Raw genomic sequence first — 57,671 nt, 5'->3', positions numbered from 1 at the left:
TATGAATTTGAGTGAATTTTTTAATAAAATAGTATAAGTTCCATTCACTGCTAGAAACATAGAAAAATACATTGAGTTCATTTTTATTTTCTCTTTTTGCAGTACTTAAAGCTTGGTAGTGAGCAACAACATCAGTGTAAACTTTTCTCTTGTCTATATTTTTAAATAGAAGAATGTATAATTTTTTTAACGGACTTTTAGTGTGCGAAATTAAAAAGGTATCGTCAATATCTGAAATGATTCCTAAATTTCCTTTGTGAGGTCTGATGTAGCTTTCAGTTGTACTAATTACTTCTCCATTGTGAACAATGCTCACTTCATAATTAATCCAACCATAAATGTTATTTTGATCTAGTGGAACACAAAACTTAAAGTAGCCATCATTAAGTGTTTTAGTATGGATTTTAGTATTGCAATGCTCTAAGTAAACATCCGCATTGCTTTGTGTTTTTATTCGAAATAATTTAATAATTGATCTAGCATTTTTAAACTTTTTTTTCTGAAAATTATATTCTTCAATAGTTGTAGGCTTGAAAACGTGACCCATGACAATTAATTCTTGTTCATTTGCGTAACCTCGATATAATTTTAAAATTGGTTTCATATATTGCATTACTTTTGAAAGAAAATGAATTTAAAGATTTTTAATCAATAAAACAGAATAAATTTTGAAAAATAATATGATCCTTGTTGTCAATCCTATTTCGGGAGGCCTAGATAAAGCTGAGCTTGTTGACGCTGTTACCGAATTTGCAGAGAATGAAAACGTGAATTTAATTATTTATAATACTACTGGTGATTCAGATATTGAGAAGATAAAGGTATTAAATACCACACATAATCCAAAACGAATTCTTGTTGCAGGTGGAGATGGAACTATTAAAATGGTTGCAGAAGCCACTGAACATACAGATGTCATTATTGGCATTTTACCTGCAGGTTCTGCTAATGGTTTAGCTGTTGATCTGAATTTACCAAAAACTTTAGAAGAGAATCTGCTTATTGCTTTTAAAAACCATTACATGGAAATGGATATGATTTCCATCAACGGAAAAAAGAGTATTCATCTTAGTGATTTAGGTCTCAATGCTGAAATGATAAAGAACTATGAAAACAGTACAATACGCGGTAAGCTAGGGTATGCACTGCAAACTGTTAATACATTAATAGATTTAGATGATCCATTTGTTGTAACTATTACTGGCGATTTTCCAACATTAGAATGTGAAGCACGTATGATTGTAGTTGCTAATTCTCAAAAATATGGAACAGGCGTCTCTATAAATCCAAATGGAATAATGGACGACGGAAAGTTTGAATTAGTGGTTTTAAAAAATATGGATTTGCTGGTTTTAGGCAAAATTATTTCAGGAAATATGCCACTAGATAGCAATGATGTAGAAATTATTTCTACTGATAAAGCGCTAGTAACAACAAATGTTCCTGTGAGTTTCCAGATTGATGGTGAATATTGTGGCGCTGAAAATAAATTAAATATTGAAATTCTTCCAAAGCAATTAAAAGTCGCTATTCCTAAAACAGTTAACTAAATCATTTGAATGGATTGCGTTCCTGCCATATACTTTCTGGTTCTAAATATTTAAATATTTTAGACATATAGGGATTCACTAGTGAATTGCTATGCGATATAAGTCCATACATTTTTACTGGTTTTGCGCCTACAGAACTTTTAATTTCGAGTGCAGTTCGAGCAAAAATAATTTCATTAAAATTTTTATTTATAGAATAAGCAACCATGTCGTAAAGCATATTTAAATATAACATGTGTTCTCTCTGGATCATATCATCATAACCTAAAAAGTAGGTGTCCATTATGTCACCATTTTTAATTAAGGTATTAAAACCAATAAGCTTATCGCCAATAAAATAGCCGTAAAAAAGAAATTTATCTTGGAAGATTTCCTTGAAAACTCTAAAGTGATTTTTAGGTAAAAAGAAGGTGTTAAAAGGAGCGTTCTTAGCAACATGAAAATACAAATTATAAATCACATCTTCCCTAGCAATTATCTCCTCTAAGCTCAGTTTTCGTTTTTCAATTCCATTTGCTTTTTTACGGGCTCGTTTATATTGATCTCTATATTTCTTAGATAGAGAATCAATATAGTTTTGTTCAGATTTCCAATTCTCACTAATTGAAAAAATCATATTTGGTTGCGTAGAAAACTGATATTCGTTTTTGAATTCGGGTAATGAGAATTTCTGAATTTCTTCTTTACTGAAATCTTTATAAGTAGTAATATGTATAGTGATTCCTTTAGATTTAAAAATCTTTTTCAGTTCTACTGTCGCGGCATGTAAGGTTTGAACTGCTTTTTGTTCATTCGTTCCTTCTAATAAAGAATACGAATTTTGTCCCGTCAACATGTTATTTCCTACAACTAAAACTTGCGAAGCGAAATTTCTAAAAACAATATTTCTAACGGTAGTTTTGATGCATTTATCTCGCTCTCCAAAAGATTCTAGTTTATTTAAATCTAGAAATTGTGATACAGCAATACCAATTAAATTTTCATTTTCGAAAAGGCCAATAAAATGACAAATCATATTACTAGGAGAAGATTGCTCTAAAACTTGCAGATAATTTAGTGACAAAAAAATGGTTGAAGTTGCTAAATCGCTCCAATTTGATGGAAGTTCAGTAGTAGAATTATAAATTTTAAAGGAGTAAGCAGTATTCAAGTTAATCAAAGATGTTTTTTCAAAATTAAACAATAAAGTTAATATATTTTATGTTGTCTCGAAAATAACTAACTTTATAAAAATAAAAAAAAATATTATGAAAGCATTTACAGAAGAAGCGGTTAAAAAAGAATTGTCTGAATTGAAAGATTGGAAATTTGCAGATAACGGAATCGAAAAAAAGTTTAAATTTTCGGATTTTTCCAATGCTTTAGGTTTTATAGTGCAAGTAGGTTTGCTTGCAGAGAAAAATAACCACCATCCAGAATTATTTAATGTATACAATAAAGTTAATATTCGCCTAACTACGCATGATGCAGATGGCGTAACTAAAATGGATATTGATTTAGCCAAAAGTATAGATAAAATCTAAATTTAATTTTAAGGTGTCAAAAAAGGCAGATAGTACTCAGGTTTTTTATAATTTCTGAAGCCTTTGTTTCGCACTTCATTCTTTGAATATTTAAAAATTAATAAAAAAAATGTATTAAAAAAGACAGCGGAAGCAGATTTTTATGAAGTTGAGTACCTGTTTAAAGTTTGATGATTTAAATGGTTATTTCTATTAGCAGATTGCTATTAAGCAAATTACAATTTAACTTTGTAAGTAATTTCTTTTTTTAAAATATTAAATTGTGTAGTTCGTCGACTTTATTTGTTGATTACCGAGAATCTGATTATTTTTATTGTGTTCTAAAGAAATAAATCAGATCATGAAAAATATAACTACTCTTTTATTAACCATCGTATTTTCGTTTTCAATGGTTGCGAATGTATCTCCAGCAGAAAAAGATGCGTTGGTAAAACTATACGAATCGACAAATGGAAAACAATGGAATTCCAAGTGGGATTTATCTACTCCAGTTTCTGAGTGGTATGGTGTGAGAGTGCAGGACGACAAAGTGATTTCACTTAATTTATCAAATAATAATTTAGTGGGTCAGATCCCAGTAGAGATTAGTAATTTAATAAATCTTCAAGTGCTTGATTTGCATAAAAATCAATTAGCTGGAGTTATTCCTTCCTCTATTGGACAATTAACTCAAATGAAGGTTTTAGATCTTTCTTTCAATAAACTAGCTGGAGCAATTCCTTCATCTATTTGTGAAATGAGTAATCTAACTGATTTACAATTATATATGAATACTTTGACTGGCGAGATACCAGTAGAAATAGGATCTTTGAAAAACCTTGAAATTTTATCTTTGTTCAATAATGAGTTACAAGGAAATATTCCAAATTCTCTGTACGCAATGACTGCAATGAAAACGCTTTTATTGAATAGCAACAAATTGGTTGGTACTTTAAGCCCAGATGTAAAGAAATTAGTAGCTCTTGAAAATTTTAGTTTGTTTGATAATGAAATGAATGGTTCAGTACCGTTTGAGTTAGAGAAATTAAATAACTTAAAGGAAATGAATATTTCATATAATAAATTTAGAGGTTTTGTCTCTAAAGATTTGGCTATATTAGATACTTTGAATATGACAATGCTTAATGATGAAGGTATTGCAGTTTTACTAAATGTTAAAGCAGATAGAAGTACTGCTATAGCTTCTGAGGATTAATTTATAATGTAATAAAGGATAGTAGTTTTATTTCAATAATAATTAGTTGGTTTTAGAATTTCATTTTTTTAAACTTAGTTAGTAAAAACCTGTTAAGCAAATTGCTCAACAGGTTTTTTTCTTACAAGAAGTTTTGAGCGACAGGCGATTCTTAAATGATTTAGTGCTATAATATTCTAGTAAGTAATTTTCTATCGGCTTAATAATCGAACTTTTTTTTCTACCTAAAATAAATTTTCATGCTTTAGCCCTATTTTTCTCGTTTTTATAATTTATTACAAATAGCTGAACTCCTCTTGCTCTTAGAACTGTGCAATTCCTCGTGTGATGTACATTTATTACTTAGACTTTAATACATGTAGTTATTAGTTTAAAAATCTAATTATTTGCAATATGACTTTTTTCAAATTCCATAATGCATAAGATAATTTAGAGAGAGTATAAGACATCGTAAATAATGGGAATGCATTAATACAAATCCTATTTTCTATTCTAATTTTAGAAAGTAGTACTACTAAAAAATTCAACTATAAAGTATAACTAATTGCGATAGGCAGGATTGATATAGTTTCTGCATTTAAGGTTTTGTTTCCTTGACTTGATAAATCGCCTAAATTATTAATCCAGCTCTAATTATAGAACAGCTAAAACCAAAAAAAGCTCCAGATTTCGCTGAAGCTTTCCTATACATTGTTCTGTTATTTTTTTAAATTTAGGTCTGTAAATCCTGAAACTTCAGTAGAAACTTCTCCAGTTGAGCTGTTTTCAGCGCGATTAGAACTATATACTTTTATAAAATCAATTCCGTTTAATTTAATAGTTTTGCCGTCTTTATCTGTTGCCCAGCTAATATCTATTTGCGCTTTTACATCAGCATTAGACCAATTGTCTGCATAGCCCCATTCGTAAGCAGGAGTTACCCAAAATGATTTTTTTTCTAAATTTGATTTTAGAAATGTACCTTTAAAAGTAATAGTTGCACCTTTCCATAATGGGAAATAGCTTTGCTTATTATATTGATTTTTAGAAATAAAACCTTCTTGTTTCTGGTTATCAGTCCATTTTATGTAATTAGGTTCACTTCCATTTACTGGTTCGCTTTCTGGCTTGTAATACGTAATTTCGTAATTTTTAATTGTGCTTTGTTTACTGTGTTCTGAACCCGCAATTTCGTACCACTCATCGTCTGCTTTTCCATTTCCATTGGAATCGTAGGAAACCATAATTATTCCTGGTTCAGCATTGTTTTCGAAAGCGTTGCCAAGAACAATGAAATCATTTCCTTCTTTATTAATGATGGTGTGGTCGAAACCAAAAGTTACATAACCACCAAAACCACCAAGGCTTATCATATTGTTAGTTGTTAATTTTGTTTCAGCTGCAAAACGCATAGTTTCATCAGTGTCAGTTGCTGTAGCAGCAGGTAGTTTATTTATTGATTGTCCAGGAGCCGGTAAATAATCAAAAACGCGTGAGATTCGATTTAGATAAGATTTTTCATTAACTGTTATTGCGAATGTTTTAGTATTCTCTCCTCCTTCATTTTTTGCTTTAAATGCAATTGCATAAGTTCCTGCTTCTGCAAATACGTGAAGTAGATTTGAAGTGGTTGAAATTTCTTTTCCATCTAACGTCCAACTATATGTTGCATCATTTCCATTTTTTATTTCTGGTTGGATTCTTAGCCATTGCATTTTGTCAATTGTAAAACCACCAGTTGGTTCTGCAATTACAATTTCTGGCGATGCTATTTCATCGTTGGAACAAGCAGTTAATGCTAAAATTAAAGATAAAGCAATTAGAATTTTTTTCATTTTCTGAATTTTAAAGGATTATTAATTGTTGTTATTATTTGAATTTTTGTTTAAAAGCGATGTGTGCGGGAATGTCACCAGTGGTAACTGTAAATTTTGGAATTCCATCTTTGTCAACACAGTATAATTTCCCTGGCGATACATAGTCTCCAGCGTCAGTTATATATATGTTGAAAGAAATGGGATCAACTGCAATTCCGTAAGGTGTTGTTATTTGGTCGCTGATAGATTTTGGTATAAATGACTTTGGTAAGAGAGTCTCTGTTTTAGTGTCTATAAGAGAGTAGGTAATTACGTTTTCGAAAGTAGAGTAATTAAATGCAGAACCTATTACATAAGCTTGGTTGCCGGCAATACATAAATTAGCGCAAGCAATATCAAAAGTTTTTTTGACCAAATCTGTTTTCGAATCTATTATAAATAATTTAGAAGGAATTGAATAATAGTCGCCTCGTGAACTAACATAAATATCACCATCAGCATCCACTTTTAATCGATGTAAGTTTACTGCAACATCAATATCTTTAGTCTTGGTAAATGTTTTTAAATCGATCACAGAAACAGTTCTTTCATAATTAGGTGGACTATATCCTCCGGAATTAGCGACATATAATTTCTGTCCCACTACGGCTAATTGTTCAGGCTGTCTGCCTACTTTTACGCTTCTTGTAATGCTTAGTGAAGTCGTATCAATTTCTGCGACAAAACCATTTGGTGAGCTAGAGCCTAAAGCTATCTCGCCATCATATGAGCTTACATATATTTTGCCATTACCAAAAGTTACATAGCGACCGTTTTTTACATCTATAACTTTAATGCGCTTAGTTGTTTTGACATCCATAACTTCAATTTTATTAGAGTTATTAATTACGGCGTATATTTTTCCTCCGTAAACGGTTATGTCATTTCCTACGTCTCCTAATCCTAAAGTGGCTTCTGGATTAGCTTGACTGTAAATATTACGTTTGTAGGACCCTGATTTATAATCGTAATAATCTAAAGATGCTTTATTCGAACTCATGTTACCTTCGTTAAGAAGATAAAAACCATCTACCGAAGTTGGCGTTTGGGATGGAAGTTCAATAATTTCTTCTTTAATAATTGGGTCATCGGTTTGACACGATGTAAAACAGCAAGCACTAACAAGTAACAGAATCCAAAATTTATTTGTTGTTTTCATATTTTAATTTTTTTTGATTTATAATTTTTAAAAATTAATAGTGATGTTTAAACGGTAGTTTCTTCCTGGCATCGGAAAATTTAATACTACATCATAATATTGATTTAATAAATTGTTTACTTCAGCACCTATTTTCACGGACTTCTTTAAAATTGCGGCATCCCAAATGATAGCCATATCACTAGTGTACCAAGGTTGTATGTAGTTTATGGGAATGTTAGCTTTTTGACTGTAGCGCTCACCGGTATAAATAAAACTGTAATTCAATTGCCATTTTTTCCAGTTGATACCAGAAGTTAAAGTGCCACTATTTTCAGGCACGTAAGGAATCTGGTCTCCATAAGTAGTTCCTTTCGGAGTAATGTCAACTGCAATTTGGTAGGTATATGAAATTCCTAGATCTAAAGATATTTCTGCTGGAAGTTTTACAACCAAGTTAACACTGCTATCAAATCCTTTAATTTCAACCTCGCCTAAATTCATCATTGTCCATCTAAATAAGTTTGACGAAGGCATTGCGATAATTTTATCTTTTACTCGGTTATAGTATATATCTGCTTGGAAAGAAGCGGTTTGTAAAGTCTTTTTAGGTTCCAATAAAAAAGTTGTTCCAAAGTTGTATTGAGTCGTGAACTCTGGTTTCAATGAACTATTCCCAATGAAAGTATAGTATAAATCATTGAAAGTGGGCATTCTAAAAGATTCTTTGTAGAAAGCACGAATTCTGAAATTTTTACTTTCAAATGGTTGATAAGAGGCTGCGATTACTGGGCAAAACACTTTCTGATTATTTCCTCGTTGAAAATATTTAGCTTTTTCTTGAACGTAAGTTCCTAAAAGATTTGCTTGAATATCTAAACGATTCCAATGCATCTCACTCGACAAAGCACCAAGATAAGAGTAGCGAGTAGGGTAGGGGAAACGATATAAATTAGCATCTAAAGTGTTGATTGAAAAATCAGTTGCCAGAGATGTTTTCCACCATTCATTTACCTTATACAAATTCACGATGGAAGCGTAAAATTCATTTTGATAATATTTGTTATCTAAAGCGCCTTCTAATGTTTTGTAATCAGGATCAATATATCTGCTAAAGTCTTTGCTGTATTTGACATTTGCTAATAAATCAAATTGATTCGCAAACGACTTTTGGTACGAACCATTCATGAAAAAATTACTATCCCACTGCCTTTGAATGTGGTCGTAATTATTAGCTACAATTGCGCCAGGTAAACCGCGCTCTGAATCATAAAAATAAGCTTTTAATGATGCTTTTGCAGTTTCGCTAATCTTGGAGTTGAATGATATATCACTTCTAAATGCTGCGACATCTCCGTTTTTCCTTACTGCTGTTGTGTCATAACCCGCTTTTTTTTGGTACCTATATTTATAATGACCATCGGCTTTAGTCCATTCTATGCTTGTGGCAAAGGAAGTTTTCTCAGATATTTTTTGTTCAATAAGTAGGGAAGGATTAAATAGTCCAAAAGATCCTGTTTTTAATGCAGTTCGAATATTAGTGTTTTTACCCTTCTTAAATTCAGGTGTTTTTGATCGAAGGTAGAGCGTATTAGAAGCAAAAAAACCTCGCGCAGGTTGAAAGATGGAGGATTTTTGTCCATTGTATAATTCTATTGCTTCTATATTATCAAGGGAGTATTTACCTAAATCGACTTGTCCGTTTTGAGCATTGCCTACCGTCATTCCGTCATAAAAAACTGCGGTATGAGCGCTTCCTAAACTGCGTACATTAATTGTTTTTAATCCCCCAATACCGCCGTAGTCCTTAAGTTGAACTCCTGAAAAATAGCGAATGGCGTCAGCAACTGAGAGGCTATTTAATTTTTCTAATTGTTTGCCTGAAAGTACTTGAACTGGCATTGGAGATTCAATTTTGAATTCCCTTTTACTAGAATACAGTAAGACCTCACGCAAATGAAGGGGTTTTAAAGAATCGAATTCTTTTTTTACTACAGGTTGGTTCACTTGTGCGCATGCAACATCTGAAAATAAGACGCATGCAAACAACAGTAACCCACCACGTAATAAACAGCGATAACTGAGTTTACATAAGTGCATAACAGAATTTCTATTTTATTAAAAAATAGTTTTACTTGAATAAATTAAAATCAAATATGATTTTTTGTGTTTGAAAGCTCTGGTCCACGAAAGCTTCAATTAATGTGCAGCGGTAGGTCTCCTGACTTATTCCCATTTTGAACCGCCTTCCCATTTGATTGTTAATTCAAACAGTGGCAAAAGTTAAGATTTCATATATATAGAAATCTGTCAAAATGTTGCATGGAACTTACAGTAACGGGCTTGTCCAGGATTTACACCTGATTCCCTCTTAGTTAACTATACCGAAAAGTATAGGTAAACCATTGCGGGGGCAAAAGTAGACAAACTTTTCTTACTAATAAGCTTATTTTAGTCTTAATTAAATAATTATTGATGAATTTGACTTTGTTTTTTTGGAAATATCTAAAGATGTGAAATAGATCAAAGAGCTTAATGAAGTAAAAAAAGTCTCATTTTCCCAGATGCATGCAGGATTGAAATAACTATCTAAAAAATATTATTCTAAATATATTTACTCAAATCTAAATGTAGAATGGCTCCAATTCGGCTAAACTCTTCATTAATCTTTGCATTCAGGACTATCTGTTCATTTTTTATAGGATGATTAAAAATTAACTGATGGGCGTGAAGCATCATTCCTTTTAACTCATAATTCTCCAACCATAATTTATTTTGTTTATTACAACCATGTGGCCGACTTCCTAAAATGGGATGAAAAATATGTTTAAAATGTTTTCTCAATTGGTGCATACGTCCAGTTTCAGGAATTGCTTCTACTAAGCAATAGCGTGAGGTTGGTTTATTGTTAAATTCTAATGCAATTTCTGAAATTTGTAAACGATGAAAGTAGGTCACTGCACTTTGGGTGATGTCATCATCATTAGTTAAATCATAATCAATGGTTAGTTCTTCAGGTGACCAACCGCGTAAAATTGCTAAGTATTTTTTTTCTACTTCACGAGTAGCAAAACGATCATTCATGATTTTTAGAATCTCTTTATCTAAAGCAAATAACAAGACGCCAGATGTTTTACGGTCTAAGCGATGAATTGGATAAACGTGTCGTCCCCCAATCTGATTTCGTAATTCTTGAATAGCATAGACCTTTGCATCACGTGCATAAAATGATTTGTGTACCAATAATCCGCTTGGTTTATTTATGGCTATAATATATTCGTCTTGATAAAGAATTTCTAACATTTTGCAAAAGTAAATTTTTGTTTTTCAAAATAGTCATAAATGAAAAAAGCTTTACATTTCTGTGAAGCTTTTCTAATAGCCCGCTACGGCGGACATTAGTCCTCCAAATCCTTAGTGTAGAATTATACCTTGAATGAATTCTTGACCAACTGCTCATTTGAAATATTTCTCACGATTCATAGCGTCAGATTTACAACTGTGAAATTCTAAATAAACTACTTCCCACGGCCTGAATTTTAAAGTATATCCTTTAATGCCAAGCGAATTATGTGATTTAAATCTTTCTATCAAATTAGAGGTGAAACCAGTATAGTTCTTATTGAATTTTTTGGAGTATAAAATGTAAACAACGAATTCATCCATAATAAAAAAGGTTTTAAAATGAAAAAACCATTAACGAAAGTTAATGGTTTTCTAGTAGCGGGAACAGGACTCGAACCTTTGTCCGCCGTGGCGGATATGAGCCCTCAAGATCAAAAGTTTAAAATTAGATTCTGAATAAATTCGCGGCCAATTCCTGATTTGAAATATTTCTCACGATTCATAGCATCAGATTTACAACTGTGAAATTCTAAATAAACTACTTCCCACGGCCTGAATTTTAAAGTATATCCTTTAATGCCAAGCGAATTATGTGATTTAAATCTTTCTATCAAATTAGAGGTGAAACCAGTATAGTTCTTATTGAATTTTTTGGAGTATAAAATGTAAACAACGAATTCATCCATAATAAAAAAGGTTTTAAAATGAAAAAACCATTAACGAAAGTTAATGGTTTTCTAGTAGCGGGAACAGGACTCGAACCTGTGACCTTCGGGTTATGAGCCCGACGAGCTGCCTACTGCTCTATCCCGCGATGTGCGTTTGTATTATCAATAAGATTACGTTTCGAACTTGTGTCCGCCGCGGCGGATATGAGCCCGACGAGCTGCCTACTGCTCTATCCCGCGATGTGCGTTTGTATTATCAATAAGATTACGTTTCGAACTTGTGTCCGCCGCGGCGGATATGAGCCCGACGAGCTGCCTACTGCTCTATCCCGCGATGTGCGTTTGTAATCTCAATAAGGCTACCTTAGTAGCGGGAACAGGACTCGAACCTGTGACCTTCGGGTTATGAGCCCGACGAGCTGCCTACTGCTCTATCCCGCGATTTGTGAGTGCAAATGTACAACTAAATTTAAGAAACCCAAACATAAATTTAAAAAAATGTTTTATTTCATCTATTGACTTGATATAACTACCTTTGCAAAATAAATAAATTGAAAATGTCACATAAAGCAGGTTTTGTAAATATCATAGGGAATCCAAACGTTGGAAAGTCCACTTTAATGAATGCTTTCGTAGGTGAAAGGTTGTCCATAATTACCTCTAAAGCACAAACGACTCGTCATAGAATTCTTGGAATTGTAAATGGCGAAGATTTTCAATTGATTTTATCTGATACTCCTGGAATCATTAAGCCTGCTTACGAAATGCAAGCATCGATGATGAATTTTGTTAAATCTGCTTTTGAAGATGCTGATATCTTGATCTATATGGTCGAAATTGGTGAGCAAGATTTAAAAGATGAAGCTTTTTTTAATAAAATAATTCACGCTACAATTCCTGTATTGTTACTATTAAATAAAATAGATAATTCTAATCAAGAACAATTAGAAGAACAAGTTGCTTTCTGGACCGCTAAGGTTCCGAATGCTGAAATTTTTCCAATATCGGCGTTGCAAAACTTTAATGTTCCTGAGGTTTTTGGAAGAATAATCGAATTGTTACCAGAATCTCCAGCATATTATCCAAAAGATCAGTTGACTGATAAGCCAGAAAGATTTTTTGTAAATGAAACGATTCGTGAGAAAATATTGTTGAATTACAGCAAAGAAATTCCTTATGCTGTCGAAATTGTTACGGAGGAATTTTTTGAAGATGAAAATATCATCAGAATTCGTTCTTTGATTATGGTCGAAAGAGACACTCAAAAAGGAATTATAATAGGTCATAAAGGAGCCGCTTTGAAAAAAGTAGGAACAGAAGCTCGTGCTGATTTAGAAAAATTCTTTGGAAAACAAATACATATTGAACTATACGTAAAGGTTAATAAGAATTGGAGAAGCAACGTTAATATGTTGAAGCGATTTGGTTACAACCAATAAAATAGTGGTTAGTTTTTTAGTGTTCAGTTAAAATAAAAGCTAAATACAAAATATATTGAAATCAGTATTAGAGTATTTCTCTGATACTGATTTTTTTTTAGCCCAGATCAAAATGGAAACCCCGCAGTGAATAAAGACTATTGTTGCTGTGCTAGCAGAGCGACCGAAGAAAGCTCCTGCAAGCGCATTGCAACAACTCCTTTATGAACGAGGAGTTGCAATGAAGAGCTGGATTAGCTCCTAATAATTATGACTCAATAATTTCTAAGAATACTTTTTCTATCTCATGTGTTTGATCGTTTCCGTTACTTCTTATTTGCTTTGCAATGAAATAAAGTAGAAACCAAGTTATTACCATGAGTGCAAGTACGACTAAATCGAAGGTATAGCTTTTATTTAAGATTGAATTGGAGTAGGCGATACCGCTAAAAATTAAAAAAATACCTGCAATTATAAAGTGTAGAAACATGAAGAAGGTCCATAAAGTGGCATCTGGTCCAAAGAGTCCTCTAATATGTGTTTCGTTTTCGCTTTTGGCTTCTAACTCTAAATGTAAATGTGGAGAGTAGTACTTTTTTTTATCTCCTTTTATGTTAATCCAAATATGAGTTCCTCTAGTTTTTATAAAGTAATCTTGCGGATTTGACTTTGCATAATCTGCGAATTTCTGACTTAAAACAGTTGTGTTTATCATTACGTCTTTATAAAAGCGTAATCGAAGTCGCAGTTCATTATTGGCATCCATATAAGTATAGTTAGTTAGGTTGCGCTAATATATCAAAAAAATTGATAGTCAATATATTTAACACTACCTTTGCAAAATATTTGAATAAATACTTATGAATAACATTGTTGCGATAGTAGGAAGACCTAATGTGGGGAAATCGACCCTTTTCAATAGGCTGATACAAAGAAGAGAAGCTATTGTAGATTCAGTTTCTGGAGTTACCAGAGATAGAAACTACGGTAAAAGCGAGTGGAACGGAAAAGAGTTTTCTGTAATTGACACTGGAGGTTATGTGCGTGGTTCTGATGATATTTTTGAAGGCGAAATCCGTAAGCAAGTAGAACTTGCAATTGATGAAGCTGACGTTATTATATTTGTAGTTGATGTTGAGGAAGGGATTACTCCAATGGATGATGCTGTTGCAAAACTGCTTCGTAAAGTAACAAAACCGGTTCTACTTGCTGTAAATAAGGTGGATAACGCAATGCGTGAAAAAGATGCGGTAGAGTTTTACAACCTTGGTTTAGGTGAATATTATACTTTTGCTAGTATTTCAGGAAGTGGAACTGGAGATTTATTAGATGCATTAATTGATGCTTTTCCAATAAAACCAGAGCCAACTCAAGAAGAAGTGGTTTTACCGCGTTTTGCTGTTGTAGGTCGACCTAACGCTGGAAAATCTAGTTTTATTAATTCCTTGATAGGTAAAGAAAGATATATTGTTACTGATATTGCGGGTACAACTCGTGATTCTATTGATACTAAATTTGACCGTTTTGGCTTCGAATTTAACTTGGTGGATACTGCGGGAATCCGTCGTAAAGCTAAAGTGAAGGAAGATTTAGAATTTTATTCGGTGATGCGTTCTGTTCGTGCTATTGAACATGCTGATATTTGTATCTTGATTATTGATGCTACTCGTGGATTTGAAGGCCAAGATCAAAGTATTTTTTGGTTGGCTGAAAAGAATAGAAAAGGAGTTGTAATCTTAGTAAACAAATGGGATTTAGTTGAAAAGGAAACTATGTCTACTCGCGATTATGAAGATAAAATTAGAGAAGAATTAATGCCATTTACGGATGTGCCTATTCTTTTTGTTTCTGCTTTAACAAAACAACGTTTATTGAAAGCACTTGAAGCGACCGTTAAAGTTTATGAAAATAGACAACAACGTATCGCAACTTCAAAATTCAATGAGTTTATGTTGAAAGTAATTGAAGCATATCCACCGCCTGCAACTAAGGGAAAATATGTAAAAATTAAGTATTGTATGCAGTTGCCAACGCCAACGCCTCAGTTTGTGTTTTTTGCTAACATGCCTCAATATGTTAAGGAGCCTTATAAACGCTATCTTGAAAATAAAATTAGAGAGAACTGGGACTTTTCAGGAGTACCAATTGACATCTATATTAGAGAAAAATAAAATGTTAAAGTTGACGTAAGGAATTACGTTGTATTAAAAAAAATAACTTAATTCGCTGCTAGTTTGTAATAACTAACAGCGAATTTTTTTTTATGGAAAAAAAGTACTTACTTATTCTGTCGTTCTTTTTATGTATTTCAGTATTTGCGCAAAGCAATATTAGTCTAAAAGGTAAAGTATTAGATAAAAATACCCAAGTCCCAATTGAAGCAGCAACTGTTTTCTTGACTTCAGTAAAAGATTCAACTGTAATTGACTACACAATATCAGACAAAAATGGTTTCTTTAGAATTGATACAAAGTCAATTACAAAACCGTTCTTTTTGAAAATTTCTTATATGGGTTATCAAACTTTTAAGAAAGAAATTCAAAGCATTGCTGAAAGTAAAGATTTTGGAATACTACAATTGCTTGAAAATCCGAACAACTTGAACGAAGTTGTAGTGAAAAGTGAAGCACCACCTATTCGAATTAAAAAAGATACTTTAGAATTCAGCGCTTCTTCATTTAAAGTTCGCCCCGACTCAAATGTCGAGACTTTATTAAAGCAATTACCTGGAGTAGAGGTAGGAACTGACGGGAAAATCACCGTAAATGGAAAAGAAGTAAATCAAGTTCTTGTCAATGGTAAACCGTTTTTTGATAAAGATGGAAAAATAGCATTACAGAGTTTACCTTCGGATATTATAAATAAAGTCCAAATTACGGATACAAAAACTAAAAAAGAAGAGTTAAATAAGCAAGCTTCAACCTCCAATAATGCGAGTATAAATTTAACTATTGACGAAAAGAAAAATAAAGGCTTATTTGGCAAATTCATGGGTGGCTTCGGTTCAGACGATCGATATGAAAGCAGCGCCCTACTTAATTATTTTCAAAATAAGCGTAAAATAAGCGTTCTGGCTTCGTCTAATAATATCAACTCCACTGGTTTTTCCATGGATGAGATTTTTGACAATATGGGCGGAGGAAGAAATAGTTCTATGTCTTATAACTCTGACGGCGGATCGTTCACTATTAATGGGAATCGATTTGGTAGTGGAAAAGGGATCACTCGTTCTAATATGTTAGGAGTTAATTATGCAGATGAATTAGTAAAGGATTTAGAATCAAGTGGAAGTTATTTTTTCTCTAGTTCGAATACTGATAATGTCAATAGAACAAAAATGATTACATTTTTACCTACTGGTGCTATTAATAGAGAGTCTGAAGCGACCACTAACGGAGAGAACTTTGGACATAATTTAAGTTTTCAATTAGAATACAAAATAGACTCTACTGCTTCGATATTTGTTGGTCCAAAATTTACAAAGTCAAATTCGACTTATAGCACTAATTCTTTCGAGAAATCGATGAACGATAGCGGCCAACTTGTAAATGAAAGCACCGCTCAAGTATTTGATGATAGTGATAGAGGAAGTTTTAGCAACTCAATAAATTTCAATAAGAGATTTAAGCGAAAAGGACGTTTTTTAAGTTTATCATTCGATAATGAGAATTCTAAAGAGACAGTTAGTTCTTTGAATAAAACAAATACTGTTTTTTATCAAGGTTCGAATGCTCCTATAATTAGAGATCAAATAAGAAAAAATAGAAATTTAGTAGACAAATATACTGCTGAAGTTGAATATTCTGAGCCAGTTACAGATTCTTTAAATATTACTTTCGGTCTTAATTACAACAGTGAACTCAAATCAGACGATAGAAATACGTACGACTTTGATTTAGGATCTCAGTCCTATTCTTCAGCGAATGCTGAACTAACAAATTATATGACATCTGATAAAAAAACCTTTCGACCTCAAACAGGATTTTCATTTGATAATAAAAAATTAAATTTTAGTGCTGCCGTAGGACCATCAATCGTGCAATTTGCAAACAATTCGTTCTATTTAGGAACGCCAACAAATTTAACTAAAGAGTACGTACTGCCTTATGCAACTGCTAGATTAAGCTATCGTTTAAATAAATCAAAATCGATCTATCTAAATTATAGCTATGATTATGATTTTCCAAACGCCAATCAAGTTTTGCCCGTGGAAGATTTATCTAATCCTTTGAGCACTGTTATAGGAAATGTAGATTTAAAACCAAGTAGTAATCAGTGGGGGTATTTTAGTTTTCGCAATTATGATTATGCAACCCGCTCCGGTTATTCTATTTATTTTGGAGGGAATTTGTATGGTGATCAATTGGTGTCAGCTGTAACTTATGACAGCAGTATTAAAAATAGTACAACCTTTGAAAATGTTTCTGGAACGTACTCCTCTTGGTTTGGGTCGTCTTGGAATAAAACAATAAAAAAAGAAGCTCATAGTTTTAAATACGGCTTAGGTTTTAGCGCTAATTATGGACTGTCTAAAGGTTTTATAAATGATGAAATGTTTGAAGCTAAAACGCTGCGATTGAATCCAAAAGCTAATTTCACTTACGAATATGGCGAACTGCTAACAATAAACCCGACATACAACTTTACGTATAACGATTCGAAATATAAAAATTATAGAACTGATGGCGCATCCAGTGTTATTCACCGTTTTAATATTCAAACTACGAATTATTGGCCTAAGAACTGGGTTTTTGGAAACGATTTTGGTTATACCTATAATTCTAACATTGCTGATGGTTTTAAGAAGGACTTCTATTTGTGGAATACTAGTTTAGCATACAGCTTTTTTGATAAAAAAATGACTGCTAAAGTTAAGGTTTATGATATTTTAAATCAAAATCAGAGCGCCACAAGAACCATATCGCCAACAAACATTCGCGACGAAGAAAATACAGTTCTTAAAAGATATGTTATGTTTTCACTTACTTATAAGCTTAACAAATTTGGAGGAAAAGAAAAACCATCTAGAAATAGAATGATTTTTCATTAATGATATTATGTTCTAACAGTTAACTAAAATTATAGTAAACAAAAAAGTCCTGATATACTCAGGACTTTTTTGTTTGCTGCAATTTGTAATTATTTACAATTGATCTTAATTTTAATAGAATAGTCTGGATTTATTGGTTCGTTTGTTTGCGCTAAACGTTGAGAGCCTGTGTTTGCTGGACAGGCAAAATCATTAGTAGCATCGTAAATTATTTTTTGACCTGATACTATTAATTCTTTAGGGACGTAAATTTGAACAGTTGTTTTCGAATATCCTGAAGGGAAATAACGAATGTAATATCCATCAGGGTGTAGCGTCCAAATACCACTAGGAAAATCGGTTCTTGCTGGAGCCATACCAGCTAATATTGCGTATTTTTCCATGTCAGCATAAGTGTAATTTCCTGAGGCAACGAGCTGACGAATTTTATTTTCTGCCTCAAGGATATTTTGGATACCACTAGGAACTTTAAATTTTGCTTTGTTCATTAAGCTTGCCGGTAAAACTCCTAGCATGCCACCTTCTAATCGTGTCAATTCAAGAGTGCTTAATAATGCAACTGCAGTAAGTTTTACTTTACCACTATAATCTGCAAATCGTGTTCTTGCAATGATTGTCCATAGTAACATTTGAATGTCATTCGGACTAATTTCAGGATGGTTTTCTGCATTTTTTAGAATTGTAGTTACTATTTCTTTTTTTTGGCCTAATGTTGGAGCATACATATAACCGTCTCCTTTAGATGGCTGAAAAGTTCCAGCTTGAAGACAATAACTTTTATTTGTCATTTCGTAAAAACCATCACATAGAATAAAACCTCACGCGCTAGCTTTAGGCAGCAAATATAGAGGCTGTATGTTTTTTAAAACAAATTGATCAGCAAATTTAGAGCCTAACTTATTTACATCATCAAAGGAAGTTGTTATTGCTGCTGGTTTTTTAAGCACTTCATCTAAACCAAGTTTTTTAGCTCCTAGTGAAGCTCCTACTTCTAATGCTTTTTCTTTCCAACCGCTAAACTGTGAATAAACACTGCCGCTTAAAGACATTGATAATAGAATAAAGACCGCGCTAAAATATAAGTTTTTCATTTGTGGTAGTTAATTTACTACATAAATATAATTGTTAATTTTACAATAACAGTAGCCGTTGTATTATTAAATAATTATAATATTCACTGAAATATTGTTTTTAATTGATATTTAGTTGCTATAATTTTATTTTAATGATAATAACATAATATTACAAGTCTAGTTTTAAGTTTATTTAAGATCTGCTACGCATCTGAAACCTGTATGGTTTAAACCAGTGTCTGGTGATGACTTCATTCTTGAGGTAACGCGATAGCCTTTACAATAAGAAGCATTGCAAAGGAATGAACCTCCTCTAACTACTCTCTTCGGAATGGTGGGTTCCATTGGGTCAAAACTTGTTTCAGGTCCTTGCGGATTGCTGGTTACTTTACCTTGCAAATCTTTATAATAATCTGGTTTGTAAAAATCACTGCACCATTCCCATACATTCCCTGCCATATCATATAACCCATATTTATTTGCAGCAAAAGATTTTACTGGTGCCGCACCAATAAATTTATCCTGATTGGTATTCAAATATGGAAATTTACCTTGCCAAATATTTGCTTTCGGTTTTCCCTTTTCAGGATCTTCATTTCCCCACGAATATTTTTGATCGACTAATCCACCTCTGCAAGCAAATTCCCATTCAGCTTCCGTGGGTAATCTTTTTCTAGCCCACTTTGCATAAGCATTTGCATCGTCCCATGATATATGAACTACGGGATAGTTTTCTCTTCCTTTTATAGTGCTATTAGGTCCTTCTGGATGTTTCCAACTCGCATCAGTTGTCCATTTCCACCATTTTGAGGCATCATTTAAATCTACGGCTGCGTTAGTTGGTGTAAATACTAAAGAAGCGGCTACTAACACACTTTCATCGGGGCGAGGAGTGTTAGGTGGTAGCTGTTTTTTTATTTCCTCCCAATCTGGCTTTATTTCAGCAGTAGTGACATAGCCAGTAGCTTCAACAAATTTCTTAAATTGGGCATTTGTGACTTCAGTTGCGTCCATCCAAAAACCGTTTAGTTTTATTTTGTGCTGTGGATATTCATCTTGCCTGCCCTCATCGTCAGAAGCACCCATCAAAAATTCGCCTTCAGGTATTTGAACCATACCTTCATACGATATTTCTTTTGAAATTATTGTTGAATCATCTGCACTTGTAGTAGCATAACGGGAAGGTAAGGATGAGGCACAGCTCATGGTTTCATCACTGCTTACAGCTTTATTATTCCCCTCTTTTTTACCACATCCTTGAAGTGATAGTAAAACCAAGCCGAAAATAATTATGTTGCGATTCATTTCTAGTTTTTTGTTGAACGTTTTTCAATCTATGATTATTTATTGATCAATAGCCATGTTAACAAAAATAGGTAATCAAGAGTACTTAAGCCATATATTTTTCGAAATTATATTGCCAATTTATTTTCTAAATTTCTTAATTAACGTGTAGAACTTACATTCTACTATTGATACTATTTAATTAAGAGTATACCTGATTTAACATAGTTTTATTTAAAGTGTATTAAATCTTAAAAAATGAAATTCTATTCATTTATAATATCCCTAGGATGATCTTCATACCAGTTTTTAAAAGTTTTAGTGGTTGAATAATCATCTTTTAGAACCGTATAAACCATATAAATGACCAACAGTTGTCCAACGATAAAAAGTACGATTGCCGTTGAAATCGCAATATTAGTTTGGCTTAAGCCAGCAAATACGAGAACAAATAAAGTGGTGAACCACACGAGTTTAATAGCTAAATTTTTCATAATTTTTTCTATTAAAGGTACTTCAGGTTTATGTAAATTTTAGTTAATTCACTCACAATCAATACTTAATTTTCATTTTCAAATAAAATTTACATTCAGATTGAAGAAAGTATTCAATTCTCATAAAACAAAAAAGCTGCAAATTTGCAGCTTTTTGTATATTATTTTATTTAGAAAATTACGATTACCAACCTCCGCTAGATCCACCGCCAGAGAAACCTCCGCCGCCAAATCCTCCGCCGAAGCCACCGCCGCCTCCGCCAAAACCGCCTCCAGAAGAGCCACCAAAGCCTCCTCCGCCATTTCTGCCAAGACTGCTTAAAATTATTACGTCTAGAAGGCTAGGGCCTCCGCCGCTATTTCCTGAATTTCCGCCACCGCCACCTTTATTTCTAGAAACAAGAACTAAAATTACGATGATAATAATTATAAAAGGCAGAATTGGGAAGTCACTATCTTGTTGTTTCTTTTTTCGCTCGCCTTTATATTTACCTTTAAATACATCGATTATCGCATCGGAACCTTTATCAAGTCCATTGTAAAAACTTCCTGCTCTAAATTCTGGAAGAATAATATTTCTTATAATTTCACCGCCTATACCCGCAGTCAAGCGATCTTCTAATCCATAACCAGGATTAATTGCGATTTTCTTTTCGGCTTTAGCCAATAAAATAACGACACCATTATCATCTTTTTCAGTTCCTCCGATTCCCCAAGTTTGTCCCCATCTTGTAGCAACCTGGCTAACATCTTCACCTTTTAAACTTTCAATAGTAATAACTACTATTTGAGTTGTAGTAGAATCAGAATATCTAATGAGTTTTTCTTCTAACTGCGCTTTTTCAGACGAGCTTAAAACATTAGCGTAGTCATAAACAGAAGTTTGAAAACTAGGTTTTTTTGGAATTGTAAACTGCGCAAAACTTAGTTGTGTAATTAATAAGCAAACAAATAACTTTAATAGTAATAGAGCACTCTTTTTATGTCGTAGCATCATCCTTTTGATATTTCGTTCGATAATTCGTTAACATCTCCATCTAAGTGAGGGAAATATTGCTGTAATTGTTCTCCTGCCTTAATTATTCCCGCAATAAGACCTTGTTTGAAATCTCCATTTTTAAAATGAGAAACTATCGCATCACGAGTTGAATTCCAAAAGTCATCTTTAACAACATTGTTAATTCCTTCATCTCCGCATATTACAAAATTCCGATCTTTTACAGCTACGTAAATCAAAACTCCATTTTTAAGTTCAGTTTGATCCATTTTAAGTTGTTGAAAAACCTCCAGAGCACGATCATAAGCGTCTAAAGAAGTTGTTTTTTCTATATGTACTCTAATCTCGCCAGAAGTATTTTGTTCAGCCATACAAATCGCTGCAACAATTTCTTGTTCTTCCTCGCTAGTTAAAAAATCTTCTACTTTTGACATTGGAAATATTTTTGAATGAAGATTAGCGATTTCTGATTTCAGAATTAATTATTCTGTTGTCAAAAATCGCTAATAAAATGTGTGTTAATTCGTTTTAGAATTGTACTTCTACTGGCTTATCAGCACCTTCAACAGCATTGAAATAAGCTTTCTCTTTGAATCCAAACATTCCAGCAAATAAACTATTTGGGAAAGTTTTTATATGAGAATTATAGGGTTTAACTGATTCATTAAAGCGAGTTCTTGCTGTCAATATTTGATTCTCAGTACTAGCTAATTCATCTTGTAATTTCAGGAAATTAGCATTTGCTTTTAAATCAGGATACTGCTCTACAGTTACTAACAAACGCGATAATGAGCTGCTCACTCCACTTTGTGCTTTATTGAATTCTGCTAATTGTTCTGGTGTAATATTAGCCGGATCAATTGTTACTTGCGTTGCTTTAGCTCTTGCTTCAATTACAGCTGTCAAAGTACCTTTTTCAAATTCAGCAGCTCCTTTTACAGTATTTACTAAATTTCCAATAAGGTCATTTCTTCTTTGATAAGCAGTTTGAACATCACCCCAAGATTGCTCTACGGTTTGGTTTAGCACTACCGCTGTGTTGTTGATTCCTTTAACCCAGCTGTAAATTCCAAAAATTACTACTGCTCCAATAATCCAAGGCAAAAATCTTTTCATGTTTGTTTAATTTTAAGTTTAGTGTTTATTTATTGTGTTTAAAATCTGAAATCCAAAATCACTTTTCAGCAACTTGAAGTCTAAAGTTCGTTTTTAATATTAGTTAATTGTGTTCGTATGGTTTCTAACTTGCGAATAATCTCAAATTTGTCAAGTGTTTTCTTTTGGCCTTCTTTTAAATGCGTTTTTGCACCTTCAAGCGTAAAACCTCTTTCTTTTACTAAATGATAAATTAATTGCAAATTAGTAATGTCCTCAGGAGTAAACATTCTATTTCCTTTCGCATTCTTTTTAGGTTTTAGAATATCAAATTCATTATCCCAAAATCGAATCAACGATGCGTTAACGTTGAAAGCTTTTGCTACTTCGCCTATGCTGTAATATCTTTTATCTTTTGAAAGTTCTATGTGCATGCTTAATACTTTATAAATTTAGATTTATTACAACAATAACATTCTAAAATTGTTAATCGAGCGACTGATTTTCTTGATTTGCTAAATGCGCAATGGCTACATATTCCACCGCCGATATATTTCCGTAATAAAAATTAAGTGGATTCACCACTTTTTGATCCTTATGAACTTCATAATGTAAATGAGGAGCTTCTGATCTTCCCGTGCTTCCCACATATCCTATTACGTCTCCACGACTCACTTTTTGACCGGCTCTAGCATTGTATTTACTCAAATGGGCATACAATGTTTCGTAACCAAATCCATGCCGAATTACAATGTGATTTCCGTAACCTGAAGCAGAATTATCTGCTCTTGCAATTACTCCATCTCCTGTTGCATATACCGGACTACCAGTCTTTGCTGTAAAATCCATGCCTTCATGCATTTTTTTTACTTTCGTAAAAGGATCTGTTCTATATCCAAAACCCGAAGCTAACTGTTTTAAATTTTCATTTCGTACCGGTTGAATGGCAGGAATGGCAGATAAAAAATCACTTTTTGCTGCCGCTAATTTCAAAATGTCATCAAGAGATTTTGATTGTATCACTAATTCTTTACTCAGCACATCGATTCGTTTCGTGGTGTTCATCACCAACTGTGAATTGTCATAGCCTTCTAGTTTTTTATATCTATTCAATCCAGGCAATCCAACTTTTCGTATCGAATCTGGAATCGCAGCTTTGTTAAAATAAGCGCGATATAAATTATTATCTCGTTCTTCAATCGCGTCGATAACGCCATTTGCCTGATCCATTTTTTTATTTAATATAGCGTAATTCAATTTCAAATTTTCAATTTCTCTTGCTTGTAATCTATCTTTTGGTGTTTCAAAGTACGGTGTATTCAATAAAACGACAAAACTAAGCAATCCAAACAGCGCCGCAGCTAACAAAAACAGCATAATAACACCAAACTTTTTACTTTTTCGTGTTTTTATTTTTCGGTAGGCTAGATTTTCAGAATCGTAATAATATTTTACTTTCGACATATTTTAAAATACCCTATTTTTGCACACTGTAAAAAGGTTAGACGAACAAATTTAATAAATGTTTCATTCGAATATGCCTTTTTTCTAGAATAATAATATTAATGTGCCTTATCCAGCTATCCGTTGCAAGTTCTTGTATTGAAATCTTTTTTCTAATGAACTAGCAGGAGCTTCCTCCGGTCGCTCTGCTATCTCACGAAAAATTAAATTTCAAAACTGCAAAGCTTTCCACTACTATCTGGGGCAAAACAAATTTGATAATTGAAGAACTTTTACATTTTCTAAATTATCATATTGACTAATTTTCTAATTAATAAACATGAAATCACAAGACGTACGTAAACAATTTCTAGACTTTTTTGCATCAAAAGGACACTTAATTGTTCCGTCAGCACCTATAGTTCTTAAAGATGATCCAACGCTGATGTTCAACAATTCAGGAATGGCGCAATTTAAAGAATACTTCTTAGGTAACGCCACGCCAAAAAGTAATAGAATTGCCGATACACAAAAATGTCTTCGTGTTTCAGGAAAACATAATGATTTAGAGGATGTTGGTTTTGATACGTATCACCATACAATGTTTGAAATGCTGGGTAACTGGTCTTTTGGTGATTATTTCAAAAAAGAGGCTATCACTTGGGCTTGGGAACTATTAACGGAAGTTTATAAAATTCCAAAAGAAAATCTTTACGTTTCTGTTTTTGAAGGAAGTGCTGAGGAAAATGTTCCTTTTGATCAAGAAGCATGGGACATCTGGAAGGAATTAATTTCTGAAGACCGAATCATTCTTGGAAATAAAAAAGATAATTTCTGGGAAATGGGAGATCAAGGACCTTGCGGACCATGTTCTGAGATTCACGTCGATTTACGTACCGCTGAAGAAAAAGCAGCAGTTTCAGGCAAAAGTTTAGTGAACAATGATCATCCACAAGTGGTTGAGATCTGGAACAACGTATTTATGGAATTCAACCGTAAAGCAGATGGTTCTTTAGAGAAACTACCAGCTAAACATGTTGACACTGGAATGGGATTTGAACGTTTATGCATGGCATTACAAGGCGTAACTTCTAATTATGATACAGATGTTTTTACACCGCTTATTGAAAAAGTAAGCCAAATTACCGGAGCAAAATATACTTCAAATGAAGTTGCAAACGTTTCAGAACCTCAAGATAAAACAAATATTGCTATTCGTGTAATTGTAGATCACGTTCGTGCAGTAGCATTTGCAATTGCTGACGGACAATTACCATCCAATACTGGTGCTGGTTATGTAATACGTAGAATATTGCGTCGTGCAATTCGTTACGGCTTTACTTTCTTAGATATAAAAGAACCTTTTATCAATCAATTAGTTGCTGTTTTAGCGAACCAAATGGGAGAGTTTTTCCCAGAAATCAAATTGCAAGAAACTTTTGTAACTAATGTAATTCGTGAAGAAGAAGCATCTTTCTTAAGAACATTAGATCAAGGATTACAGTTATTAGACAAAGTTATTGCCGATACTAAAAAAGCCCTTCCTTCGGAGGGGTTGGGGAGGATTTCGGGAGCTAAAGCATTTGAATTGTATGATACTTTTGGATTTCCAAAAGATTTGACAGCTTTGATTCTAAAAGAAAAAGGAATGTCTTTTAGTGATGCTGAGTTTGATACTTCTATGCAGGCTCAAAAAGCGCGTTCGCGTGCTGCCTCAGAGGTTTCTACTGAAGATTGGTCTGTTTTAATTCCTGGAAATGTAGAAACATTTGTTGGTTACGACCAAACAGAAAATGAAGTTAAAATCACTAGAATACGTAAAGTAGATAGTAAAAAAGATGGCGTTTTATACCAAATCGTACTAAACAACACTCCATTTTATCCAGAAGGTGGAGGACAAGTAGGTGACAAAGGAACACTAGTTTCAGCTAATGAATCTATTGAAATCATCGACACAAAAAAGGAGAATAATTTAATATTACATTTCACAAAACAACTTCCAGAGAACTTAGAAGCTAATTTCGTAGCAAAAGCGGATACGAATTTAAGAACCTTGACTTCAAGAAATCACTCGGCTACGCATTTGATGCATCAAGCTTTGAGAAGTATTTTAGGAACGCATGTTGAGCAAAAGGGTTCATTAGTAAATCCTAATTATTTACGTTTTGACTTTTCGCATTTTGCTAAAATGACGGAAACAGAATTAAAAGAAGTTGAAGATTTTGTAAATGCTAGAATCCAAGAGCAATTAACACTTATTGAAAGAAGAAATATTCCTTTTGCACAAGCAGTAGAGGAAGGTGCTATGGCGCTTTTTGGGGAGAAATATGGTGATCATGTTCGCGCAATTAAATTTGGAGAAAGCATGGAATTATGTGGAGGAATTCACGTTAAAAATACTGCTGAAATTTGGCACTTTAAAATTGTTTCTGAAGGAGCAGTTGCTGCTGGAATTCGTCGTATTGAAGCGATCACTAGCGATGCTGTAAAAGATTTCTATTCAGCACAAGAAAACACATTGAGCGAGGTTAAAATAGCTTTGAAGAATCCTCAAGATATCTTGAAGGCAGTTCATTCGATGCAAGAAGAAAACATTAAACTATCTAAGCAAATTGAAGCCTTGATAAAAGATAAAGTCAAAGCGTTAAAAGAAACTTTGAAAAATGAAATTCAAGAAATTAATGGAGTTCAATTTCTAGCAAAGCAAGTAGAATTAAATCCAGAAGGTGCTAAAGATTTAGCTTATGAACTAGGCGCTTTGGGTACTAACTTGTTCCTTGTTTTGGCTACAGCCGATGAAGATAAACCGATGTTAACGTGTTATATTTCTAAAGAATTAGTTAATGATAAAAAACTAAACGCTGGAGCTGTCGTTCGAGAATTAGGTAAATTTATTCAAGGTGGTGGTGGTGGCCAACCTTTCTTTGCAACAGCAGGAGGGAAGAATGTTAGTGGTATTCCAGCAGCATTAGAAAAAGCAATAGAATTTATTAAATAAACAATCTGTAATTTTTAAATTGTAACCCTTTTAGAAGCTAATTCTAGAGGGGTTTTTTAATTTTAGTAGTATTGTAAACTAATATTTTTTTAAATAGCTTTAAAATACTGCTTTATAAACAGTCGTTTAACCGAAATATGGGGAGTATAGCGATATATATTGCACCAATAATTTTAAATATTTAATTTTGCGCTCGCGTTGAGAAATAATGTAACGTTTACAGCGCATCTATTTAAAATTTATGAAAAAAATAAAATCAATATATATAGTTTTATCGATCTGCATCTTCGCATTTTATTCGTGCTCTACTGATGCGGATGACAATTTGCGATTATTAAAAAAGACGATTTCTACTTCTAAAAATAGTGAAGTTATTACAAAACAGTTTTCTTATAATGGTACTGAGATAGAAAGCACTGATGATAACGCTTCTCATGTTGATTTTACATATACCGATGGCTTAATTTCAAAAAAGGTAACTTTAAATAAAGTGACAAATGTTTCTGAAACTCTTGAATATACCTACGATGCGGGGAAATTAGTATCTGCTACATCTTTAAAAAAATATCTTATAAATTATACTCATAATGCTGACAGAACAGTTTCTTACGAGAAATTAACAGTTAGCTCAGATGATAAATTGGTAAAAGAATATCACGGAATTTTATATTTTCAAAATGAAAATTTAGTAAAAGATGAAAGAGTTTTAGACAATACTGCAGAGGGAACTGTTTCAAAGTATACTTTAGAATTTGAATTTGACTCTAAGAATAATCCATTCTTCCAAATAAAAGGATTTAATAAATTGCTAGATAACAGTCAATTAATTTCAGAAAGTAATTGTTTAGTAATCACGGAAGCTTCAAGTTTAGCAAAGGACGATAAGATTATATCTTCGGCTAAGTTTCATCAAAGTAACTTTATTTACGACTCAAGCAATTATCCAAAAGAACAAATTTCACAAACTTCTATTTTTAATACGTCATTTGTCAAAATCGAATATTTCTATTAATTGATATTTTTAATAACATCATAATGCGACCCTTTCAATATGTAAATAGTGAAAGGGTTTTTTAATATGCTATTTTAAGATTGTATGAAAATAAACTTTAAAGAGGTTTATTCCGGTAAAATTATTCAAATTTGTAGTAAAGAATAAAGCAATGGAATTTAGAACGCAAATACCTATTCAAAAGGGCAATCAACCTATCGACTATGACTCAAAAATTGTTTCAATAGGCTCGTGTTTTGCTGTGAATATGGCGGAGAAACTAAACTATTTTAAATTCCAAAATAGCTGTAATCCTTTCGGAATTCTATTTCATCCATTAGCGATTGAGAAGTTTATCGATTTTGCCGTTTCAGAAAAGATATTTACTGAAATAGATATTTTTTTTCACAATGAACTTTGGCATTGTTTTGATGCGCATTCTGATCTAAGCCAGCCCAACAAACAAGAATTGTTAGAGTCTTTGAATACAATTTGCAAAGAAGTTAAAATGCAGTTAGAAGAAGCTTCCCATATAATTATCACATACGGTACGTCCTGGGTTTATCGCAATTTAGAAAGCAATATTATAGTAGCAAATTGTCATAAAGTTCCGCAAAAACAGTTTGAGAAGTTAATTTTATCAGTTGAAACCATTGAAAAATCTATCATTAATACGATTAGATTAATTCAAAAAGTGAATCCAAAATTCAATTTAATTTTTACGGTGTCACCTGTGCGTCATATAAAAGACGGATTTGTTGAAAATCAGTGGAGTAAATCAAATTTGTTTACTGCAATTCATCAGGTTTTACACAACGAAAATTTTAATGAGAACAGTCTATATTTTCCTTCCTACGAAATCATGATGGATGAACTTCGCGATTATCGATTTTATGCGCAAGATATGCTGCATCCTAATGAGGTAGCGATTGATTATATTTGGTCACAGTTTAAAAAAAGCACTATTTCAGAGACTATTTATGGCACTATGGATGATGTAGAAAATATTCAGAAAGGCTTGTTACACAGATCTTTTAATCCAGACTCAGAAAGTCATTTGAAATTCTTAACTAAACTAAGAGAAAAAATCACTAAATTAGAGACACAATACTCATTCATGAAATTTTAATTATGTTAAAAAGAATACTGATACTAGTAGGAATAATTGCGGCGATATTTTTACTATTCAAATATTGCGACTTTAAAAAAGAGGATGATGCTACCACAATTGATAGTGCAGGATTAATACAACAACAGATTTTAAATGTAGGTAAGCTGATTGTTACTGAAGGGCATTTCTCTGAAGTGATTACGTATAAAAATCAGCAAAAGTATTTATTGAATATGCTTTCTTTTGAAAAGAAAGCTTTAGTTGTTGTCAATGCAGATGTGACTGTTGCTTACGACTTGCGAAAAGTGAAATATGATATTGATGAACAGAACAAAATAATTACGATTGTTTTTATACCAAAAGAAGAGATAAAAATAAATCCTGATATTAAATTTTTTGATGTAGAGCAAAGCAAGTTAAATCCTTTTACGGGTGAAGATTACAATAAAATAAATAAATCAGTAAAAGCGAATTTAGCTAAAAAGATGGAAACTTCTACACTAAAAACTAACGCTGAGAATAGATTAATAAGTGAATTATCTAAACTACTTATTACAACGAGTCAGTTAGGTTGGACGCTGAAATATGATGGAAAAGTGATTGAGAGCGAAAAAGAATTTGGAAAGCAATTAAAGCTGTAATCTATTAATTTTCTTTAAATATTATTGAAGCGATTTATAGAACGTTTATTGAGCTTCTGTAATTCAAAAATAAAAGTGTTTTATTTATTCTATAAAATAAAACCGCAGATTGAAGGATTGTTTAAAATCTGTGAATCTGCGGTTTGTTTTATTTAAGCTATTATTCTTTTGACTAATGTGCAACAGATTTCGAAATTAAATCCAACCCGCCATTAATTAAATGCGTTATTTCTGGTCTTCTTTGCTTTAAGTTTTGTAGATAATTTGCCACTTCTTCTAGTAGTTGCGGTTCATTTCTATCATTTAATAATTCTGTAATTTCAACTGACAAGAGCCAATCTTTAGGATGATTGTCTTTTAATTTCTTAAAAACAGGAACTAATGAAGTTGTCGTGTCTTTCGATTCACGAATCATTCTCACTGTTTGATATAAAACTTCTAAATCATCACGTTCTGCACTTTGTTGTGCTTTGATAGTTTTGCTTGAGGGAACATGCGAAATCAAATCAAAACTATTTGCATCAGCTGGGCCAGAAAAAGCTGAGATTACTTTTTTTCCTACAGCCATGTCATAAACTCCCCATTCTGGTTGGAACAAAATTGTTTCACCATGCGTAACGGTGCAATTTTTAAAACTAATTAAAATAATTTCTCCATGTAGATTTCTAGAACCTGTGATGATCTCACCTTTAACCGTTATATCTCCTTCAAACTCTAAGGTTACAGTTTTGTTTTCTGTTATTGAGTAAGCGCTCAAATCTCTTGGACTCATGTCTTCAATCGCAAGATTGATTCCCTTTAGCTTCCCTATGGCACTTCCAAAACCGTCTACATGTTTAATAGTTCCATGACCAACTAATTCTTTCTCTCTGTAAGACAAGGCTGTTTTGCCTGTGGTTTGAATGTAAACCGGCTTTCCTTGAGATTCTATAACATTGGTAAAAACTCCTGAGATTTGAATTCCGGTACTTAATTCAATTGTTCCTAAAGCAGTTGACTGTATCAATTTATTGATTCCTGATAAACCTCCAGTGCGCAAAGCCATTTTATTAGCAAATTCCTCTAGAATTAAACTTAAAAAAGCAAAATCTGGGGTTACATATAGTTGAGGTTGCAATTGCGTAATGTCAAAACTCTGATTTGCTGCCGAGATATCGTAAGGAATTTTCTTTACTTTTTCTGTCATACAGTGTGCACTTTCTCCAATTGAAGATAGTAAACCAGCTCCATAAATTTTTGGATTTTCAACGGAACCAATTAAGCCGTATTCAACAGTCCACCAATGCAAGTTTCTAATTTGTGCCATTTCAGACAACTCGCCCATATTATTTTGTAAATCTTCAACCGCTTTTTCAGCAGCGTCAATATCGATTTGAGAAGTACCTTCAGCTTCTTTCAAAATAGAAAGTAAACGGATCGCCTCATACATTTCGTAATCCTTATGCGAAGAAATGGCTTTACAGCCTATTTCGCCAAAACGACGTAAGTATTCTGCATATTCTGGATTAGCAATTATTGGAGCATGACCGGCACCTTCATGAATAATATCTGGAGCAGGAGTGTATTCAATATGTTCGAGCTGACGAATATCTGATGCAATAACCAGTACGTTATATGCTTGAAATTCCATAAAAGCATTAGGCGGAATAAATCCATCGACAGCAACTGCAGCCCAACCTATTTCTGTAAGAATACGGTTCATTCCATACATACTAGGAATATTGTCGACTTCAATTCCTGTTTTCTTAAGGCCTTCGAGGTATGAATTGTGCGCTACTTTTGATAAATAATTCACATTTTTACGCATCACATATCTCCAAACTGCTTGGTTTATTGGTGTGTAATCATTGTAATCTTGTGGCTTGATAAATTGCTGTAAATGCTTTGGCAATCGGTCTAATAATGGATTACTTTCTATAATTGAGTTCATATCGAAAACGTTGTAGTATTTAGCAAAAGTACAACTTTAAGGAGCTATTTCCAGCTATGCGCTACAAGATTTTACAAAAAAAGATATTTTTGTAAGCCCTAAAAAGAGCTTCCTAAGGTCGCTTTTTTACGTCAACAAAAAATTTCTTTTTTTGTAAAATGCTTTCCACTTCTATCTGGGCTAGGGAAATACTAAATTAGTTTATAGCAGATAAATTGATTTCTTTAACAATTTTACTAAGTCATTGGAGGGAACTACGCGATCACAATTAGTTGTGTATTATTTTATTAATACTTTTCTCGATGGTAAATTTGTAGATAAATTTTTTAGAACGAAGTAAGGTAAAGCCAGTTTAATGTGTTGGATAAAAACTACTCGATTACTTCAAATAATAAAACTTGAGTTTTTTGAGTTGGTGAAAAATTGTTGTCCGAAATGAAAATCAAGGAGCGATTGCCATTTGCTAATTTTGGACCAAAAGTCAGGCCTTCGATATTATCTGTAAATATTCCTAAATCATCCATATTTAGAATCAATTTTTTGGTTGCTAAATCAATTTTATCTTGCTGTAGAGATTCGTAATTCTGTACATTAGTAGCTTTGCTGAAATCAGATAAAAAAACTTTAATTGTACACGCCTGGGTTCCGGTCGAGTAGGAGCGCTCTAGAACAAATAATTGTTTGTTTTTATAATATTGAATAGCGGCTACGCCGTTTACTGCAAAAGATCCTTTAGGGTTAGGTTCGTGTGCAATTGGTTCTAGCTTATATCCGTATTGTGAAGTGTTTTTCTTTGTTTTTAAATCAAATTGATAAAAACGAATTAATCCACCTGCAGCTGTACTTGCTTGATTTCCATCTTCAAATAGTGGTTCCTCTAAACTAGTGTATATCGTTTTGTAATTTTTATCAAAAGTAATTCCTTCAAGAGTTCCGTTATTCCGAGGTCCTTTCTGTTCTTGCTTCATTTCTAAGTTAGACGGCAAATTAAACTGATCTATAAAATTTCCTTTTAAATCTATATTTGTAATAGACGGATTTTGCAATACAGTTTTCGCACCATTTATCACTCTTGCACCTTCACTACTCCAAACTAAAGATTTTGTTTTAGGATTATAACGGATATCTTCTGGATCTGCAGAAGTGTCAGGATTAGTGATCCAACTCCCAAATGTGTTTCCACTTTGATTTTTTAAAGTGTTAGCCTCTTGGAAAGTTATTGATTTTAATTGGTCATCAGTAATATCAATCTTTGCGGTATAAAATCTGGAAAGATTTTCCTGCGATCTTTCATCACAAATAATATAATAAGTGTCTTGTTTTTTATCGTAATCAATACCAGAAAGTCCACCTATTTTGGTATTCTTAAATTCTTGATTATAAGGAATTTCTATCGCATTAATAAACTTCAATTGGGGTAAGAAATCTTTTTGGCCAACCTGCTGCAAATTCGAACAAGAAACAAATAGAAGAATTGAAAGAAGTCCAAGTATAAATTTATGCATGATAGCTGCTTTTTAAATAATTAATTATTGATGTGGATTCTGTTTAGCCGCATTACGGAAATACTCAATTTTATAGTTGAACATTTCAGCCATGTTCTTTGCTCTAAATTTAGCTTCATCAGCTACTGGTCCTAAAAATAAGTTATCGGTAGTTTCTGTAAAAATTTCCATCCAACGTTTGAAATGTTCTTTCGCAACGGGTAATTGCTTGTGCGGTGGAAACGGGCTTCCAGAATAAGAATGTACCTCTAGCAATATTGTTTGCCAAAAACGATACATTTTCTCTAAATGGTCAGGCCAGCCATTACCTATTTTTTCATTAAAAATTGGTCCGATAAAGGTATCCTTTTGAACCTTCGAATAAAAAGTATCAACAAGTAGTTTTATGTCGTCAAGATTTGTGATATCTGTAAGTGTAGTCATAGTTGTTTGAAATAAACTGCGGCAAAGGTAGTCGTTATATAAAGAAAGCGAAGTTCTTTCATCCAATTAATTGTGTGAACAAATCTTGTCTCTCGTTGAGATATTTAAATTCAAATCCTTTATCATTCATTTTATTTTTGATAGCTACCAGATCGTTTTTATTTTTTAATTCTAGACCCACAACAGCGGGACCAACTTCTCTGCTGTTCTTTTTCGTAAATTGGAAATAGGTGATATCATCATCTGGTCCCAAGATGTCATTTACAAATTCCTTCAAAGATCCTGGACGTTGAGGAAATTGAATCATAAAATAATGCATCAGTTCTTCGTACAATAAAGATCGTTCTTTTATTTCGGCGGTGCGTTCAATGTCATTATTACTTCCGCTAACGATACAAACAATATTTTTACCTTTTATTTCATCTTTATAGAAATCGAGTGCTGCAATTGTTAATGCTCCAGCAGGCTCAACAACCATGGCTTCTTCATTATACAAACGTAAAATCGTGGTGCACACTTTACCTTCAGGGACTAAGATAATAGCATCTAAATTTCTTTGACAAATCTCAAAAGTTAAATTACCAACTTGTTTTACTGCAGCCCCATCTACAAACTTATCAATGCTTTCAAGTGGCGTGTTTTTACCTGTCGCGATAGCAGTTTTCATTGCGGGCGCTCCTTGTGGTTCAACACCTATGATTTTTGTTTTAGGACTTAACTTTTTAAATACTTCTGAGAGTCCTGCTGAGAGTCCGCCGCCGCCAATGGGTACAAATACATAGTCAATTTGATCTTTATAGTTTTCTAAAATCTCTAATCCCACGGTTCCTTGTCCTGCAATTACCTTTAAATCGTCAAAAGGATGAACAAAAATGATATTGTTTTCGGTAGCATCTTCTGCTGCTTTTGCATAAGCATCATCAAAAGTGTCTCCTATTAAAACTATTTCTACGAACGACTTTCCAAATAATTGAACTTGTTTTACTTTTTGCTTTGGTGTTGTTTTTGGCATATAGATTTTTCCTTGTATCTGCAGTAGATTACATGAATAAGCAACTCCTTGGGCATGATTTCCCGCGCTAGCACAAATAACACCTTGCGCTTTTTCTTGAGGAGTTAGAGTACTCATTTTGTTATAAGCACCTCTTATTTTATAAGACCGTACAACTTGGAGATCTTCTCTTTTTAATAATATTGTAGCATTAAATTCTTCTGAAAGATTAAAATTCTTAGTCAAAGGTGTTGAAGTAACGACTCCTTCTAATTGTTTTTTTGCGAGCACTACTTGTTCGTACATTTTCATATTCTATTTTTTAAGCATAAAAAAACCTCCCGAATAAGGGAGGTTTTGATAAAATTATTTTTTTACTAATTTATATAACGCTCCTTTATTATTGTTGAATAATAATAATGATAGCGAAAATAATAGTTAGTGGATTTCTCATTTTAGTTGTTTCAAGTACAAATGTATCGAAAAATCACATTAGAGAATAAAATTTCTTATTTTTTCATTTCAGAAGGTGGAAATTGCTCTAGAATTTTAGTTACAAATTCATTGATTACTTTCTCTTTTTCATTTCTATTATTAGTTAAATAACCAATTCCTTCACCTTGCCAAACTAATTCTTTTTTCTTAGCATCAATTAAATCAATATATAGGGTTCCTTCAGTTGATGAGCTTATAGTGCTGCTTCTTCCACCCCATAAGTAGGGATTCCATCCGTATCCCCAACCATAACCAAATCCAGAACTATATTGATTAACATCAATTTTTTCACGTTCTTTAGTAAATACGTTGATCAATAAATCTGGATTTTCACTTTTTGTCATTCCTTTTTTACTTAGCTCAGCATCAATTGCGTATAGGATTCTTTTTTTGTCCAGTTCGGAAATTTCGATTTTATCAATTCCCTTTTTATGAAAAGCATAAGTTTTGTATTGATTAAAATCGACTTTATTATCATAATCTGAATATACTTTCACAGAACTGCACGATGCAAATGCTAAAAGTAGAAATACGGGTAGGAGTTTTATTGCTTTCATAATATATTTATTTGGTTACTAGTTATGTATTAAAGATATGTTTATAATTTTTAAGAATTAAACAAAGTATCGTCCACTATATTAGGGAGTGTAACTTTTAATAACGGTTGCGTCTCCATCGCTCTTTTTATAGCAAAGATAGCTCCGTCGTTTCGCGCCCAACTTCTTCTTGAAATACCGTTATTTACATCCCAGAAAAGCATTGATGTTAAGCGCTTTGAAGCTTCTTTAGAGCCATCAAGAACCATACCAAATCCACCATTAATTACCTCGCCCCATCCAACACCACCTCCATTGTGAATTGAAACCCAAGTTGCACCTCTAAAACTATCACCAATTACGTTTTGAATCGCCATGTCTGCAGTAAATCGAGAGCCATCATAAATATTTGAAGTTTCTCTATAAGGAGAATCAGTACCTGAAACATCATGATGATCTCTACCTAGAATAACTGTTTCAATTTCTCCTTTGGCAATAGCCTGATTAAAAGCTTCAGCTATTTTTACACGACATTCTGCGTCAGCATAAAGTATTCGAGCTTGAGAGCCTACGACCAATTTATTTTCTTGTGCACCTTTTATCCAAGTGATATTATCTTGCATTTGCTGCTGAATTTCTATAGGAGCTGTTTTTGCCATTTCTTCTAGAACTGTACATGCGATTGCATCTGTTTTTGCTAGATCTTCCGGTTTTCCTGAAGCACAAACCCATCGGAAAGGCCCAAAACCGTAATCAAAACACATAGGACCCATAATGTCCTGCACGTAACTTGGATATCTAAAATCAATACCGTTTTCTGCCATTATATCCGCGCCTGCACGCGAAGCTTCTAGTAAAAAAGCATTACCATAATCAAAAAAATAAGTTCCTTTAGCAGTATGTTTATTTATCGCTGTCGTATGGCGACGAAGAGTTTCTTGTACTTTCTCTTTAAATAATTCGGGGTTATTTGCCATCATTTCATTGGCATCTTCGAAAGAAATACCAACAGGATAATATCCTCCGGCCCAAGGATTATGAAGCGAAGTTTGGTCACTACCCAAATCAATATGAATGTTTTCAACATCAAATTTCTCCCAAACATCCACTATGTTTCCTAAGTATGCGATAGAAACTGTTTCTTCGTTAGCTTTTGCCAAAATAACTCTATTTGCTAAGTCATCTATGTTCTCAATGACTTCGTTGATCCATCCTTGACTATGACGAATATGTGTGATTTTTGCGTTTACTTCAGCACAAACAGTAATACAACCTGCAATATTTCCTGCTTTTGGTTGCGCACCGCTCATACCGCCTAATCCTGATGTAACAAATAATCCGCCTTTTGGACTGCGTTTTATTTTTCTAAAACCATTTAAAACCGTTATTGTAGTTCCATGCACGATTCCTTGAGGGCCTATGTACATATAACTTCCTGCAGTCATTTGTCCGTATTGAGAAACTCCTAAAGCGTTCATCTTTTCCCAGTCATCAGGTTTGGAATAATTTGGAATTACCATTCCGTTTGTTACAACCACTCTAGGTGCTTCCTTATGTGAAGGAAATAAACCCATAGGATGTCCAGAGTACATAGTTAATGTTTGCTCATCTGTCATTTCAGATAAGTACTGCATTGTTAATAGATATTGTGCCCAGTTCTGGAAAACTGCTCCATTACCGCCATATGTGATCAATTCATGTGGATGCTGCGCGACAGCATAATCTAAATTGTTTTGAATCATCAACATAATCGCTTTTGCTTGCTCTGATTTCCCAGGATACTCACTAATAGCTCTTGCTCGCATTTCGTAATCTGGACGAAAGCGATACATGTAAATACGTCCGTATTTATCAAGCTCTTCTGAAAACTCCTTTATTAATTCAGTATGGTGTTGCGATTCAAAATATCTTAATGCATTGCGAAGTGCTAATTTTTTCTCTTCTTGAGAAAGAATTTCTTTTCGTTTAGGTGCGTGATTTATGTCAATTTCAAAGGGTTTTGGTGTTGGTAAAACCGAAGGAATTCCTTGTTCTATTTGCTCTTTAAAAGTCATTTTAAGAATATTATGTTATAAAATCGTGAAGTAAAACTTTATAATTTTTGGTCATAAAGAAATACTGGATTTTATTATTTTTATTTGGTGATGTTTCCTGTTTTTTTATTAAATCCATACGGACAATGGCGGCATCCATTTTTACAGCAATAACCCCTTTTTAAGTGGTGTTTTTCTGTAAAACATTTATAACCTTCCGGAGTTAGATAAAAATCTTCTCCTTCGATTGCTTTATTTTCATTACTTTGCTTATTCATTTTTTATTGATACTTCAATGAATTAAATTGATGTGGAATTATAACTAAAAATCAGATTTTTTTAAATTGCTTTATTCTAAAAATACAGTTTATATCCCTTACAAATCTATAAATTATAAAGCTAATGTATCTTATTGTTGCTAAATATTTAATTCCGAAGGGATATAGTGGAATGACCGTTTTTCCGTTTGTCTTTTTAAAACATTCCGCTTATAAAGGAAATTCAGTTTTTGTCAATCATGAAAAAATTCATTTGCGTCAGCAATTAGAACTATTAATTCTTCCTTTCTTCATCTGGTATTTTTTAGAATTTATATTTCGTTTGGCACAATATCGAAATGCAAATTTAGCTTATCGAAACATCAGTTTTGAACGAGAGGCTTACGATAATGAGTCAAATTTACTGTACCTGAAAAATCGGTCTTTTCTTCGGTTTTTAAATTATTTGCGGCTCAAGACCTCATAAAAAATCCAAAATAAAAGTTTGTTCCGTTATATTAAAAATCAAGTATCGAAAATGTAGAGAAAAATGGTAATGCAATTAATTAAGATTGCGCTTTTTAGTTATTTATAAATTTTACCTTTGTATAAATAATCATCATCTTGAATCAAGAAATTACTTTACAATTACCAAATGCTATATCACTGCAGATAAAGAGAGAAGATTTGATTCATCCTTTTGTATCCGGTAATAAGTTTAGGAAATTGAAATATAATTTAGCTCAAGCTGGGAAAGAAAATCACGATACGTTACTTACTTTTGGAGGTGCTTTTTCAAATCATATTGCAGCCGCAGCTTACGCTGGTTATGAAAGTGGGTTTAAAACGATTGGAATCATTCGCGGAGACGAACTTGCAGATAAAATTTCAGATAATCCTACATTAAGTTTTGCACAAAGTTGTGGAATGCATCTTGAATTTGTGAGTAGGGAAGAATATCGAACTAAAACAGAAGATCAATTTATAGAGCGTTTGAAATCTAAATTTGGTGATTTCTTTCTTATTCCTGAAGGAGGTACTAATGGATTAGCGATACGGGGCTGTGAGGAAATTCTAAATGAGGATGACGCTAAATTTGATTATATTTGTTGCGCAGTAGGCACAGGTGGAACTATTTCTGGAATTATTAATAGCGCTTTGCCTCATCAAAAGGTTTTAGGATTTCCCGCTTTAAAAGGAGATTTTTTAAAAGGGGAGATTCGTAATTTTGTAAAAAATAGTAATTGGGAGCTTGTTACGGACTATCATTTCGGAGGTTACGGGAAGATAACTGAAGAGTTAGTTCAATTTATAAATAAATTTTATATTCAAACTCAAGTTCCATTAGATCCTATTTATACTGCAAAGATGGTTTTTGGCGTTATGGATATGATAGAAAGAAATTATTTCCCGTCAGGTTCTAAGATTCTATTAGTTCACACTGGAGGAATTCAAGGAATTAAGGGAATGAATATAAAATTAATAAAAAAACAATTACCAATAATAGCTATAAATGTTTAAAAAAATCCTACTTGTTTTTACTGCTATAATCCTTGTGAGCTGTAATGCTTCAAAGCCTGTTATAGTAACCAGTAAAAGCGCACCATTAAAGCCAAAGTCGGAAATTGTTCGAACGACTAAAAAACCCTACACTAAAAGCACAGTCACTCCGAAATCCAGTAATTCAAATCAAACGAAAGCAGACGATAAAAGCAATGAGAGTGAAGTCATAGTTTCTACTTCGAGAACAAGAGTTACTAATGATGTTATCAAAGATTATATTTATCAGTTTAAGGATATTGCAATGGGAAATATGCGAACTTACGGTATTCCTGCAAGTATAATTTTAGCACAAGGTATTTTAGAATCAGGTGCTGGAAGAGGAGATTTAGCAACTAGGTCAAACAACCACTTCGGAATAAAATGTCATGTTGGTTGGGCCGGAGAAAGTGTGAGACACGATGATGATTCAGCTCAAGAATGTTTTAGAAAATATGACAATCCATCTGAATCATTTAAAGATCACGCCTTGTTTTTAACTGGTAGAAGTAGATATTCAAAACTTTTTACGTTATCAAAAGGAGATTATAAAGCTTGGGCTAGAGGTCTCAGAGCCGCGGGATATGCAACAGATCCTAAGTATCCAGATAAATTGATATCATATATCGACCGTTATGGTTTAAGTGAATACGACAGCATGGTTCTCGATGTAAATTATGTTTCGAATGAAAGGCAGATTGTAGAAGAACTAACAATTACAAGTAGAAATTCACGACCTAATAATTTGGGTTCTTATGTAGTTCAAAAAGGAGATACACTTTATTCAATTTCGAAAAAATTCGAATTAAAAGTAGAAGATCTAAAGAAAAAAAACAATCTATCTGACAATACGCTTTCTATTGGACAGCGATTAGTAGTAAATTAATTTTGAGTAACGAAAATTAACAATTTTAAAATGTTATATAAGAGAAGTAGTCAGCTTTTTGCTGAAGCAGAAAAAGTAATTCCTGGAGGTGTAAATTCTCCTGTGAGAGCATTTAAAGCCGTAGGTGGCACTCCAATTTTTGTTAAAAGTGCCAAAGGTGCTTATTTGTATGATGAAGACGGAAACCGTTTAATAGATTACATCAATTCCTGGGGACCAATGATTTTAGGTCATGCTTACGAACCAGTTGTCGAGGCTGTAATTGAAAAAGCTAAATTGGGAACTTCGTTTGGAATGCCAACAGAGTTGGAAACTCAAATTGCAGCTTTAGCAGTTTCAATGGTTCCGAATATCGATAAAATAAGATTCGTAAATTCGGGTACAGAAGCTTGTATGAGCGCAGTCAGACTAGCGCGAGGATTTACAAAAAAAGATAAAATAATTAAATTTGCTGGATGCTATCATGGTCACTCTGATTCATTTTTAATTCAGGCCGGAAGTGGCGCCATAACTTTTGGTTCACCAAATAGTCCTGGAGTTACTGCAGGAACTGCAAAAGACACTTTGCTTGCAAATTATAATGATTTAGAAAATGTTTCTACTCTAATTGAAGCTAATAAAAACGAAATTGCTTGTATAATTGTTGAGCCAGTTGCAGGAAACATGGGATGCATTCCACCGAATAAAGGTTTCTTAGAAGGTTTACGCCAAATGTGTACGGAAAACAATATACTTCTAATTTTTGATGAGGTAATGACTGGTTTTCGATTAGCAGCAGGTGGAGTTCAAGAACTAAGTAATGTAAACGCTGATATCGTTTGCTTTGGTAAAGTAATAGGTGGTGGTTTACCTGTAGGTGCTTTTGCTGCTCGCGCAGAAATTATGAATTATTTAGCACCACTTGGACCCGTTTATCAAGCTGGAACACTTTCAGGAAATCCGTTAGCTATGGCTGCTGGGCTTGCTATGCTAAAAGCTTTAGATTCGGATCGTGCAATATTCGAAAGATTAGAAGAAAAAACCCAATACCTTCATGAAGGTATTGAAAAGGTTTTGAAAGAAAATAACATTATATTCACTATTAACAGAATTGGATCTATGATTTCGGTTCATTTTGATGCTAGTCCTGTAGTTGATTTTAAATCGGCAGCAAAAGGTGATAATGAAACCTTTAAGAAATTCTTTCACGGAATGTTAAATGAAGGAATTTATATCGCTCCATCTGCATATGAAACGTGGTTCATTACAGATGCACTTTCATATGAAGATTTAGATTTTACGATACGAGCTGTTGAAAAAGTGGCCAAAACATTATAAGTTTTATAAAATGAAAAAAGCTTCGGAATTTTACTCCGAAGCTTCTTTTTAGTTTTTCATCTCGCCTTTCATTCTTTTTTCCATTCTTTCTTTCATTCGGCTTTCTGTTTTTTCTCTCTTTTTTTCTTGATTGGTTTTCCAAGTGTCAAACTGTTCTGGCGATAGAATTGCTTTCATTTTACCTTCCATAAGTAAGCGCTCTTCCTGCATTCTTTTTTTAGATTCGGCGCGCTTAATTTTCATTTCTTGTTTTGTAGCCTTTACTTTGCTCATCATTTGTTTCCTCTTAGCGCTTTGCTCCGTCAAGATTTGATTGACTTGCTGCTTTTGTTTTGCGTCTAAGCTTAATTCTGAAGTCATTTTTTCCAATTGTCGTTCTTGGCGCTGCTCTGGAGTAATTCGTTCCATTTTCGGCTTAGTTGATAATTCTTTTTTTTCTTGTGCGTAAGTTGTCATTCCAGCAACTAATAGTGCAGCGATAATTAATTTTTTCATTTCTATAGTTTAAGTGTTATTGCTATAAGACCCAGTTCTCTTTAAAAAGTTTAATCATTAACACAATAATAACAGCGAACTTAAAAATAGATAGTTAAAGAGATTTAATGTTAGAAATTAGAAATGAAGTATATTTTTCCTCGATTACTAAAGAATAGTGCTAACTTTTGATTTTAACCATTGAATATCGTGCAATGATTCCGATACCGGATAGCAGTATTAATGCTGCAACAAAAAGCAGCTCGTTTGTATAGGGAATGTAAGGGAATCCAAATGGGATTAATCCTTGAAGACCGAGAAATATCTCGTTTAAGAAGATTCCTATCATAAATACAATCAAACCTATTTTTATGTTTCGGTTAAAGGTTATAAAATGATTAGCAAAGATGTAAAATAACAAAAACAAAGAATTTACTGCTAATAAAATTAAGTGTAAATAAGCAATTACTATAGGTCTGTAAAAAAATACTATTTGGCCTAAAGCCGGAATTGTAGAACTCAACTGAAGAATGAATTTTAAGCTTAAAGATACGCATGCGATTATCAATATAGTTCGTAATAAAGGCGCATACTCATTTAAAATATTCATTTTTACTTTTATTAAAACAAATATTAATTTGGACCAAGCATAAACTTGAATTAGTGCTGCTAGAACAGCAATTAAATAAACCCATGTATCTACTTCTAACCACAATAAAGATAAAAAATATGCTGGAATGCAAGTCACTGCAAATAGCTTGAATGCTGTTTCGTAAAATGGATTATCTGATTTTTTAAGGTTAAGGAATGAAAAAAGTAAACCCATACAAGCAAAGAAAAACCAACCGTTATATTGAAAATGGAGATAATAATAAATCGATGATAATTTTAAATTCTCAACTGCAGTTTTGGTAGCCATCATATAAGCGAGATAAAATGTCCCTAATGATGAAATAACATTAAAAACTACCGCTGCTCTAAACCAGTTTACAGCTGCTAAATCGGGATCTATTTTCTTTAAATCTTGTAAATATAAGTATCCAAAAACATAAGAAACTAGTATCGAAGCCGTTGAAAAAAAGATAGAGATCATCGCATATCCTTGGATGGTAAAGAAGAATAGCATTCCATAAGCACAAATCAAATTGGCGATAATAATTTTTAAATATTTGTTCAATTGAAAATTCGGAATTTTTTCTTGAAGAAAATAAATCATCAAAGTCATGATTGTGTGTGTGAGCCAACCAGAAAAAGCAAAATGAGAGTGAGAATGTATGAGATAAGATTGATCGAAATAAGGAAAGTCAAAACCTATTTTATAACGCATTATAACTCCGAGAATTGCAACAATAAAAAGATTTATTAATGAAAATTGGAGCCAAAATTTTAGATTTAATTTCATTGTGAGGACTTTTCAGTTATTACAAATTTAGATTTTCGCCACTCTAAATTGCAGGACTATTTTTTAAACAAATGCTATTGTTTAGATTACAAATTTTCATCTTTAGATTTGAAAATTAACAACTAGCAAATCTAAAAAGAGCTAAGGTATTTTAATAAAGGACAAAAAGGTATGATATTTATCAGTTTTTTTTCTATTTTCTTTATCGAATTTTGTAGTTTATTTTAAAACATATAGTAGATGACAACACTTAAAACACTGCATACCTTTCATATACCAGTGATGGGACTTGCCTATACAATTGACAGTCCGATACGAGTGGCAAAGTATGGTATATCATCTGTAATATCAATTATGGATGATGAGTTGATTGAAAAAATGAATGCTTTTTACAGCGAGAAATTTGATATTCCATATCAAGAGATTACGCAAAAAATCCATGATTATCGCGCAGAAAGAATTACTTCCTACTTAAATTTAGTAGATAAAATAGTAAAGGAAAAATTTGAAAGTTTTAAAATAGAACTTACTGAAAGTAAATTGGCAATGGAGCATTATATTGCTACTTTGTCTGATAGATCAGGTATCAAAATTGGTTTGCAAAATTTAATGGACGACGGTTTAGCTTTCAAAGAAACCGTTAAAAATTATTTAGATGAGCATCTATATGCTGGTGATATCGACGTGAATATTATGACTAAGCTCGATAAAGATAACTTTATTAAAGAAGAGCAATTACCTATTGAATTCAACGATGCGCACGCTGCGCTAAGAGGATTTGCTAATAGTACACTAGAATCTTCAGTGGTGCTATCTGCGGGTATGAATCCAAGGTTGTATAGCTATTTTGAAAACTTTAGTGCTTTTTTTCCTGATTTAAACAATCAACTAAAAAAGAGAATTACTCTTAAGGTAAGCGATTTCCGTTCGGCAATGATTCAAGGTAATTTTTTAGCTAAAAAAGGTCTTTGGGTTTCTGAGTATCGAATAGAATCAGGACTTAATTGTGGTGGACATGCTTTTGCTACTGAAGGCTTTTTACTTGGACCTATTTTAGAAGAATTCAAACAGAAAAAAGAGCAATTAATCCAATCAGCTCATGAGCTAATGGTTAAGGCTTTAGGTCAAAAAGGTTTGCACGTTCCAGAAAAGCCGTTAGATTTAAAAATTACTGTACAAGGCGGAGTAGGAACTGCTGAAGAACATGACTTTTTACTAGAACAGTATAATGTTGATTCAGTAGGGTGGGGTTCTCCTTTTTTATTAGTGCCTGAAGCGACTTCAGTAGATAATCATACGAGAGCGTTATTGGCTGGAGCCAAAGAAGAAGATTTATATTTAAGTCACATTTCTCCTTTAGGAATTCCATTCAATACGTTACGTGGAACTACTAACGAAGTTTTAAAGCAAAAACGAATTAACGATAATAAAGCGGGTAGCTCTTGTCCAAAACGATTTTTGGCGCTAAGCAAAGAGTATGATTCGAAAGGAATTTGTACGTCTTCAAAAAAGTATCAAGATTTGAAATTAGAGGAATTAGATCTCTTAAAAGATAATTTATCTGCGGAAATTTTTAAAAAAAAGAGAAGTAGTATTACTGAGAAAGCTTGTCTTTGTGTTGGTTTAGCTAACGCTTCCTATCTTGAGAATGATATTAAAATCAAAGGTCAAGCGCAAGGAGTTATTATTTGTCCTGGACCTAACATGGCTTACTTTAATCACGAAGTTTCTTTAGCTACAATGATGAAACATATTTATGGCAAAACTTCTATATTGAGTGTTTTAGATCGTCCTAATCTTTTTGTAAAAGAATTAAAAATGTACCTTGACTATTTAAGGAACGAAATAGACTCTGTTTCTGACGAACTTACTGCGGGCCAAATAAAAAAGTGGAACGCATTTAAAAATAATTTAATTATCGGAATTGGATATTACGAGGAATTGTTCTCTACTAATTCTTTTTTCGAAACAACTAAAAAGCAAATTTTAAACCAGTTTGATTTTTATAAAATAGAATTGTATAAAATTGAAATTCCACAATTAGTTTTGGCATCTTAACCATTAGATTAAATTTTTATCGTTGACTTTGTAGTAATAAAAAAGGAACTCGTATAAGTTCCTTTTTTTATTTTAAGAATATTTTGATTATGATTTCAATCGACATGATTTTACAGCACCATCAACCACAACTTCAGTCAAACCAAGAGCTGATAGGTTTTTCATGGCTTTGTCCCATTTTTTACCGCTCAGTTCTGATTTGGTTTTTAGTGCTCCAAATTCCATTATATTGCCGTTAGCATTCAAAATAGAAACAATTAATTTTTCGTCTTCTTCAAGTTGCACTTGTTTTTTCTCTGGTCTCATTTGTGGAAACAATAGTACTTCTTGAATCGAAGCGTTATTGGTTAGATACATAATCAAACGATCCATTCCTATTCCCATACCTGATGTAGGAGGCATTCCGTATTCTAGAGCTCTCAAGAAATCTTCGTCAATAATTCCAGTTGCTTCATCATCTCCTTTTTCAGCTAAACGCATTTGGTCTTCAAAACGCGCTCTTTGATCAATCGGGTCGTTCAATTCAGAGTATGCATTTGCAACTTCTTTACCGCAAACCATTAATTCAAAACGTTCTGTCAGTTCAGGATTATCACGGTGCTCTTTACACAATGGTGACATTTCCTTTGGATAATCAGTGATAAAAGTAGGTTGGATGTAATTTCCTTCGCATTTGGCACCAAAAATCTCATCAATTAATTTTCCTTTACCCATCGTTGCATTCACGTCAATTCCCATGCCTTTTGCAGCATCAAAAAGTTCTGCTTCACTTTTACCAGAAATATCAAAACCAGTAAAATGTTTAATAGAATCAGTCATTGTAACACGAGCATAAGGCGCCTTGAAATTAATTTGATGCTCACCAAAAGTAACTTCAGAAGTTCCATTTACAGCAACCGCGCAATATTCCAGTAGCTCTTCAGCAAATTCCATCATCCAGTTGTAGTCCTTATAGGCTACATATATTTCCATAGCGGTAAATTCTGGGTTGTGTGTTCTGTCCATTCCCTCGTTACGGAAATTTTTAGAAAACTCATAAACTCCTTCAAAACCACCTACAATTAATCTCTTTAAATACAACTCATTTGCAATACGCATGTACAATGGAATGTCAAGTGAATTGTGATGTGTAGTAAACGGACGAGCCGCAGCACCACCAGGAATAGGTTGCAAAACGGGAGTTTCTACTTCTAGATAACCAGCGTCGTTAAAAAAAGTACGCATCGCATTAAACAATTTTGTACGCTTAATAAAAGTTGCTTTTACATGTTCGTTCACGGTCAAATCTACATAACGCATTCTATAACGCAATTCAGCATCATTAAAAGCATCATGCACTTTTCCATCTTCATCAACCTTAGGTAAAGGCAGCGGACGTAATGTTTTACTCAAAAAAGTAAGTACATCGACACGAATACATTGAGCACCAACTTTTGTAGTAAATAATTCTCCTTCAATTCCTATAAAATCACCTAAATCAGTTAATTTTTTGAAAACCTGATTGTACATGGTTTTATCCTCTTCAGGGCATAAAACATCACGATTTACGTACAATTGTATACGTCCTTCGCTATCTTGCAGTTCAGCAAAACAAGCTTTTCCTTGGTCACGTACACTCATCAAACGGCCAGCAACAATAACCTTCTTACCATCTTCAAACTTTTCCTTGATCTGTTTCGAAGTGTGATTAACTGGAAAAAGATTGGCAGGATAAGGATTGATTCCTAAGTTGCGTAAAGATTGAAGTTTTTCTCTTCGGATGATTTCTTGTTCTGATAAGGCCATTTTGTGCTATTTTTTAAGAGCGCAAAGATACTGTATATGAAGCAAAGTAGCAAAGTGATACTATTTTTTTGGAGCTATTTCCAGCTTTCCGCTACAATCTTTTCATTCGCTCCCGCGAATAAAAAGGATTTTCACTTCAATCTGGGCTATAAATCCCACAAAATAGGTATATTCGTTTTTTAATCATGATCTCAAAAAGCAAATAATTGAAAACAAATTTTTTTATACTCTTATTAATTCTTTTGCTCACAGTAAGTTGCCAGGTAACGGAAACCCTATACATCAATGCTGACGGTAGCGGAAAAATAGAAATGGTATCCCTTCGCGATGAGCAAAGTTATATGCAGTTAGTGGGAGATAATTATTCTACTGAAGAGAAATATGTTGATAGCACTTATGCCTTCAAAGATTATATGACTCAATATGTGGAGAATTTCTAAAAACTTCCGTTAGCGGAAAAAAAAGTTTACAATAAATTCAAGGATGTTAGTGTTCACATTAAAAAAAGCCCTTTCGAAAAAGAATTTAAAACTACTATTTGGCAAAATTTCAAAAAAGTAGATGCTATCGCCGATCTACAAAAGACTGAGAACTACGCAGATAATTTAAAACATAATTATGCATTATCTGCCGAAGAGCATTATTATCTTATTTGGTACACATTTTATGGAGCTATTTTTAAGCGAATAGTAATAATTACTGATCCCATAGAATTAAAGAAACAGCAGGATCTTATTTCAGAAAGGAAAAGCCAACTCGCTAAATTTAATATCGTTCAGTCTTTTAATTTAGAGTATCATTTTCCAAAGAAAATAAAATCAGTTTCTACTCCAAATGCGAAAATTAGCGAGGATAAAAAATCAGTAAAAATTGTTTTCAAACTAGCCGATGCCTTACAAGATCCAATAAGTACAGCAGTAGAAGTAGTTTTAGAGTAGAGATTAGTAAATAAATTGTCACTTTTTCTTAAAGTAACACTGGTCATTAGCTAAAGGTTCCTATTAATAAACCTGACAGGTTTTGACATATAATTCAGTTCGGTAGTAATTCAACTTTTAGCTTGTATGTCTAACTTTTTTCAGCAAAAATAAAATTAGTGACATTACAATAAATCATTATTAGTGTAAATTCGTGCAAGTGGTGTCTAACTTTTTTTAAATAAAAAATTAGTGCCCTTACGCCTTAGTGGCAAAACAAAATAATTAATTGTATTTTTGCACTTCACAAATAAGTGAACAGAAGAATTAGTCTGTTCCTAGCAATGACCAATGAATAAAACTATCCAACTTCAAGATTTAGGTAACAAGGACTACAAAAAAACTTGGGAATATCAAGAAGAATTATTTAAAGGAATCGTTGATTTAAAAATTAGAAATAGGAGAGAGGAATTAGAGTTACCAACTCCAAATTACTTTTTATTTGTTGAGCATCCGCACGTCTACACGCTGGGGAAAAGCGGTGATTTATCTAATTTATTACTATCTGAAAAGCAACTTGAAGCTAAAGAAGCAACTTTTTATAAAATAAATCGTGGTGGCGATATCACCTATCACGGACCAGGACAAATCGTTGGTTACCCTATTCTAGACTTAGAAAATTTCTTCACTGATATTCATAAATATTTACGTTTTCTTGAGGAAGCTATTATCTTAACTTTGAGCGAATATGGTTTAGAATCAGGACGCAGCGAGGGAGAAACGGGCGTTTGGCTTGGTGTAGGAACGCCATTTGCAAGAAAGATTTGTGCTATGGGAGTTCGCGCTTCTCGTTGGGTAACTATGCATGGGTTCGCTTTAAACGTAAATGCCGACTTAGGTTATTTCGACAACATTATTCCTTGTGGAATTAGAGGGAAAGCAGTTACTTCGCTACAAGTCGAACTCGGCGTTGAAAAAGTTAATGAGGAAGAAGTGAAAGAAAAAATCTTAAAACATTTTAAGGATTTGTTCGAAGCTGAATTCATAATAGTGTAACAGCACGCTAATAACACTGATTTTACAGATTTCCACAGATTTCGTAAAACGCTTTGCACACTTTGCGCCTCCTTTATGAACTTTGCATTTAAAAAAAATGGAACGCTGACAATGCGGGTTTAAAGTATTCCAGCAGATTTAATCAAAGCTTTGCGTACTTTGTGCCTCCTTTGTGGACTTTGCGGTTAAAGGTCAAAGCATAATTGTTCCGGCAATAACCTAAAACTCATTCGATGGTATTTAGTCACTCCATATTTTCGGATTGCTTCTCGATGTTCTTTTGTTGGATATCCTTTATTTTTTTTCCAATTATACATTGGAAATTCTTCATGAATTTTATTCATATAATCATCTCGATACGTTTTGGCTAAAACAGAAGCAGCTGCGATACTCATAAATTTAGAATCTCCTTTAACAATACTAGTACTTGGAATCGATTTAAGAATTTCGATTTCACCTTGCGTAAATATCTTTCCGCTACTATTTAATATTCCTTTGTTTCTGATAAAAGGGCTATTTCCATCAACGATAATATATTCAGGCTGAGGAACTAATTTTAAAACGCATTCTTGCATAGCTTTTATAGAAGCGTTTAAAATGTTAATCGAATCTATTTCTGAAGGTTGTAAATGAGTTATCGCAAACGTTGTAGCGGATAATTCAATTAGAGGTCGTAAAATCTCTCTGCTTTTCTCTGAAAGCTGTTTACTATCATTTAAAATTTCATTTTTAAAATCTGGCGGAAGTATTACTGCCGCTGCTGTTACCGGCCCTGCAAGACAACCTCTACCTGCTTCATCGGTGCCCGCTTCTAAGTTTAAGGTGTAAAAGTATGAACTTAACATACATGTTTTTTATTGCAAATTAACTGATTTTTATGCATTTCAACGGTATTTTGTGGTTGAAAAAACACTAAAAATAAAAATGTTGTAAATATTTAAGTTAATTATTGTTTAATTAACAATTTATTAAGATGTTTGCGCCATAACTAATTCAAACAAAATAATATGAGATTAAAATTCAAATGGATCTTCACGCTACTGTTAGCGCTGTCTATCCAGTTTTCTTTTGCACAAGAGAAAATCGTTTCAGGTGTTGTTTCAGATGAGACTGGACCTATTCCTGGCGTAAACGTAATTGTGAAGGGTACAAGCAACGGAATCCAAAGTGATTTTGACGGAAAATACTCTATTAAAGCAAAAGCGGGAGATGTTTTAGTTTTCTCTTTTATAGGGATGAACAATTCTTCTGTAACCGTTGGTGCTTCAAGCACTATGAATGTGAAAATGACATCTTCATCACAAGCACTTGAAGAAGTTGTAGTGGTAGGTTACGGAACTCAAAAAAAGAGAGAAGTTACAGGATCGATTTCGCAAATTAAAGGAGATGCAATTGCAAATCTTGCGACTCCAAGTTTTGAATCTCAATTAGCTGGTAGAGCTGCAGGTGTTCAAGTAACAACTAACTCTGGAGTTATAGGACAAGCGCCTAGAATTAGAATTAGAGGTGTTGGATCTATCACATCTGGTAGTTATCCATTAATCGTTGTAGATGGTGTTCCAATTTTCACAGGTGATGTGGGTGGATATGCTAGTACAAACTCTTTAGGAGATATTAACCCAGCAGATATTGAATCTACTGAAGTCCTAAAAGATGGTTCTGCAACTGCAATTTACGGTTCTAGAGCAGCAAATGGTGTAATTTTAATTACAACTAAAAAAGGTAAAGGTGGTAAATTCAGAGTGAACTATAATACGTATACTGGAATTTCTCAACCAATTGACTATTTAGATTTATTGAAAACTAATGATTTCATTACAATTCAAAATGAAAAAAGAACAAACAGAGGAGCTTCAATCTTAGCTGTTGGAAATAAATTTGACACCAACTGGCAAAAAGCGGTTCTTCGTCAAGCTGCTGTTCAAACAGATCATAACTTATCTCTTTCTGGTTCAACAGAAAAAACAAACTACTACTTTTCTACAGGTTACAATACTCAAGATGGTATTGCAAAATCAAATAGCCAAACGCGTTACAACGTAAGAGCTAATGTAGATCAAAAAGTAAAAAGTTGGTTAAATGTTGGTGTTAACATGGCATTGTCTAGAAATGAAACTACAGGATTGAACAATAATGCTGGAGGTTTATCTGGACTTATGTTTAATGCAATGCGTCAATTACCTAACACTCCAGTGTATGATTCTACTAATCCAACAGGATTTAACATCACTGGTTCAACAGTTGGACAAGGCGAAAATTTATCTGTAATTGCAAATAACTTACCAAACATTGTTTATGTATTGGAAAATAATATCTACAAATCTAAAGTTGATAGATCATTAGTAAGTTTATTTGGTGATTTCAAAATTTCTCCAAGTTTAAGTTTCAAAACTCAAGGAAGTGTTGATGCTATTGGTACAGAAGGTTTTCAGTATTTAAACCCTATAAACGGTGATGGTGCAAGTGTTGCTGGAGCAGTTAGAAATAACTTTACAAACTTCACACGTTGGAATACTCAAAATGTATTGTCTTACAATAAAACATTTGGAGAATCGCACAACCTTAGTGCAGTAGCAATTTATGAAGTTCAAAAACAAAAAGTTAATTCTTTCTTCGGAGGAGGTAATGGTTTGTCTGATACTTTTTTCAACAAAGGTTTAATTTCAGGTTCATATGCAACTCAACTTTCTGGTGGTAGTATTACTGAAAACGGAATTATGTCTTATGCAGGTAGATTAAACTACAATTTTGCAGGAAAATATTTCCTTCAAGGATCTATTCGTACAGATGGTCTTTCATCTTTACCATCAGCTAACAAATGGGGAACTTTCCCAGGAGCTTCTGTTGGTTGGACTGTAAGTAAAGAATCTTTCATGAGTTCTTTAGAAGACGTAGTATCTGATTTCAAATTAAGAGCTTCTTATGCTGAGGTTGGTAATACAAGTATTGGTAACTATCCTTATTTAGGATTGTATAACAATGCAAAATATGCTGAATATAACGGTATTGGTTATTCTCAAGCAGGAAATGATCAATTGAAATGGGAAACTTCTGTGAAGTATGACTATGGTGTTGATTTATCTTTATTTAGAAATCGTTTGAAATTGACTTATGATTACTTTATCAACAATCAAAACGGATTGATTTTACAAGTTCCTCAACCATTATCTCTTGGAATCCCAGAAAACTATATTTCTAAAAACGTAGGTTCTTTAAGAAACTCTGGTCATGAATTCTCTCTTGAGGCTTCAGCTTTCAAAAATGAAAATTTTGAGTGGACAGTAAGTGCAAACGTATCATTTGTTAAAAGTAAAGTGGAGACATTGGTTAACGGACAAGATATTAACTTCGTTGATTCAGATACTTACAATACAGGTAACAACTTGTTAAGAGAAGGTGAATCTCCATATGTTTTATATGGTTTCAAGTACTACGGAGTGAACCCATCTAATGGTAATCCAGTTTTCTACAAAGGAGATGGAACATTAGTTCAAGGAGATATTAATTCTCAAGCATATAGAAAATTTGATCCAAGTAATCCAACTGATATTTCTGCAGCTTCTTCTTTAGGTGCAGCTGACAAATCAGTTTTAGGTAATATTTTGCCAACTTATTTCGGAGCATTCAATTCGAACATGGCATACAAGAATTTTGATTTAGGTTTCATGTTCCGTTTTAGTGGAGGAAATAAAATCAATAACTTAACTAGACGTGAGCTATTGGCACAAGGATTTAATAACAACGGTACTGAAATATTAGGAAGATGGCAGAGTGTTGCTAATCCTGGTGATGGATGGACTCCAAGATTAAGAGATGATAGAGAAACTACTATCAACATTAACCAAGCATCTAGCCGTTTTGTTGAAAAAGGTGATTATATCAAATTAGACAACGTGACTTTAGGTTACAACTTGCCAAAATCAGTTTTAGATAAAGTTGGTTTAGAAAAGTTCAGACTTTTTGTACAAGGACAAAACTTATTGATTATTACTGACTATAAAGGATTAGATCCTGAAATGGAAGTTTTAGGTAATGATTATAATGGAACTCCAAGATCTAGAATATTCAGTGTTGGTCTTAACTTAGGTTTCTAATTTTAAAGAATTAAAAAATGAAAAATATAAATAAATTTAAATCATTCTCGATTACTAAATTAGTAGTTCCGTTTGCAATGGTGTCACTTTTGTTTGCTTCTTGTAGCGAAGAAAGTATCATAGAATTAACCCCTTTTAACAGTGTATCAGAAAATGTTGCGTTTCAAACTCCAGCATTAATTGATTTATCTGTTACAGGAATGTATAACGCTGCTGAACTAGGAAACTATAATGGTGGTGGTTCAAGAGGTTATATCTTTGGATCGGCTTATATTCAACAAGGTGATAACAGAGGTGAAGATGTAGTTAATTTAGCTTCGTTTTACCAACTTACCTATACAGGAACATATGATGCTACTTCAGCGAATAATGTATACTACTGGGCAGATGGTTACCGTTTAATTAATAGAACGAACATCGTTATCGATGGTGTAACTAAAGCTGCTGCTGCAGGAGTTATTTCTCAAGAATTAGCAAATGACTATATCGGTCAAGCTAAATTTTTTAGAGCGATTACTCATAATGAATTGTTGATTCACTATGCAAGACCATTTCAAGATAATAATGGTGCAAACTTAGGAGTTCCTTATAGAGAAATTCCTTATTCTACTCCAGCAAATATTGAATTAGGTTTAGCTCAAGGTAGAAATACTGTTGCTGAGTGTTATACAAAAATCTTAAAAGATTTAGATGATGCAGAAGACTTGCTTTATTCTAAAACTAAAAGAGCAGGTGCTGCACAAATTGAAAGAATTACTAAAGAAGCTGCTATCGCTTACAAAACTAGAATCTATTTACACATGCGTAAATGGGATAAAGTTATATCTGAAGGTGTTAAGTTAAATGGTAAATATAACATGACAGCTAATCCAGATACTCCTTTTGCTAGTAATAGTTCTAATACAGAATCTATCTTTTCAATTGCAAATGGAGCTACAAATAACCCAGGTGTAAATGGATCATTGCCAAGTATGTATCACCCACCAATTCCAGCTGCGGCTAATGGACGTGGATTGATTGCTATCAGCCCAATTATTTGGAGAGATCCAAGTTGGTTAGCTGATGATAAAAGAAGAGTTGAAGGAACTATGGTTATCACAGGTAATGCTGGTTATTATCCAAATACAAAATTCACAAACAAATATAAAGATGCTGTGAATAAAACGGATTATGCTCCAATCATTAGATATGCTGAAGTTGCTTTAAATATGGCTGAAGCTTACGCTAGAAGTACAGATGTTGCTAACGGTTTAATTAAATTGAACGAAGTTAGAAACCGTTCACTAGCTAATCCTGGAACTCAGGCGTACACTGCAGCAAGTTTTGCTTCAAATGTAAATATGGTGAATGCTATATTAAAAGAGAGAAGAATTGAATTCATTTGTGAAGGACGTCGTTGGGCAGATATCACAAGATTACAAGGAGATCTTTTATTCCCAATTGCTGGTATTCCTGCAAAAGTTGCTAATGCTGGTTTCTCTACTGCAGCACCTGCTTTGGCAGCGTACGCTTTAGGTACTCCATACACTGGAGCTTTAGGTGTAAATGCATTTACTTATGATAACTTTAAATTTATCTGGCCTTTACCACAATTAGAACTAGATGCTAACGCAACTTTAAGAGTTCAACAAAATCCTGGTTACTAGGTAAAGTTAAATTTTCATTGCAAAACAATGAAAACGTAATTTAATATATATGAGCAGCTGTAAGAAGTATTCTTACAGCTGCTTTTTTTTGTTAAGAATAGAGTGAAGAATTGTTTCTCAAAGCAGAAAATTAAAGTAAAATATCTCTCAAAACAGTATATCTACGCACGCTTTTCGTATATTATTAAAGCCAAATTATATATATTTGTTAGATTGTGAATTCTTCTATTATTAATATTATATTTAAGAAATGTCACAGTAAAAACTTTTCAATTTTCTGAAAATAAGAATAAATCAATGAATAATTTAGAACAAAAAGAGAATACATGGTTGTTTGAGATTACGCCTAAAAATAAATTTTTTACAATTAATTTAAAGGAAGTTTGGCATTATCGAGATTTACTTTTTCTTTTTGTCAAAAGAGATGTGGTCACGATGTACAAACAAACGGTTTTAGGGCCGCTTTGGTATCTGATTCAGCCGTTATTTACCTCAATTACTTTTACGATTATATTCAATAATTTAGCAGGAATAAGCACAGGCAGTGTTCCTCCGTTTTTATTTAACTTAGCAGGAATAACGATATGGAATTATTTTACGGCCTGTCTCAACGGAACCTCTAATACCTTTGGTAGCAACGCAGGTATTTTTGGAAAAGTCTATTTTCCGCGATTAATTGTTCCGCTTTCAATTGTAATTTCTAATCTAATTAAATTCGGAATCCAATTTTTTATTTTTATTGTTTTCTATCTCCTTTATTACTTTCAAGGTGCTGCTTTACATTTTAACCCTGCGATTGTATTTTTTCCTTTTCTAATAGTTTTAATGGGTATATTAGGGTTAGGCTTGGGAATGGTAATTTCTTCATTAGTTACCAAATACAGGGATTTTAGTTATCTAATAGGTTTTGGAGTACAGTTGCTCATGTATGTATCTGCAGTGATGTACCCACTGGCATTGATTAAAGAAAAAATACCTCATTATGCTTGGCTGGTACAATACAACCCTTTAGCTTATGTTATTGAAAGTACTCGATACATGCTGTTAAATGTCGGTGAAGTTTCAGTTGTAGGACTAATTTATACAACTGTGGTAACAATAAGTTTGTTTTTAATAGGAGTTTTAATTTTTAATAGAACTGAAAAGAATTTTATAGATACAGTATAATCTTTTTAAGATGTACTGTTTAAGACATAATGATAGGTTTATTTTTTAAATAAAACTAACGTTGCCTAGGTAAAATAAAGTGTAATTTATCTCTTTCATTCCTGTGACTGAGTATGCGAAGCCATGTAAAATAGTCGCCTATTTGTGTTTATAAAATTTAGAAATTGATTTAATAAAAGTGTTAAAAGAGTTGATTTTTAATTATTCATAAAAGTGACCATCAAAAAACTGCACTTATAATAAACAGTCAACAAGTACCAGAAGTAACTCAAAGTAAATAATGGACAAAGAATTACGAAATAAGAAATTTAACATTCACTCCACTTCTTATGATGTTGAAGAGAAGAATGGAGATATTATTCTTAAAGCTGAAAATATTTCCAAACAATACCGCTTAGGCCAAGTTGGTACAGGTACGCTGAGTCATGATTTAAATCGTTGGTGGCACCAAATAAGAGGTAAGGAAAATCCATATCTAAAAATTGGCGATGTCAATGACCGTTCTACAAAAGGAAATAGTGATTATGTTTGGGCGTTACAGGATATCAATTTTGAAGTTAAACGAGGAGAAGTCCTTGGGATAATTGGTAAGAACGGAGCAGGTAAATCTACTTTGCTCAAGATATTATCTAAAGTAACAGCGCCTACCACTGGTAGTATAAAATCAAGAGGAAGAATCGCTTCCTTGTTAGAAGTAGGAACCGGTTTTAATGGTGAAATGACCGGAAGAGAAAATATATTTCTCAATGGCGCTATTTTAGGAATGACCAAAAAAGAAATTGCCTCAAAGCTTGAGGAGATTATCGATTTTTCTGGTTGTGAACGCTATATTGATACACCTGTAAAAAGATACAGTTCTGGAATGACCGTTCGTTTGGCTTTTGCGGTAGCCGCTTTTTTAGAACCCGAAATTTTGGTTATTGATGAAGTTCTCGCCGTGGGTGATGCTGAATTTCAAAAAAAGGCTATCGGTAAAATGCAGGATATTTCTAGAGAGGGCGGAAGGACTGTTTTGTTTGTAAGTCATAATATGGCGGCGGTCAACAGTTTGTGCACAAGGGTTTTATTAATTAAAGATGCTAAAATAGCTTTGAATGGAGAAACTGTAAGTGTAATAAATACATATTTATCTAGTGAAACTGATTATCATTCTTATTTGTCAAATATGAATATTTTTAATTATAATAAGGAAATTTTTGAACCATTGGAGTTTGGATTTAGAAATTATAAAAATGAGGCTATAAAAGAATTTGTTAAAAATAATGATGATTTAAATTTGTTCTTTAAATTCAAAATTAATAAATTATATGA

At 33.0% G+C, this 57,671-nt stretch carries 50 protein-coding genes, 2 tRNA genes and 1 riboswitch (2 of these 53 cut by a window edge); of the genes, 21 read left to right on the top strand and 31 right to left on the bottom strand.

Features of this window, described 5'->3' with window-relative positions; genetic code table 11:
• Positions 1-604, bottom strand: partial view of an App1 family protein gene (locus tag RCH19_RS00780; protein WP_343021638.1) — the 5' portion only. It extends 365 nt beyond the left edge of the window; the window shows 604 of its 969 coding nt (coding positions 1-604); its start codon is at positions 602-604; its stop codon lies off the left edge, out of view.
• 64 nt (positions 605-668) lie between these two features.
• On the opposite strand from RCH19_RS00780, the gene RCH19_RS00775 reads away from it, so the two are divergent.
• Positions 669-1,550 (top strand): diacylglycerol kinase family protein, encoded by an 882-nt coding sequence (locus RCH19_RS00775; protein ID WP_343021637.1) that lies wholly within the window; start codon positions 669-671, stop codon positions 1,548-1,550.
• A 1-nt stretch (position 1,551) separates the two neighbouring features.
• Here RCH19_RS00775 and RCH19_RS00770 read toward each other — a convergent pair whose 3' ends face one another.
• On the bottom strand, positions 1,552-2,700 hold the full coding sequence (locus RCH19_RS00770; protein ID WP_343021636.1) for an 8-amino-7-oxononanoate synthase: 1,149 nt from the start codon (positions 2,698-2,700) through the stop codon (positions 1,552-1,554).
• Between the two features lie 97 nt (positions 2,701-2,797).
• Here RCH19_RS00770 and RCH19_RS00765 point away from each other — a divergent pair, with 97 nt between their 5' ends.
• Together RCH19_RS00765 and RCH19_RS00760 are read left to right on the top strand one after the other, a co-directional pair.
• Complete coding sequence (locus tag RCH19_RS00765; RefSeq protein WP_343021635.1) at positions 2,798-3,073, top strand: 4a-hydroxytetrahydrobiopterin dehydratase; 276 nt, start codon at positions 2,798-2,800, stop codon at positions 3,071-3,073.
• A gap of 340 nt (positions 3,074-3,413) precedes the next feature.
• On the top strand, positions 3,414-4,268 hold the full coding sequence (locus RCH19_RS00760) for a Two component regulator three Y domain protein (RefSeq protein WP_343021634.1): 855 nt from the start codon (positions 3,414-3,416) through the stop codon (positions 4,266-4,268).
• A 698-nt stretch (positions 4,269-4,966) separates the two neighbouring features.
• On the opposite strand, the gene RCH19_RS00755 is transcribed toward RCH19_RS00760, so the two are convergent.
• The 8 genes from RCH19_RS00755 to RCH19_RS00720 all read right to left on the bottom strand — a co-directional run bounded on the left by RCH19_RS00755 (position 4,967) and on the right by RCH19_RS00720 (position 11,695).
• On the bottom strand, positions 4,967-6,082 hold the full coding sequence (locus tag RCH19_RS00755; protein ID WP_343021633.1) for a PKD-like domain-containing protein: 1,116 nt from the start codon (positions 6,080-6,082) through the stop codon (positions 4,967-4,969).
• A gap of 34 nt (positions 6,083-6,116) precedes the next feature.
• A complete protein-coding gene (locus RCH19_RS00750; RefSeq protein WP_343021632.1) occupies positions 6,117-7,262 on the bottom strand; it encodes a YncE family protein in 1,146 nt (381 codons plus the stop codon).
• Positions 7,263-7,289: 27 nt separating this feature from the next.
• A complete protein-coding gene (locus RCH19_RS00745) occupies positions 7,290-9,143 on the bottom strand; it encodes a TonB-dependent receptor (protein ID WP_343021631.1) in 1,854 nt (617 codons plus the stop codon).
• A 291-nt stretch (positions 9,144-9,434) separates the two neighbouring features.
• Positions 9,435-9,663, bottom strand: a riboswitch (cobalamin riboswitch).
• A 182-nt stretch (positions 9,664-9,845) separates the two neighbouring features.
• The gene (locus tag RCH19_RS00740) at positions 9,846-10,544 is read right to left on the bottom strand and encodes a pseudouridine synthase (protein ID WP_343021630.1); all 699 of its coding nucleotides are present in this window, start codon (positions 10,542-10,544) and stop codon (positions 9,846-9,848) included.
• A 153-nt stretch (positions 10,545-10,697) separates the two neighbouring features.
• The gene (locus RCH19_RS00735; RefSeq protein ID WP_343021629.1) at positions 10,698-10,907 is read right to left on the bottom strand and encodes a GIY-YIG nuclease family protein; all 210 of its coding nucleotides are present in this window, start codon (positions 10,905-10,907) and stop codon (positions 10,698-10,700) included.
• A gap of 110 nt (positions 10,908-11,017) precedes the next feature.
• On the bottom strand, positions 11,018-11,272 hold the full coding sequence (locus RCH19_RS00730; protein ID WP_343021628.1) for a GIY-YIG nuclease family protein: 255 nt from the start codon (positions 11,270-11,272) through the stop codon (positions 11,018-11,020).
• A 55-nt stretch (positions 11,273-11,327) separates the two neighbouring features.
• Positions 11,328-11,400, bottom strand: a tRNA-Met gene (locus RCH19_RS00725).
• Positions 11,401-11,622: 222 nt separating this feature from the next.
• A tRNA-Met gene (locus RCH19_RS00720) sits at positions 11,623-11,695 on the bottom strand.
• A 116-nt stretch (positions 11,696-11,811) separates the two neighbouring features.
• Here RCH19_RS00720 and era point away from each other — a divergent pair.
• Entirely contained in the window at positions 11,812-12,693 is an 882-nt protein-coding gene (era, locus tag RCH19_RS00715; RefSeq protein WP_121924133.1) for a GTPase Era, read from the top strand.
• A gap of 247 nt (positions 12,694-12,940) precedes the next feature.
• Here the strand turns inward: era and RCH19_RS00710 are convergent, their stop codons facing one another.
• Complete coding sequence (locus RCH19_RS00710; RefSeq protein WP_343021627.1) at positions 12,941-13,438, bottom strand: hypothetical protein; 498 nt, start codon at positions 13,436-13,438, stop codon at positions 12,941-12,943.
• A gap of 94 nt (positions 13,439-13,532) precedes the next feature.
• On the opposite strand from RCH19_RS00710, the gene der reads away from it, so the two are divergent.
• Positions 13,533-14,843 (top strand): ribosome biogenesis GTPase Der, encoded by a 1,311-nt coding sequence (der, locus tag RCH19_RS00705; protein ID WP_343021626.1) that lies wholly within the window; start codon positions 13,533-13,535, stop codon positions 14,841-14,843.
• A 92-nt stretch (positions 14,844-14,935) separates the two neighbouring features.
• Positions 14,936-17,722: an outer membrane beta-barrel protein gene (locus tag RCH19_RS00700; RefSeq protein ID WP_343021625.1), complete on the top strand. Its 2,787-nt coding sequence runs from the start codon at positions 14,936-14,938 to the stop codon at positions 17,720-17,722.
• Positions 17,723-17,811: 89 nt separating this feature from the next.
• Here the strand turns inward: RCH19_RS00700 and RCH19_RS00695 are convergent, their stop codons facing one another.
• The 9 genes from RCH19_RS00695 to RCH19_RS00655 form a co-directional block, all read right to left on the bottom strand.
• Positions 17,812-18,510, bottom strand: a complete 699-nt coding sequence (locus tag RCH19_RS00695; RefSeq protein ID WP_343021624.1) for a hypothetical protein — start codon at positions 18,508-18,510, stop codon at positions 17,812-17,814.
• Positions 18,511-18,540: 30 nt separating this feature from the next.
• Positions 18,541-18,813 carry a hypothetical protein gene (locus tag RCH19_RS00690; RefSeq protein ID WP_343021623.1) on the bottom strand — a complete coding sequence of 91 codons (273 nt, stop codon included), beginning with the start codon at positions 18,811-18,813 and terminating at the stop codon, positions 18,541-18,543.
• A 171-nt stretch (positions 18,814-18,984) separates the two neighbouring features.
• The gene (locus RCH19_RS00685; RefSeq protein ID WP_343021622.1) at positions 18,985-20,100 is read right to left on the bottom strand and encodes a formylglycine-generating enzyme family protein; all 1,116 of its coding nucleotides are present in this window, start codon (positions 20,098-20,100) and stop codon (positions 18,985-18,987) included.
• Positions 20,101-20,345: 245 nt separating this feature from the next.
• Positions 20,346-20,573 (bottom strand): hypothetical protein, encoded by a 228-nt coding sequence (locus RCH19_RS00680; RefSeq protein WP_343021621.1) that lies wholly within the window; start codon positions 20,571-20,573, stop codon positions 20,346-20,348.
• 184 nt (positions 20,574-20,757) lie between these two features.
• Positions 20,758-21,567: a TPM domain-containing protein gene (locus RCH19_RS00675; RefSeq protein WP_343021700.1), complete on the bottom strand. Its 810-nt coding sequence runs from the start codon at positions 21,565-21,567 to the stop codon at positions 20,758-20,760.
• On the bottom strand, positions 21,567-22,004 hold the full coding sequence (locus tag RCH19_RS00670) for a TPM domain-containing protein (protein ID WP_343021620.1): 438 nt from the start codon (positions 22,002-22,004) through the stop codon (positions 21,567-21,569). The genes RCH19_RS00675 and RCH19_RS00670 overlap by 1 nt, the downstream gene beginning before the upstream one ends.
• A 94-nt stretch (positions 22,005-22,098) precedes the next feature.
• Positions 22,099-22,686 carry a LemA family protein gene (locus RCH19_RS00665; protein ID WP_121924140.1) on the bottom strand — a complete coding sequence of 196 codons (588 nt, stop codon included), beginning with the start codon at positions 22,684-22,686 and terminating at the stop codon, positions 22,099-22,101.
• Positions 22,687-22,766: 80 nt separating this feature from the next.
• A complete protein-coding gene (locus tag RCH19_RS00660; RefSeq protein ID WP_121924141.1) occupies positions 22,767-23,099 on the bottom strand; it encodes a MerR family transcriptional regulator in 333 nt (110 codons plus the stop codon).
• Positions 23,100-23,151: 52 nt separating this feature from the next.
• Positions 23,152-24,129, bottom strand: coding sequence for a M23 family metallopeptidase (locus RCH19_RS00655; protein WP_343021619.1), 978 nt, complete (start codon positions 24,127-24,129; stop codon positions 23,152-23,154).
• A gap of 319 nt (positions 24,130-24,448) precedes the next feature.
• Here RCH19_RS00655 and alaS point away from each other — a divergent pair, with 319 nt between their 5' ends.
• The 4 genes from alaS (at position 24,449) to RCH19_RS00635 (ending at position 29,849) form a co-directional block, all read left to right on the top strand.
• A complete protein-coding gene (alaS, locus tag RCH19_RS00650; RefSeq protein ID WP_343021618.1) occupies positions 24,449-27,106 on the top strand; it encodes an alanine--tRNA ligase in 2,658 nt (885 codons plus the stop codon).
• 241 nt (positions 27,107-27,347) lie between these two features.
• Entirely contained in the window at positions 27,348-28,118 is a 771-nt protein-coding gene (locus tag RCH19_RS00645; protein WP_343021617.1) for a hypothetical protein, read from the top strand.
• A 151-nt stretch (positions 28,119-28,269) separates the two neighbouring features.
• Positions 28,270-29,226 (top strand): GSCFA domain-containing protein, encoded by a 957-nt coding sequence (locus RCH19_RS00640; protein WP_343021616.1) that lies wholly within the window; start codon positions 28,270-28,272, stop codon positions 29,224-29,226.
• 2 nt (positions 29,227-29,228) lie between these two features.
• Entirely contained in the window at positions 29,229-29,849 is a 621-nt protein-coding gene (locus tag RCH19_RS00635; RefSeq protein ID WP_343021615.1) for a DUF4230 domain-containing protein, read from the top strand.
• Positions 29,850-30,021: 172 nt separating this feature from the next.
• On the opposite strand, the gene RCH19_RS00630 is transcribed toward RCH19_RS00635, so the two are convergent.
• The 7 genes from RCH19_RS00630 to RCH19_RS00600 form a co-directional block, all read right to left on the bottom strand.
• Positions 30,022-31,779, bottom strand: a complete 1,758-nt coding sequence (locus RCH19_RS00630) for an aromatic amino acid hydroxylase (RefSeq protein WP_343021614.1) — start codon at positions 31,777-31,779, stop codon at positions 30,022-30,024.
• Positions 31,780-32,150: 371 nt separating this feature from the next.
• The gene (locus tag RCH19_RS00625) at positions 32,151-33,284 is read right to left on the bottom strand and encodes an esterase-like activity of phytase family protein (RefSeq protein ID WP_343021613.1); all 1,134 of its coding nucleotides are present in this window, start codon (positions 33,282-33,284) and stop codon (positions 32,151-32,153) included.
• 24 nt (positions 33,285-33,308) lie between these two features.
• Positions 33,309-33,707 (bottom strand): group III truncated hemoglobin, encoded by a 399-nt coding sequence (locus RCH19_RS00620; RefSeq protein ID WP_343021612.1) that lies wholly within the window; start codon positions 33,705-33,707, stop codon positions 33,309-33,311.
• A 58-nt stretch (positions 33,708-33,765) separates the two neighbouring features.
• Positions 33,766-35,010: a threonine ammonia-lyase IlvA gene (gene ilvA, locus RCH19_RS00615; protein ID WP_343021611.1), complete on the bottom strand. Its 1,245-nt coding sequence runs from the start codon at positions 35,008-35,010 to the stop codon at positions 33,766-33,768.
• Between the two features lie 197 nt (positions 35,011-35,207).
• Complete coding sequence (locus tag RCH19_RS00610; RefSeq protein ID WP_121924151.1) at positions 35,208-35,750, bottom strand: DUF4136 domain-containing protein; 543 nt, start codon at positions 35,748-35,750, stop codon at positions 35,208-35,210.
• Between the two features lie 50 nt (positions 35,751-35,800).
• Complete coding sequence (locus RCH19_RS00605; RefSeq protein ID WP_343021610.1) at positions 35,801-37,783, bottom strand: urocanate hydratase; 1,983 nt, start codon at positions 37,781-37,783, stop codon at positions 35,801-35,803.
• 80 nt (positions 37,784-37,863) lie between these two features.
• Entirely contained in the window at positions 37,864-38,040 is a 177-nt protein-coding gene (locus RCH19_RS00600; protein WP_343021609.1) for a DUF5522 domain-containing protein, read from the bottom strand.
• A gap of 124 nt (positions 38,041-38,164) precedes the next feature.
• Here RCH19_RS00600 and RCH19_RS00595 point away from each other — a divergent pair, with 124 nt between their 5' ends.
• The 4 genes from RCH19_RS00595 (at position 38,165) to hemL (ending at position 41,761) form a co-directional block, all read left to right on the top strand.
• Positions 38,165-38,506 (top strand): hypothetical protein, encoded by a 342-nt coding sequence (locus RCH19_RS00595; RefSeq protein ID WP_343021608.1) that lies wholly within the window; start codon positions 38,165-38,167, stop codon positions 38,504-38,506.
• Positions 38,507-38,643: 137 nt separating this feature from the next.
• Entirely contained in the window at positions 38,644-39,540 is an 897-nt protein-coding gene (locus RCH19_RS00590; protein ID WP_343021607.1) for a pyridoxal-phosphate dependent enzyme, read from the top strand.
• Positions 39,533-40,444, top strand: a complete 912-nt coding sequence (locus RCH19_RS00585) for a glucosaminidase domain-containing protein (protein ID WP_343021606.1) — start codon at positions 39,533-39,535, stop codon at positions 40,442-40,444. The genes RCH19_RS00590 and RCH19_RS00585 overlap by 8 nt, the downstream gene beginning before the upstream one ends.
• A 30-nt stretch (positions 40,445-40,474) precedes the next feature.
• The gene (hemL, locus tag RCH19_RS00580; RefSeq protein ID WP_343021605.1) at positions 40,475-41,761 is read left to right on the top strand and encodes a glutamate-1-semialdehyde 2,1-aminomutase; all 1,287 of its coding nucleotides are present in this window, start codon (positions 40,475-40,477) and stop codon (positions 41,759-41,761) included.
• A gap of 48 nt (positions 41,762-41,809) precedes the next feature.
• Here the strand turns inward: hemL and RCH19_RS00575 are convergent, their stop codons facing one another.
• Both RCH19_RS00575 and RCH19_RS00570 read right to left on the bottom strand, forming a co-directional pair.
• On the bottom strand, positions 41,810-42,256 hold the full coding sequence (locus RCH19_RS00575; RefSeq protein ID WP_343021604.1) for a hypothetical protein: 447 nt from the start codon (positions 42,254-42,256) through the stop codon (positions 41,810-41,812).
• Between the two features lie 160 nt (positions 42,257-42,416).
• Positions 42,417-43,637 carry a hypothetical protein gene (locus RCH19_RS00570; RefSeq protein ID WP_343021603.1) on the bottom strand — a complete coding sequence of 407 codons (1,221 nt, stop codon included), beginning with the start codon at positions 43,635-43,637 and terminating at the stop codon, positions 42,417-42,419.
• 240 nt (positions 43,638-43,877) lie between these two features.
• On the opposite strand from RCH19_RS00570, the gene RCH19_RS00565 reads away from it, so the two are divergent.
• The gene (locus RCH19_RS00565) at positions 43,878-45,695 is read left to right on the top strand and encodes a hypothetical protein (RefSeq protein WP_343021602.1); all 1,818 of its coding nucleotides are present in this window, start codon (positions 43,878-43,880) and stop codon (positions 45,693-45,695) included.
• 87 nt (positions 45,696-45,782) lie between these two features.
• Here RCH19_RS00565 and lysS read toward each other — a convergent pair whose 3' ends face one another.
• On the bottom strand, positions 45,783-47,480 hold the full coding sequence (gene lysS / locus RCH19_RS00560; RefSeq protein ID WP_343021601.1) for a lysine--tRNA ligase: 1,698 nt from the start codon (positions 47,478-47,480) through the stop codon (positions 45,783-45,785).
• 206 nt (positions 47,481-47,686) lie between these two features.
• Here lysS and RCH19_RS00555 point away from each other — a divergent pair, with 206 nt between their 5' ends.
• Positions 47,687-47,920 carry a hypothetical protein gene (locus tag RCH19_RS00555; protein ID WP_343021600.1) on the top strand — a complete coding sequence of 78 codons (234 nt, stop codon included), beginning with the start codon at positions 47,687-47,689 and terminating at the stop codon, positions 47,918-47,920.
• An 828-nt stretch (positions 47,921-48,748) separates the two neighbouring features.
• Complete coding sequence (gene lipB / locus RCH19_RS00550; protein WP_343021599.1) at positions 48,749-49,453, top strand: lipoyl(octanoyl) transferase LipB; 705 nt, start codon at positions 48,749-48,751, stop codon at positions 49,451-49,453.
• 185 nt (positions 49,454-49,638) lie between these two features.
• On the opposite strand, the gene RCH19_RS00545 is transcribed toward lipB, so the two are convergent.
• The gene (locus tag RCH19_RS00545; RefSeq protein ID WP_343021598.1) at positions 49,639-50,298 is read right to left on the bottom strand and encodes a ribonuclease HII; all 660 of its coding nucleotides are present in this window, start codon (positions 50,296-50,298) and stop codon (positions 49,639-49,641) included.
• 162 nt (positions 50,299-50,460) lie between these two features.
• Here RCH19_RS00545 and RCH19_RS00540 point away from each other — a divergent pair, with 162 nt between their 5' ends.
• From RCH19_RS00540 to RCH19_RS00525, 4 genes are all read left to right on the top strand, one after another.
• A complete protein-coding gene (locus tag RCH19_RS00540) occupies positions 50,461-53,547 on the top strand; it encodes a TonB-dependent receptor (protein WP_343021597.1) in 3,087 nt (1,028 codons plus the stop codon).
• Between the two features lie 17 nt (positions 53,548-53,564).
• Positions 53,565-55,193, top strand: a complete 1,629-nt coding sequence (locus tag RCH19_RS00535; RefSeq protein WP_343021596.1) for a RagB/SusD family nutrient uptake outer membrane protein — start codon at positions 53,565-53,567, stop codon at positions 55,191-55,193.
• Positions 55,194-55,490: 297 nt separating this feature from the next.
• Positions 55,491-56,360: an ABC transporter permease gene (locus RCH19_RS00530; RefSeq protein WP_343021595.1), complete on the top strand. Its 870-nt coding sequence runs from the start codon at positions 55,491-55,493 to the stop codon at positions 56,358-56,360.
• Positions 56,361-56,640: 280 nt separating this feature from the next.
• Positions 56,641-57,671, top strand: partial view of an ABC transporter ATP-binding protein gene (locus RCH19_RS00525; protein ID WP_343021594.1) — the 5' portion only. Its footprint extends 331 nt past the window's final position; only the first 1,031 of its 1,362 coding nucleotides appear in the window; the start codon lies at positions 56,641-56,643; its stop codon lies off the right edge, out of view.

Source organism: Flavobacterium sp. PL12 (genome assembly GCF_039123485.1).
Lineage (GTDB): Bacteria > Bacteroidota > Bacteroidia > Flavobacteriales > Flavobacteriaceae > Flavobacterium > Flavobacterium weaverense.
This window is presented reverse-complemented; position numbering and strand designations above follow the sequence as displayed.

Bases quoted from the DNA above. Each gene is read 5' to 3' on its own strand.
- RCH19_RS00645 (WP_343021617.1), top strand. From the start codon at position 27,348: ATGAAAAAAATAAAATCAATATATATAGTTTTATCGATCTGCATCTTC.
- RCH19_RS00620 (WP_343021612.1), bottom strand. From the start codon at position 33,707: ATGACTACACTTACAGATATCACAAATCTTGACGACATAAAACTACTT.
- RCH19_RS00690 (WP_343021623.1), bottom strand. From the start codon at position 18,813: ATGAAAAACTTATATTTTAGCGCGGTCTTTATTCTATTATCAATGTCT.
- RCH19_RS00570 (WP_343021603.1), bottom strand. From the start codon at position 43,637: ATGAAATTAAATCTAAAATTTTGGCTCCAATTTTCATTAATAAATCTT.
- RCH19_RS00685 (WP_343021622.1), bottom strand. From the start codon at position 20,100: ATGAATCGCAACATAATTATTTTCGGCTTGGTTTTACTATCACTTCAA.
- era (WP_121924133.1), top strand. From the start codon at position 11,812: ATGTCACATAAAGCAGGTTTTGTAAATATCATAGGGAATCCAAACGTT.
- alaS (WP_343021618.1), top strand. From the start codon at position 24,449: ATGAAATCACAAGACGTACGTAAACAATTTCTAGACTTTTTTGCATCA.
- RCH19_RS00665 (WP_121924140.1), bottom strand. From the start codon at position 22,686: ATGAAAAGATTTTTGCCTTGGATTATTGGAGCAGTAGTAATTTTTGGA.
- RCH19_RS00700 (WP_343021625.1), top strand. From the start codon at position 14,936: ATGGAAAAAAAGTACTTACTTATTCTGTCGTTCTTTTTATGTATTTCA.
- RCH19_RS00655 (WP_343021619.1), bottom strand. From the start codon at position 24,129: ATGTCGAAAGTAAAATATTATTACGATTCTGAAAATCTAGCCTACCGA.
- RCH19_RS00670 (WP_343021620.1), bottom strand. From the start codon at position 22,004: ATGTCAAAAGTAGAAGATTTTTTAACTAGCGAGGAAGAACAAGAAATT.
- RCH19_RS00545 (WP_343021598.1), bottom strand. From the start codon at position 50,298: ATGTTAAGTTCATACTTTTACACCTTAAACTTAGAAGCGGGCACCGAT.
- RCH19_RS00755 (WP_343021633.1), bottom strand. From the start codon at position 6,082: ATGAAAAAAATTCTAATTGCTTTATCTTTAATTTTAGCATTAACTGCT.
- RCH19_RS00640 (WP_343021616.1), top strand. From the start codon at position 28,270: ATGGAATTTAGAACGCAAATACCTATTCAAAAGGGCAATCAACCTATC.
- RCH19_RS00735 (WP_343021629.1), bottom strand. From the start codon at position 10,907: ATGGATGAATTCGTTGTTTACATTTTATACTCCAAAAAATTCAATAAG.
- RCH19_RS00565 (WP_343021602.1), top strand. From the start codon at position 43,878: ATGACAACACTTAAAACACTGCATACCTTTCATATACCAGTGATGGGA.
- RCH19_RS00680 (WP_343021621.1), bottom strand. From the start codon at position 20,573: ATGAAAAATTTAGCTATTAAACTCGTGTGGTTCACCACTTTATTTGTT.
- RCH19_RS00695 (WP_343021624.1), bottom strand. From the start codon at position 18,510: ATGACAAATAAAAGTTATTGTCTTCAAGCTGGAACTTTTCAGCCATCT.
- RCH19_RS00540 (WP_343021597.1), top strand. From the start codon at position 50,461: ATGAGATTAAAATTCAAATGGATCTTCACGCTACTGTTAGCGCTGTCT.
- RCH19_RS00745 (WP_343021631.1), bottom strand. From the start codon at position 9,143: ATGCCAGTTCAAGTACTTTCAGGCAAACAATTAGAAAAATTAAATAGC.
- RCH19_RS00730 (WP_343021628.1), bottom strand. From the start codon at position 11,272: ATGGATGAATTCGTTGTTTACATTTTATACTCCAAAAAATTCAATAAG.
- RCH19_RS00710 (WP_343021627.1), bottom strand. From the start codon at position 13,438: ATGGATGCCAATAATGAACTGCGACTTCGATTACGCTTTTATAAAGAC.
- RCH19_RS00625 (WP_343021613.1), bottom strand. From the start codon at position 33,284: ATGCATAAATTTATACTTGGACTTCTTTCAATTCTTCTATTTGTTTCT.
- RCH19_RS00635 (WP_343021615.1), top strand. From the start codon at position 29,229: ATGTTAAAAAGAATACTGATACTAGTAGGAATAATTGCGGCGATATTT.
- RCH19_RS00660 (WP_121924141.1), bottom strand. From the start codon at position 23,099: ATGCACATAGAACTTTCAAAAGATAAAAGATATTACAGCATAGGCGAA.
- RCH19_RS00600 (WP_343021609.1), bottom strand. From the start codon at position 38,040: ATGAATAAGCAAAGTAATGAAAATAAAGCAATCGAAGGAGAAGATTTT.
- ilvA (WP_343021611.1), bottom strand. From the start codon at position 35,010: ATGAAAATGTACGAACAAGTAGTGCTCGCAAAAAAACAATTAGAAGGA.
- der (WP_343021626.1), top strand. From the start codon at position 13,533: ATGAATAACATTGTTGCGATAGTAGGAAGACCTAATGTGGGGAAATCG.
- hemL (WP_343021605.1), top strand. From the start codon at position 40,475: ATGTTATATAAGAGAAGTAGTCAGCTTTTTGCTGAAGCAGAAAAAGTA.
- RCH19_RS00530 (WP_343021595.1), top strand. From the start codon at position 55,491: ATGAATAATTTAGAACAAAAAGAGAATACATGGTTGTTTGAGATTACG.
- RCH19_RS00630 (WP_343021614.1), bottom strand. From the start codon at position 31,779: ATGAACTCAATTATAGAAAGTAATCCATTATTAGACCGATTGCCAAAG.
- lysS (WP_343021601.1), bottom strand. From the start codon at position 47,480: ATGGCCTTATCAGAACAAGAAATCATCCGAAGAGAAAAACTTCAATCT.
- RCH19_RS00585 (WP_343021606.1), top strand. From the start codon at position 39,533: ATGTTTAAAAAAATCCTACTTGTTTTTACTGCTATAATCCTTGTGAGC.
- RCH19_RS00675 (WP_343021700.1), bottom strand. From the start codon at position 21,567: ATGCTACGACATAAAAAGAGTGCTCTATTACTATTAAAGTTATTTGTT.
- RCH19_RS00575 (WP_343021604.1), bottom strand. From the start codon at position 42,256: ATGAAAAAATTAATTATCGCTGCACTATTAGTTGCTGGAATGACAACT.
- RCH19_RS00740 (WP_343021630.1), bottom strand. From the start codon at position 10,544: ATGTTAGAAATTCTTTATCAAGACGAATATATTATAGCCATAAATAAA.
- RCH19_RS00535 (WP_343021596.1), top strand. From the start codon at position 53,565: ATGAAAAATATAAATAAATTTAAATCATTCTCGATTACTAAATTAGTA.
- RCH19_RS00605 (WP_343021610.1), bottom strand. From the start codon at position 37,783: ATGACTTTTAAAGAGCAAATAGAACAAGGAATTCCTTCGGTTTTACCA.
- RCH19_RS00750 (WP_343021632.1), bottom strand. From the start codon at position 7,262: ATGAAAACAACAAATAAATTTTGGATTCTGTTACTTGTTAGTGCTTGC.
- RCH19_RS00595 (WP_343021608.1), top strand. From the start codon at position 38,165: ATGTATCTTATTGTTGCTAAATATTTAATTCCGAAGGGATATAGTGGA.
- lipB (WP_343021599.1), top strand. From the start codon at position 48,749: ATGAATAAAACTATCCAACTTCAAGATTTAGGTAACAAGGACTACAAA.
- RCH19_RS00765 (WP_343021635.1), top strand. From the start codon at position 2,798: ATGAAAGCATTTACAGAAGAAGCGGTTAAAAAAGAATTGTCTGAATTG.
- RCH19_RS00760 (WP_343021634.1), top strand. From the start codon at position 3,414: ATGAAAAATATAACTACTCTTTTATTAACCATCGTATTTTCGTTTTCA.
- RCH19_RS00610 (WP_121924151.1), bottom strand. From the start codon at position 35,750: ATGAAAGCAATAAAACTCCTACCCGTATTTCTACTTTTAGCATTTGCA.